Origin of the sequence: Microbacterium sp. STF-2, assembly GCF_034650155.1 — a bacterium.
Classification (GTDB): Bacteria; Actinomycetota; Actinomycetes; order Actinomycetales; family Microbacteriaceae; genus Microbacterium; species Microbacterium maritypicum_A.
In genome coordinates this window covers 1,019,847-1,077,517 of record NZ_JARKMW010000001.1, presented here as the reverse complement: position 1 = coordinate 1,077,517, position 57,671 = coordinate 1,019,847, and the positions used below count along the sequence as shown (strand labels likewise).

50 protein-coding genes (2 of these 50 cut by a window edge) are annotated in these 57,671 nt (G+C 67.1%); 33 read left to right on the top strand and 17 right to left on the bottom strand.

Features of this window, described 5'->3' with window-relative positions; genetic code table 11:
- On the bottom strand, window positions 1–1,423 hold the 5' portion of the coding sequence (locus tag MicroSTF_RS05145; protein WP_322954052.1) for a DUF4012 domain-containing protein. It extends 341 nt beyond the left edge of the window; the window shows 1,423 of its 1,764 coding nt (coding positions 1–1,423); it begins with the start codon at window positions 1,421–1,423; its stop codon lies off the left edge, out of view.
- Window positions 1,424–1,545: 122 nt separating this feature from the next.
- Between MicroSTF_RS05145 and MicroSTF_RS05140 the strand changes: the two genes are divergently transcribed.
- From MicroSTF_RS05140 to MicroSTF_RS05130, 3 genes are all read left to right on the top strand, one after another.
- A complete protein-coding gene (locus MicroSTF_RS05140; protein WP_315069197.1) occupies window positions 1,546–2,619 on the top strand; it encodes a glycosyltransferase in 1,074 nt (357 codons plus the stop codon).
- Between the two features lie 134 nt (window positions 2,620–2,753).
- Entirely contained in the window at window positions 2,754–5,549 is a 2,796-nt protein-coding gene (locus MicroSTF_RS05135; RefSeq protein WP_029266781.1) for a hypothetical protein, read from the top strand.
- Between the two features lie 132 nt (window positions 5,550–5,681).
- Complete coding sequence (locus MicroSTF_RS05130; RefSeq protein ID WP_322954049.1) at window positions 5,682–6,818, top strand: acyltransferase; 1,137 nt, start codon at window positions 5,682–5,684, stop codon at window positions 6,816–6,818.
- 70 nt (window positions 6,819–6,888) lie between these two features.
- On the opposite strand, the gene MicroSTF_RS05125 is transcribed toward MicroSTF_RS05130, so the two are convergent.
- The 3 genes from MicroSTF_RS05125 to rfbB form a co-directional block, all read right to left on the bottom strand.
- The gene (locus tag MicroSTF_RS05125) at window positions 6,889–8,022 is read right to left on the bottom strand and encodes an acyltransferase family protein (RefSeq protein ID WP_081860066.1); all 1,134 of its coding nucleotides are present in this window, start codon (window positions 8,020–8,022) and stop codon (window positions 6,889–6,891) included.
- Between the two features lie 90 nt (window positions 8,023–8,112).
- Entirely contained in the window at window positions 8,113–9,519 is a 1,407-nt protein-coding gene (locus tag MicroSTF_RS05120; RefSeq protein WP_029258290.1) for a sugar nucleotide-binding protein, read from the bottom strand.
- Window positions 9,519–10,517: a dTDP-glucose 4,6-dehydratase gene (gene rfbB / locus MicroSTF_RS05115; protein ID WP_029258289.1), complete on the bottom strand. Its 999-nt coding sequence runs from the start codon at window positions 10,515–10,517 to the stop codon at window positions 9,519–9,521. Before rfbB ends, MicroSTF_RS05120 begins: the two co-directional genes overlap by 1 nt.
- A gap of 79 nt (window positions 10,518–10,596) precedes the next feature.
- Between rfbB and rfbA the strand changes: the two genes are divergently transcribed.
- From rfbA to MicroSTF_RS05075, 8 genes are read left to right on the top strand one after another with little or no spacing between them, the layout of a single operon-like run.
- Window positions 10,597–11,469 (top strand): glucose-1-phosphate thymidylyltransferase RfbA, encoded by an 873-nt coding sequence (gene rfbA, locus MicroSTF_RS05110; RefSeq protein WP_029258288.1) that lies wholly within the window; start codon window positions 10,597–10,599, stop codon window positions 11,467–11,469.
- A 3-nt stretch (window positions 11,470–11,472) separates the two neighbouring features.
- Window positions 11,473–13,389 carry a rhamnan synthesis F family protein gene (locus MicroSTF_RS05105; RefSeq protein WP_136023855.1) on the top strand — a complete coding sequence of 639 codons (1,917 nt, stop codon included), beginning with the start codon at window positions 11,473–11,475 and terminating at the stop codon, window positions 13,387–13,389.
- Window positions 13,389–15,350, top strand: a complete 1,962-nt coding sequence (locus MicroSTF_RS05100; RefSeq protein ID WP_029266791.1) for a rhamnan synthesis F family protein — start codon at window positions 13,389–13,391, stop codon at window positions 15,348–15,350. Before MicroSTF_RS05105 ends, MicroSTF_RS05100 begins: the two co-directional genes overlap by 1 nt.
- A gap of 4 nt (window positions 15,351–15,354) precedes the next feature.
- Entirely contained in the window at window positions 15,355–16,275 is a 921-nt protein-coding gene (locus tag MicroSTF_RS05095) for an ABC transporter permease (protein WP_029258285.1), read from the top strand.
- Between the two features lie 2 nt (window positions 16,276–16,277).
- Window positions 16,278–17,483 (top strand): ABC transporter ATP-binding protein, encoded by a 1,206-nt coding sequence (locus MicroSTF_RS05090; RefSeq protein ID WP_029258284.1) that lies wholly within the window; start codon window positions 16,278–16,280, stop codon window positions 17,481–17,483.
- Window positions 17,480–18,493, top strand: a complete 1,014-nt coding sequence (locus tag MicroSTF_RS05085; RefSeq protein ID WP_029258283.1) for a glycosyltransferase family 2 protein — start codon at window positions 17,480–17,482, stop codon at window positions 18,491–18,493. Before MicroSTF_RS05090 ends, MicroSTF_RS05085 begins: the two co-directional genes overlap by 4 nt.
- 32 nt (window positions 18,494–18,525) lie before the next feature.
- Window positions 18,526–19,248 carry a glycosyltransferase family 2 protein gene (locus MicroSTF_RS05080; protein WP_231479881.1) on the top strand — a complete coding sequence of 241 codons (723 nt, stop codon included), beginning with the start codon at window positions 18,526–18,528 and terminating at the stop codon, window positions 19,246–19,248.
- Window positions 19,245–19,616, top strand: a complete 372-nt coding sequence (locus MicroSTF_RS05075) for a DUF2304 domain-containing protein (protein WP_029258281.1) — start codon at window positions 19,245–19,247, stop codon at window positions 19,614–19,616. Before MicroSTF_RS05080 ends, MicroSTF_RS05075 begins: the two co-directional genes overlap by 4 nt.
- Window positions 19,617–19,741: 125 nt before the next feature.
- Here the strand turns inward: MicroSTF_RS05075 and MicroSTF_RS05070 are convergent, their stop codons facing one another.
- A complete protein-coding gene (locus tag MicroSTF_RS05070) occupies window positions 19,742–21,226 on the bottom strand; it encodes a DUF2142 domain-containing protein (RefSeq protein WP_029258280.1) in 1,485 nt (494 codons plus the stop codon).
- 181 nt (window positions 21,227–21,407) lie between these two features.
- Here MicroSTF_RS05070 and MicroSTF_RS05065 point away from each other — a divergent pair, with 181 nt between their 5' ends.
- Together MicroSTF_RS05065 and MicroSTF_RS05060 are read left to right on the top strand one after the other, a co-directional pair.
- Window positions 21,408–22,487: a glycosyltransferase gene (locus MicroSTF_RS05065; RefSeq protein ID WP_051670920.1), complete on the top strand. Its 1,080-nt coding sequence runs from the start codon at window positions 21,408–21,410 to the stop codon at window positions 22,485–22,487.
- Window positions 22,484–23,563 (top strand): UDP-N-acetylglucosamine 2-epimerase, encoded by a 1,080-nt coding sequence (locus MicroSTF_RS05060; RefSeq protein ID WP_029258278.1) that lies wholly within the window; start codon window positions 22,484–22,486, stop codon window positions 23,561–23,563. The genes MicroSTF_RS05065 and MicroSTF_RS05060 overlap by 4 nt, the downstream gene beginning before the upstream one ends.
- Before the next feature lie 3 nt (window positions 23,564–23,566).
- On the opposite strand, the gene MicroSTF_RS05055 is transcribed toward MicroSTF_RS05060, so the two are convergent.
- Window positions 23,567–24,844 (bottom strand): lipopolysaccharide biosynthesis protein, encoded by a 1,278-nt coding sequence (locus MicroSTF_RS05055; RefSeq protein ID WP_051668007.1) that lies wholly within the window; start codon window positions 24,842–24,844, stop codon window positions 23,567–23,569.
- 160 nt (window positions 24,845–25,004) lie between these two features.
- Between MicroSTF_RS05055 and MicroSTF_RS05050 the strand changes: the two genes are divergently transcribed.
- Genes MicroSTF_RS05050 through MicroSTF_RS05025 form a run of 6 tightly spaced genes read left to right on the top strand, consistent with a single transcriptional unit; the run spans window position 25,005 to window position 30,436 of the window.
- A complete protein-coding gene (locus tag MicroSTF_RS05050) occupies window positions 25,005–25,643 on the top strand; it encodes an acyltransferase (RefSeq protein ID WP_231479882.1) in 639 nt (212 codons plus the stop codon).
- Window positions 25,640–26,737, top strand: coding sequence for a DegT/DnrJ/EryC1/StrS family aminotransferase (locus MicroSTF_RS05045; protein ID WP_322954036.1), 1,098 nt, complete (start codon window positions 25,640–25,642; stop codon window positions 26,735–26,737). Before MicroSTF_RS05050 ends, MicroSTF_RS05045 begins: the two co-directional genes overlap by 4 nt.
- The gene (locus MicroSTF_RS05040) at window positions 26,737–27,741 is read left to right on the top strand and encodes a Gfo/Idh/MocA family protein (RefSeq protein WP_029258274.1); all 1,005 of its coding nucleotides are present in this window, start codon (window positions 26,737–26,739) and stop codon (window positions 27,739–27,741) included. The genes MicroSTF_RS05045 and MicroSTF_RS05040 overlap by 1 nt, the downstream gene beginning before the upstream one ends.
- Window positions 27,722–28,873 (top strand): UDP-galactopyranose mutase, encoded by a 1,152-nt coding sequence (glf, locus tag MicroSTF_RS05035; protein WP_029258273.1) that lies wholly within the window; start codon window positions 27,722–27,724, stop codon window positions 28,871–28,873. Before MicroSTF_RS05040 ends, glf begins: the two co-directional genes overlap by 20 nt.
- Window positions 28,874–28,883: 10 nt before the next feature.
- Complete coding sequence (locus MicroSTF_RS05030) at window positions 28,884–29,702, top strand: ABC transporter permease (protein WP_029258272.1); 819 nt, start codon at window positions 28,884–28,886, stop codon at window positions 29,700–29,702.
- Window positions 29,702–30,436 (top strand): ABC transporter ATP-binding protein, encoded by a 735-nt coding sequence (locus MicroSTF_RS05025; protein WP_029258271.1) that lies wholly within the window; start codon window positions 29,702–29,704, stop codon window positions 30,434–30,436. Before MicroSTF_RS05030 ends, MicroSTF_RS05025 begins: the two co-directional genes overlap by 1 nt.
- A gap of 22 nt (window positions 30,437–30,458) precedes the next feature.
- On the opposite strand, the gene MicroSTF_RS05020 is transcribed toward MicroSTF_RS05025, so the two are convergent.
- Both MicroSTF_RS05020 and MicroSTF_RS05015 read right to left on the bottom strand, forming a co-directional pair.
- Complete coding sequence (locus MicroSTF_RS05020) at window positions 30,459–31,025, bottom strand: hypothetical protein (protein WP_096359578.1); 567 nt, start codon at window positions 31,023–31,025, stop codon at window positions 30,459–30,461.
- A complete protein-coding gene (locus MicroSTF_RS05015) occupies window positions 31,022–31,990 on the bottom strand; it encodes a glycosyltransferase family 2 protein (RefSeq protein ID WP_029258269.1) in 969 nt (322 codons plus the stop codon). Before MicroSTF_RS05015 ends, MicroSTF_RS05020 begins: the two co-directional genes overlap by 4 nt.
- 174 nt (window positions 31,991–32,164) lie before the next feature.
- Between MicroSTF_RS05015 and galE the strand changes: the two genes are divergently transcribed.
- On the top strand, window positions 32,165–33,154 hold the full coding sequence (gene galE, locus MicroSTF_RS05010; protein WP_036271433.1) for a UDP-glucose 4-epimerase GalE: 990 nt from the start codon (window positions 32,165–32,167) through the stop codon (window positions 33,152–33,154).
- Window positions 33,155–33,167: 13 nt separating this feature from the next.
- Here galE and MicroSTF_RS05005 read toward each other — a convergent pair whose 3' ends face one another.
- Both MicroSTF_RS05005 and MicroSTF_RS05000 read right to left on the bottom strand, forming a co-directional pair.
- The gene (locus MicroSTF_RS05005; protein ID WP_021199826.1) at window positions 33,168–34,466 is read right to left on the bottom strand and encodes an O-antigen ligase family protein; all 1,299 of its coding nucleotides are present in this window, start codon (window positions 34,464–34,466) and stop codon (window positions 33,168–33,170) included.
- Window positions 34,463–35,878 carry an O-antigen ligase family protein gene (locus MicroSTF_RS05000; protein ID WP_029258266.1) on the bottom strand — a complete coding sequence of 472 codons (1,416 nt, stop codon included), beginning with the start codon at window positions 35,876–35,878 and terminating at the stop codon, window positions 34,463–34,465. Before MicroSTF_RS05000 ends, MicroSTF_RS05005 begins: the two co-directional genes overlap by 4 nt.
- A 68-nt stretch (window positions 35,879–35,946) precedes the next feature.
- Between MicroSTF_RS05000 and manA the strand changes: the two genes are divergently transcribed.
- The 4 genes from manA to MicroSTF_RS04980 all read left to right on the top strand — a co-directional run bounded on the left by manA (window position 35,947) and on the right by MicroSTF_RS04980 (window position 42,106).
- Window positions 35,947–37,077 carry a mannose-6-phosphate isomerase, class I gene (manA, locus tag MicroSTF_RS04995; protein ID WP_029258265.1) on the top strand — a complete coding sequence of 377 codons (1,131 nt, stop codon included), beginning with the start codon at window positions 35,947–35,949 and terminating at the stop codon, window positions 37,075–37,077.
- A 164-nt stretch (window positions 37,078–37,241) separates the two neighbouring features.
- The gene (locus MicroSTF_RS04990; RefSeq protein WP_081859749.1) at window positions 37,242–37,562 is read left to right on the top strand and encodes a WhiB family transcriptional regulator; all 321 of its coding nucleotides are present in this window, start codon (window positions 37,242–37,244) and stop codon (window positions 37,560–37,562) included.
- 102 nt (window positions 37,563–37,664) lie between these two features.
- Entirely contained in the window at window positions 37,665–40,724 is a 3,060-nt protein-coding gene (locus MicroSTF_RS04985) for a glycosyltransferase (RefSeq protein ID WP_231479884.1), read from the top strand.
- Complete coding sequence (locus MicroSTF_RS04980) at window positions 40,721–42,106, top strand: DUF5719 family protein (RefSeq protein WP_029258262.1); 1,386 nt, start codon at window positions 40,721–40,723, stop codon at window positions 42,104–42,106. The genes MicroSTF_RS04985 and MicroSTF_RS04980 overlap by 4 nt, the downstream gene beginning before the upstream one ends.
- Before the next feature lie 30 nt (window positions 42,107–42,136).
- Here the strand turns inward: MicroSTF_RS04980 and MicroSTF_RS04975 are convergent, their stop codons facing one another.
- The gene (locus MicroSTF_RS04975; RefSeq protein WP_231479885.1) at window positions 42,137–42,565 is read right to left on the bottom strand and encodes a hypothetical protein; all 429 of its coding nucleotides are present in this window, start codon (window positions 42,563–42,565) and stop codon (window positions 42,137–42,139) included.
- A gap of 78 nt (window positions 42,566–42,643) precedes the next feature.
- On the opposite strand from MicroSTF_RS04975, the gene MicroSTF_RS04970 reads away from it, so the two are divergent.
- The 4 genes from MicroSTF_RS04970 to MicroSTF_RS04955 all read left to right on the top strand — a co-directional run bounded on the left by MicroSTF_RS04970 (window position 42,644) and on the right by MicroSTF_RS04955 (window position 45,837).
- Complete coding sequence (locus MicroSTF_RS04970; protein WP_021199833.1) at window positions 42,644–42,850, top strand: DUF3499 family protein; 207 nt, start codon at window positions 42,644–42,646, stop codon at window positions 42,848–42,850.
- A gap of 100 nt (window positions 42,851–42,950) precedes the next feature.
- Window positions 42,951–43,877, top strand: a complete 927-nt coding sequence (locus tag MicroSTF_RS04965; RefSeq protein ID WP_021199834.1) for a hypothetical protein — start codon at window positions 42,951–42,953, stop codon at window positions 43,875–43,877.
- On the top strand, window positions 43,874–44,626 hold the full coding sequence (locus MicroSTF_RS04960) for an ABC transporter ATP-binding protein (RefSeq protein WP_081859744.1): 753 nt from the start codon (window positions 43,874–43,876) through the stop codon (window positions 44,624–44,626). The genes MicroSTF_RS04965 and MicroSTF_RS04960 overlap by 4 nt, the downstream gene beginning before the upstream one ends.
- Window positions 44,623–45,837: an ABC transporter permease gene (locus tag MicroSTF_RS04955; protein ID WP_029258259.1), complete on the top strand. Its 1,215-nt coding sequence runs from the start codon at window positions 44,623–44,625 to the stop codon at window positions 45,835–45,837. The genes MicroSTF_RS04960 and MicroSTF_RS04955 overlap by 4 nt, the downstream gene beginning before the upstream one ends.
- Window positions 45,838–45,897: 60 nt before the next feature.
- On the opposite strand, the gene MicroSTF_RS04950 is transcribed toward MicroSTF_RS04955, so the two are convergent.
- Entirely contained in the window at window positions 45,898–46,707 is an 810-nt protein-coding gene (locus MicroSTF_RS04950; RefSeq protein ID WP_297554664.1) for an RDD family protein, read from the bottom strand.
- A gap of 16 nt (window positions 46,708–46,723) precedes the next feature.
- Between MicroSTF_RS04950 and MicroSTF_RS04945 the strand changes: the two genes are divergently transcribed.
- A complete protein-coding gene (locus MicroSTF_RS04945; protein ID WP_021199838.1) occupies window positions 46,724–47,716 on the top strand; it encodes a stage II sporulation protein M in 993 nt (330 codons plus the stop codon).
- Between the two features lie 16 nt (window positions 47,717–47,732).
- Here MicroSTF_RS04945 and MicroSTF_RS04940 read toward each other — a convergent pair whose 3' ends face one another.
- Genes MicroSTF_RS04940 through MicroSTF_RS04920 form a run of 5 tightly spaced genes read right to left on the bottom strand, consistent with a single transcriptional unit; the run spans window position 47,733 to window position 53,294 of the window.
- Window positions 47,733–49,040, bottom strand: coding sequence for a DUF58 domain-containing protein (locus MicroSTF_RS04940; RefSeq protein ID WP_029258256.1), 1,308 nt, complete (start codon window positions 49,038–49,040; stop codon window positions 47,733–47,735).
- Window positions 49,041–49,964, bottom strand: a complete 924-nt coding sequence (locus MicroSTF_RS04935) for an AAA family ATPase (protein ID WP_208323723.1) — start codon at window positions 49,962–49,964, stop codon at window positions 49,041–49,043.
- A gap of 44 nt (window positions 49,965–50,008) precedes the next feature.
- Window positions 50,009–51,244 (bottom strand): DUF4350 domain-containing protein, encoded by a 1,236-nt coding sequence (locus tag MicroSTF_RS04930; RefSeq protein ID WP_021199841.1) that lies wholly within the window; start codon window positions 51,242–51,244, stop codon window positions 50,009–50,011.
- On the bottom strand, window positions 51,241–51,882 hold the full coding sequence (locus MicroSTF_RS04925) for a DUF4129 domain-containing protein (protein WP_029258253.1): 642 nt from the start codon (window positions 51,880–51,882) through the stop codon (window positions 51,241–51,243). Before MicroSTF_RS04925 ends, MicroSTF_RS04930 begins: the two co-directional genes overlap by 4 nt.
- Window positions 51,879–53,294 (bottom strand): hypothetical protein, encoded by a 1,416-nt coding sequence (locus MicroSTF_RS04920; RefSeq protein WP_322954013.1) that lies wholly within the window; start codon window positions 53,292–53,294, stop codon window positions 51,879–51,881. The genes MicroSTF_RS04925 and MicroSTF_RS04920 overlap by 4 nt, the downstream gene beginning before the upstream one ends.
- Before the next feature lie 119 nt (window positions 53,295–53,413).
- On the opposite strand from MicroSTF_RS04920, the gene mtrA reads away from it, so the two are divergent.
- The 4 genes from mtrA to MicroSTF_RS04900 all read left to right on the top strand — a co-directional run.
- Window positions 53,414–54,094, top strand: coding sequence for an MtrAB system response regulator MtrA (gene mtrA / locus MicroSTF_RS04915; RefSeq protein WP_021199844.1), 681 nt, complete (start codon window positions 53,414–53,416; stop codon window positions 54,092–54,094).
- 7 nt (window positions 54,095–54,101) lie between these two features.
- A complete protein-coding gene (gene mtrB, locus MicroSTF_RS04910; RefSeq protein WP_322954011.1) occupies window positions 54,102–55,781 on the top strand; it encodes an MtrAB system histidine kinase MtrB in 1,680 nt (559 codons plus the stop codon).
- Window positions 55,778–57,496 carry an LpqB family beta-propeller domain-containing protein gene (locus MicroSTF_RS04905; protein WP_322954009.1) on the top strand — a complete coding sequence of 573 codons (1,719 nt, stop codon included), beginning with the start codon at window positions 55,778–55,780 and terminating at the stop codon, window positions 57,494–57,496. Before mtrB ends, MicroSTF_RS04905 begins: the two co-directional genes overlap by 4 nt.
- A 93-nt stretch (window positions 57,497–57,589) precedes the next feature.
- Window positions 57,590–57,671 carry the start of a ComF family protein gene (locus tag MicroSTF_RS04900; RefSeq protein ID WP_322954006.1) on the top strand. 563 nt of this gene lie beyond the right edge of the window, so 82 of the gene's 645 nt are visible here — the first part of the coding sequence; its start codon is at window positions 57,590–57,592; its stop codon lies beyond the right edge, outside the window.

Sequence of the window (57,671 nt, the reverse complement as noted above, 5' to 3'; positions counted from 1 at the left end):
CTGTGTTCGTCCACGTCACCCGCACCTGCGTGGTCGGTGTTCCCTGGCAGGTGCCGACCGATGTCGAGATGGCGGCGCGGGTGTAGTAGTCCATCTTGCCGCCGGTGGTGTCGTTCATCAGCACCCCGACGGAGGTCGTATCGGAGGTGTCGTCGGGGATCGTCCCGCCCAGGGCGGAGGCCGCGAGCACGGTCTCCTCGGGCTCGTGGGCGCTCCAGATGCGAATGCGCCCCTCGGCCGCCGAGTCAGAGAGAGCTCCGAGCAGTGCGCGCGGTTCCGCGCGGGACAGGGCGGCACCGAACAGGGCTCCAGCGGCCTGAGCGAAGATCTCGTCCTGTACCGCGGGATCGGGGACGGCCGCGTAGATCTCCGACAGGAGGATGTCGGTGATGTTCTCGGACGTGGCCGTGAAGGGGCCGAAGGTGAGATCTCCGGTCGCGGCGATCAGATGCTTCGCGACGACGGCGTCCACGGCGATGACGCCGTCCACGGTCCCGCCGAACCGTCCCTGCCACCGTGCGGCGATGGCGGCGCCGGCCTCACGGAAATCAGGGATGCTGGTGAGATTCTGCAGATATCGGCCCGGGCGATCCTCGAACAGGGCGATCGTGGAGTCGCTGAGGGGCAGGGCGGTCTCCAGCGGAGGGAAGTCCCGAGTCGATGCCTGGGTCTGAAGCGTGATCTTGCCGCCCTCGGCATGCAGCAGGGCGATCGATCCGATGATCCCGCCCGAGGATCGCAGCTCCGCGTTGTTCTGCATCGCGAGCACATAGTTGCGCGGGCCTTCGCCGCCGAGCATCGTCGGCAGCAGCACGGCGGCGCCGTGGAGCGAGCCGACGACGGTCGCCGCCTCGTGGACCGATGAACGCATGGTGCGGATGGCATCGGCGAGGGGCGGGAGCGTGGCGTCCGCGTCGATGCGTCTGCCCTTCGACTCCGCGGTGCCGAGCGCCGTGTCCGCGGCGCCGAGCGGGCCGGCGATCTCGGCGAACGGTGCGAGGTCGATGGTTCCGCCGGCGAAGCCGAGGCTCGCCAGGTCGAAGTCCGCGGCAACATCCAGGAGCGGCGTGAGGGCGTCGTTCGACACTTCGTCGGCGATCTCGGCGATGTCGCTCACAGCGCTGAAGTTCGGTCCGATCCAGGGGAGGGCGCCGAAAGCGTGCCACACCGGGTCGGAGGTCAGGGCGTGCGCGGATTCCGCATTGTGAGCGATGCTCCGCGCGATCGGCCTCGCGCCGTCGAGATCACCGGTAGCGATCGAGGCCTTCAGCTGCGAGGCACCCTTCGCGACCTGCTGAAGGTCGTTCACGGCGCCGATCCCGCGGACGGTGACCCAGCCGACGGCGATGAGGAGAAGGGTCAGCAGAATGCCGACGGTCCACCCGATCCATCGGCGCCGGACGGGAAGTCGACCATCGCTCACCCGAGCATTCAAGCATGAACCGCTGCGGCCGTGGTGGGCGAAAACTGTGCGAACGCTGACACTACGGCGGCGCGGGCGCTGACCTCACGGGGGGAGCGGCACAGCGGGGATAGCCTGTGTGCATGGGTGCTCGACTGCGTGTTGTTCTGGATCAGCTCGTGGATGTCGTCGAGGCCGATCACGCGGACGCCGCGGTGGGAATCACCGCCGGCCTGGTCGCGACCGCCCCCTCCGGTTGCGCCGTGGACGCCATCGTTCCGGCCGGCGCGTCCGTGCCTGTGGCGGGAATAGGGGACATCCGCACGCTCGGGATGGGGCGTCGTGAACTCGCCGCAGCCTGGCAGCTCGGGATCGCTCCGGGTGTCGGCGGCGGACTCATCCATTCGCCGACGCTGATGGCGCCCCTTGTGCGCCATGATCGGGTGCACGACAACCACCAGACCACGGTCACGGTGTGGGATCTGCGAGCCTGGGATGCGCCGGAGCTGCTGTCCAAGGGGAATGCGGCCTGGCAGCGAGGCATGCTCCGTCGAGCTGTGAGACATGCCGACGCGGTGGTGGTGCCGTCTCACGCCGTTGCCGAGCGTCTTTCGGAGCTGGCGAAGATCGGCGACCGCGTGCGGGTGATCGCGGGCGCACCGCCGCAGGGATTCGACGTTCCCCGTGATGCCGCCGCACGTCGCCATGCTCTCTCGCTACCGGATGAGTACGTGGTCCTGAGCGGATCTCCCGCGAACCTGTCCGACGGGTTCCGAGGCGCGGCGGCCGCTGGTCTGGACGCTGTCATCGTCGATGCTCCCGACGGTGCGGAACCTCGCTACGCCGACGCGGCGTCGGCTGCAGGTCTTCCCGAGCGGCGTGCGCACGTGAGAGGAAGGCTGAGCGTCGAGGACCGCGCGGCGGTTCTGGACAGGGCCGCTGTTTTCGTGGCGACCGAGGCCGTGGCGGGGTGGCCGTGGCGTGCAGTCGAGGCCATGGTGCTGGGTATCCCGGTGGTGGCTGTCTCCAGCGGCTCGCACCACGACGTCATCGCCGACGGAGGGATTCTCGTCCCGTCCAGGGAGATCTCCGACGCCGTGGTGGAGGCGGCTGGGGGAGCGGCGGAGAGACTCCGAGTGCTTGCCGCCGATCGGTCCCGCGCGTTCTCCTGGGCGAGCTCGGCGGAACGCCTCTGGGGCCTGCACGCCGACTTGTGATTCGCTGAGAGCAACCTGCGCATACGGGCGACACGCCGAAAAGTTGTGGCGCAAAGTGTGTAACAGTGGCATCATCCCGCAACTTCCGTCACACTGGTCACATGTCTCGACGTGCCCCACGCTCGCGAAACACCATGAGGTTCCCCCGACTCCTCACCTGTTTCCTCGCTGCCTTCGCCCTTGTCATCGGCACTGTGGTCCCCGCCACCGCCGCAACCGCATCCGTCTTGGCGAGCGGCACGAGCGTCACGCGAGCAGCCGCCGATCCTGTCTCCGCCGGGATGGTGAAGACGACGCTGGCCGGATTCGATGCGGGAAACATCATCAGCGATGCGGTCTTCACGAACGCGGGAACGATGACGGAGGCGCAGATCCAGGCGTTCTTCAACAGCAAGGTTTCGAGCTGTCAGAGTGGCTACGTCTGCATCAAGGACTTCTCGATCACCTCCGTCACCCGCCCGGCCGACGCCTATTGCAAGGGCTATACCGGCGCGGCCAATGAGTCGGCCGCGAGGATCATCTACCGCGTCGCCCAGTCGTGCAACATCAACCCGCAGGTGCTGATCGTCATGCTCCAGAAGGAGCAGGGCCTCATCACCCACACCTGGCCGAGCGCGTGGCGCTACAACATCGCGTTGGGACAGGGCTGCCCTGACACGGCGCCCTGCGATCCGAATTACATCGGCTTCTTCCACCAGATCTACGGTGCCGCGCGTCAGATGCAGATCTACATGGAGGGCAAGTGGTTCCAGTGGTACGCGCCCGGCAAGACCTGGAACATCCTCTACAACCCCAACGCGAACTGCGGCAGCTCGCCGGTGTACATCGCGAACAAGGCGACGTCGGCGCTCTATTACTACACCCCCTATCAGCCCAATGCCGCGGCGCTGCGCGCCGGGTACGGAGAGGGGGACGGCTGTTCGGCATACGGCAACCGCAACTTCTACAACTACTTCACCGACTGGTTCGGCCCGACCCAGGGGCCGAGGGATGATCCGATCGGGGTCGTGGAGTCGATCGAGGCACTCCCCGGTGAGTATCGGGTGCGCGGTTGGGCGTTGGACCCCAACTCTGCGGAGAGCATCGGCGTGCACGTGTACGTGGGGTCGGCCGGCTACGCCTACACGGCGGACGGAGACCGCCCCGATGTCGGAGCGTCGTACCCCGGCAAGGGGAGCAAGCACGGGTTCGACGTCAGGATTCCCACTTCCGCGTCGGGCGGTATCCGGATCTGCGTCTACGGGATCAATGTCGGGGCGGGCGGAAACTCTACTCTCCGCTGTGAGGAAGTCATCGGCAAGACCGGTCCGCCCGTGGGGGCGCTGGAGGCCGTGGCCGGCGTCGCCGGCGGGGTAGAGGTGTCTGGCTGGGCTCTCGACCCCGATACCGCGGGCTCGATCGGAGTCCATGTCTACGTGGGGTCCTCGGCGACCGCGCTGGTCGCGAGCCGGCCGCGGAACGATGTGCGCGATCAGTACCCGCTCTACGGCAATGCTCACGGGTTCGGCGCGACCATCACCGCGCCCGCAGGGCAACAGTCCGTGTGCGCATACGGCATCAACGTCGGTAACGGTGGAAACGTGCTGCTCGGGTGCGCCACTGTGACGGTGCCCCCGGCGAAGGACCCGGGGCGTGCTCCGATCGGACACGTCGAGAGCATGGCCGCGGGTCCCGGAGGCGCCACGATCTCGGGGTGGGCGTACGACCCGGACACGACAGCATCGATCGATATCCGCATAGAGGTGGACGGCGTCGCCAAGAACTACCGTGCGGACAAGGATCGACCCGATTTCGGGGCGGCATATCCCGCGATGGGCTCACGCCACGGATTCAACGAGTTCGTGTCGATGTCCGTGGGATCGCACCAGGTCTGCGTGTACGCGATCAATGACGGTGCGGGCGGCAATCCGCTGATCGTGTGCTCGACCGTGAAGGTGACGTCGCCTGTCGATCAGGGGCGAGTGCCGAAGGGGTTCGTTGAGGGCATCGTGCCGGGGGCCGGCGGCGCGACGGTCACGGGATGGGCTTTCGATCCGGACACGACTGATCCCATCCAGGTGCACGTGTACGTCGATGGCGTGGGCAAGGCCTACCTCGCAGACAAGGCCCGCGCAGATGTCGCTGCTTCCTACCCGGGAGCAGGGCCACGTACCGGATTCAGCGAGTTCGTTCCGATGTCGATGGGAACCCACCAGGTCTGCGTGTACGCGATCAACAACGGCGCCGGTGGCAATCCGCTGGTCTCCTGCACCAGCGTGAGGGTCACCGCGTCCGTGGACATGGGGCGTGTACCCCTCGGTTTCGTCGAGAGTATCGCCCCGGTGAACGGCGGCGCGACCGTCAGCGGTTGGGCGTTTGATCCCGACACGATCGATCCGATCCAGGTGCACGTCTACGTGGACGGTGTGGGCAAGGCCCTTCTTGCGGACAAGCCCAGACCAGATGTCGCGAAGTCGTATCCCGGCGCGGGGCCGAATACCGGCTTCACCGAGTTCTTCCCGATGTCGGAGGGGAGTCATCAGGTGTGCGTCTATGCGATCAACACGGGGAGCGGTGGCAACCCGTTGGTCGTCTGTTCCACCGTGAAGGTGAGCGCCCCCGTGATCGTCGACAAGGGCCGCGCGCCCGTCGGTTTCGTCGAGAGCATTGTGCCGGGTGCCGGAGGCGCGACCCTCACCGGCTGGGCGTTCGATCCCGATACGACGGACCCTATCCAGGTGCACGTCTACGTCAACGGGGTCGGCACGAGTTTCCTGGCCGATGGCGAACGCCCCGATGTCGGGGCTGCCTACCCGGGCGCCGGCTCGCGCCACGGTTTCAGCAAGTCGGTCGCGATGCCGTCCGGATCGAACCAGGTTTGCGTCTATGCGATCAACAACGGAGCAGGCGGCAATCCTCTGATCGTGTGCTCCACGGTGAGAGTGCCGTGACCTGCCGCTGATCCGCCGCGACAGCAACGTGCCGACGCTGAGGAGGCCGCTCCCGAACCTTTCGGGGGCGGCCTCCTCGCCGCCCCGCTGTGGTTAGACTCCATCGGGCATCCACCATCCAGAAAGACGGACGTGCGTAAGACCGAACTCGACTCCCTCCGTGGGCTGGCCGCACTTGCGGTCCTCCTCTATCACGCCACCGCTGCGTCGATCCCGGCGTTCTTCGACGGCGCGGAGCTTCTCCCGGTCGAGGGCTTCTGGAACAATGCTCTGATCTACTCGCCGTTGCGGATCATCACCGCGGGGCCGGAAGCGGTGTGGTTGTTCTTCGCGCTGTCGGGATTCGTGCTGGTTCGTTCAGCGGCGCGACCCGGATACCGTTGGGACGCCTACTATCCCAGCCGTATCATCCGCCTCTACCTCCCCGTCATCGGTTCGGTGCTGGTGACGGCGATGGTCTTCTGGCTCATTCCGCATGTCTCCAGCCCTGAGTTCCATCGGATGGTCATCGGACTGCCCACGACGTACACCGTCGAGAGTGCGCTCGAAGACGCGACGCTGCTGACGGGTACGAGCATCGCCAACGTCCCTCTCTGGTCCCTGCAGTGGGAGGTGTTGTTCTCCCTTCTGCTGCCCGTGGCCGTGCTGCTCGCGCGCCGGTTCCCCTGGATCTGCGCGTCACTCGGTCTCATCGCATCGATCGCCAGTGTGTGGACCGGCTCGATGTTCCTCCTCTACATGCCCATGTTCCTGATCGGAGCGGTACTGGGCTACCACTGGGAGAGGATCGCCGAGCGATTCACGGGGCTGCGTTCCACGACATTCGGCGGGAACGTCGCGTGGGCGTCCCTCTTCGTCCTGGCCGTCTGCCTCATCACGGCTTCTTACACGTTCGACTTCGTCATCGACCGTGAATCCTATTGGAGCACGAACCTCTTCGCGAGCCTGTTCACTGTTTCCAAACTTACGGGGATCGTGTTGCTGCTCGTCGTTGTCATGCTCTGGACCCCGCTGCGGTCACTACTCCAGCTGAAGCCCTTCGTTGCGCTCGGGAAGATCTCCTTCAGCCTGTATCTCACCCATGGACCGATCGTGATCGGGATGCTCTTCCTGTTGGGGCCGGGCCAGCGCACCACGATCGTCCAGATCGTCCTGAGCCTCGCTGTCGCCGTCGCGTTCTATTACCTGGTGGAGAAGGGCGCGCACAGACTGTCCCGCCACGTCGCGCAGCGTATCCGCGCTGAGGATCGGTCCGTTCTCGCAGCATGATCGACGTGGTAGTCGACGCTGAGAAGATCGCCGGCCCACCACCGGGGAGCGCCATGACGACTAGGGGGTGTCAGATGCTCACGGCCGATGCTCCGGCCGATTCCCTGCGCTGAATCGACCGGTTCAGGCGGCGCGCGAGCCGGTGGATCGGCCGTTCGAAGGCGTAGTAGAAGCCGATGGCGATGGCGAAGCTGGCGACCACCGTGAGGATCGCGGGCACGGCACCCACGCCGATGGCGAAGCCCATGGCGATCATGATCGGCCGATGTACGAGATAGAGACTGAACGAGATCGTTCCGAGGAAGACCATCACGCGAAGCGAGAGCAGCCGGCTCAGAGGGCTCCATTGCACGCTGAGGATGGTGAGGAGCACGATGCCGGCCAGAGCGAACGGCATCGTGGCCAGGCGTGGATCGATGCCTATGGACTGCAGAGGGCGACCGACCAGGAAGAACGATGTCATGCCGCAGATCGCCACGACCACGAGGACGAGTCCGCTCGAATGCGCGATCCATCCACCGCCTCGGAGGAATGCGAATGCCCGACTGATCTGGTCCCAGTACTGCGCCAAAAGGGCTCCGAAGAAGAACATCGGCATGTACGAGAGGAGCTGGTTGCTGACGCTCCAACCGATCCCGCAGCCCACGATCGCGACGAGCGTCGCCCAACCGGGAAACCTGCGCACCAGGTAGAGATAGACCGGTAGGAGAAGCGAGAAGACGACCTCCCACTGCAAGGACCAGAGGACGCCGATACCGTTGCTCGTCCCTCCGAGCAGCGTGGCGTCGTAGACGATCTCCGACCACTCGTAGTTCTTCGGGAGGGAACTGATCACGATGTTGTCGCCTGGTTCGACGACGTGCGGAATCAGGACGTAGGTGAGCCACGCGAAGAGGATGGCGAAGAGTACGGGCCCGTACAAGCGAAGCATGCGACTGGGAAAGTACGCCGACCACGTGAAACCTGGACGCGTCGCCGCCTTTGTCAGCGCGAATCCCGAGAGGACGAAGAAGAACCACACAGCCTCGGCTCCCAGCCAGATGATGTGCAGAGGAGAGAAGATGAGGATGTTGAAGATCGTGCGGTCTGCCGGCAGAAGATCGATGCCGGCCTGCAACGTCGCCCAGTTCAGCGCGAGGACATGGTACAACAGCACCGAGATGGCGGCCAGACCGCGCAACGAGTCGAGTTCAGGATTTCTGATGGGTCAACCTCGGGGAGAGACGAACGCGACGGCGCGGAGAGCCACTTCTATGCGAGTGCGACCGTCGACAAGATGGGTGCCCGAGTGCGGTCAATCGAGATACGCGGCGAGCGAGTCCAGCATAGGGGAGGGGGAGAAGCCCGTCGCGCTGATCCGGTCGAGGTTCAGCACGCTGTTGCTCGGACGGGGAGCGATCGGACCGGAGGCCGAGGAGAAGTACTCCTCGGTGCTGACTCCTGTCACGCGGGCGGCATCGTGTCCGGTGGACGTGAAGACGGTCTTGGCCAGCTCGGCCCAGGTCATCGGCGAGCCGGTTCCGGTGAGGTTGTAGACGCCGTACTCCGGACGAACGGACAGAAGGTGCTGCACCCCTGCCGCGATGTCCGCGGTGAAGGTGAGGCGTCCGGTCTGGTCGTCGACGACCTTCGGGTCGATGCCGCGCTCGGCGAGCGAAGCCATCGTCCGGACGAAGTTCTTCCCCTCGCCGATCACCCACGACGTGCGGATGATGTAGTGCTGCGGAACGGTGGAGACCAGAGCATCGCCGGCGGCCTTCGTCTGCCCGTACACGCCGAGCGGGCGCACGGCGTCGGTTTCGGCGTACTCGCCGGCCTTGGTGCCGTCGAAGACATAGTCGCTCGACACGTGCACGAGAGTGATGGCGTTCTCCGCAGCGATCTTCGCCAATGTTGCGACTCCGGTGACATTGGCAGCCCACGCATCTGCGCGTCCCTCGGGCGTCTCGGCCGTGTCGACCGCGGTATACGCCGCAGCATTGACGATCGTCGCGTAGTCACGCCAATGGCGAGCAGAAGAGAAGGAGGGGTCTGCGAGATCGAGCTCATCGCGCCCTGCGTACTCGTATTCCGGGGCATCGCCGAAGAGTTCTCGCAAGGCGCGTCCCAGCTGACCGTTGGCGCCGATCACGAGCGTCTTCTTCGGCGGAATCGGAGTGACGTCGGCAAGTCGCGGGTGGGCGAGGTCCTTCGCGGAGATCTCGACCTCGGACAACGGGATCGGCCATTCGATCGACGCGGTGTCATCGGCGAGGTTCAGGAATGAGTACTCCGCATCAGCGGACCAGTGGTCGTTCACCAGGTACACGTACGCGGTGTCTGCCTCGAGCGTCTGATATGCGTTGCCGACGCCGCGGGGCACGAAGATCGCCCGAGACGGGTCGATCTCCGCGGTGAAGACGCGACCGAACGTCGGGCCCTCTCGCAGGTCGACCCAGGCGCCGAAGATGCGTCCCGTCGCCACCGACACCCATTTGTCCCACGGCTCTGCGTGGATGCCGCGCGTCGTTCCGATCGCGTCGTTGAAGGAGATGTTGTTCTGCACCGGCCCGAAGTCCGGCAGCCCGGCCGCGATCATCTTCTCGCGTTGCCAGTTCTCCTTGAACCAGCCGCGGGAGTCCCCGTGAACAGGGAGGTCGGCGAGGAGCAGCCCGGGGATGTTGGTCTCTGTGACCGTGAGTGCCTTGCCGAACTCCGTCATCACTGCCCCTTCGACGCGTAGAACGACTCTGTGGCGTCCTTGGAAGGCGCCCACCAGGCCTCGTTGTCGCGGTACCACGCGATAGTCGATGCGAGCCCGGACTCGAAGTCGCCGAAGGTCGGCGTCCAGCCCAGCTCGGTGCGGAGCTTGGTCGAATCGATCGCATATCGCAGGTCGTGGCCCGCTCGATCTGTCACGTGGTCGTAGGCGTCCGCCGGCTGACCCATCTCGGTGAGGATCAGCTCGACGACGGACTTGTTGTCCTTCTCGCCGTCAGCGCCGATCAGATAGGTTTCACCGATTTCGCCCTTGCCGAGGATGGTGAGCACGGCGGAGGAGTGATCGTCTGCGTGGATCCAGTCTCGGACGTTAAGGCCAGCGCCGTACAACTTGGGCCGGATGCCGCGGATCACGTTCGTGATCTGACGCGGGATGAACTTCTCGACGTGCTGGTACGGACCGTAGTTGTTCGAGCAGTTCGAGATGGTCGCCCGCACCCCGAACGAGCGCACCCAGGCGCGGACGAGAAGATCGCTACCGGCTTTGGTGGAGGAGTACGGGGACGACGGGTTGTACGGCGTCTGCTCGGTGAAGCGCTCGGGATCGTCGAGCTCGAGATCTCCGTACACCTCGTCGGTCGAGATGTGGTGGAACCGGCGGTCATGGCGTCGCGCGGCCTCGAGCAGCGTATAGGTGCCAATGATGTTCGTGTCGAGGAAAGGGCGCGGATCGTGCAGGGAGTTGTCGTTGTGGGACTCGGCCGCATAGTGCACGACTGAATCGACATCGGCGAAAAGGCTGTCGACCAGCTTCGCGTCGGCGATGTCCCCCTCCACGAAGCGCACGCGGTCGCCGGGGAGTCCGTCGAGCGACGCTCGGTTTCCCGCATACGTGAGCTTGTCGAGCACGGTGACGTGGGCATCGGTGTTCTCGATGACGTGGTGCACGAAGTTGGAACCGATGAAGCCGGCGCCGCCGGTGACGAGCAGTTTCTGCATGACCATCAGCGTACCGGGTGGGGGTGCGGAGGATTCGGGGCGTTTGTTCAGGTGACCGCGATCAGGGAGACTGGTGTTCATGCGTGGCATCATTCTCGCCGGCGGCACAGGCTCCCGGCTCCACCCGATCACCCTCGGCGTCTCGAAGCAGTTGGTTCCGGTGTACGACAAGCCGATGATCTACTACCCGCTGTCGACCCTGATCCTCGCGGGCATCCGCGACATTCTGATGATCACGACGCCACATGATGCGGAGTCGTTCCAGCGGCTGCTCGGCGACGGCTCGAAGTTCGGGGTCTCGATCACGTACAAGACGCAGCCGTCTCCGGACGGCCTCGCTCAGGCCTTCATCCTCGGCGAGGAGCACATCGGAGACGAACCGGTGGCGCTCGTCCTGGGGGACAACATCTTCTACGGCCAGGGCATGGGCACACAGCTGCGCCAGTACACCGAGCTCGAGGGTGGCGTGGTCTTCGGCTACTGGGTCAACGATGCCACCGCGTACGGAGTCGTCGAGTTCGACCGCGAAGGCAAAGTGGTGTCACTCGAAGAGAAGCCTGCGCAGCCCAAGAGCAACTACGCGGTACCTGGCCTCTACTTCTACGACAACGAGGTCATCGAGATCGCCAAGGCGCTCAAGCCCTCGCCCCGCGGTGAACTCGAGATCACCGACATCAACCGCGAGTACCTCGACCGCGGCAAGCTCAAAGTGCAGGTTCTCACCCGCGGAACAGCGTGGCTCGACACCGGAACTTTCGACTCGTTGGCGGAGGCTACCGACTTCATCCGCACCGTGGAGAAGCGGCAGGGCCTCTCGATCGGCTGCCCGGAGGAGGTCGCCTGGCGCATGGGCTTCCTCACCGACGACGAGCTGCGAGAGCGTGCCGAGCCGCTTCGCAAGAGCGGCTACGGAGAGTACCTTCTCAAAGCACTGCAGCAGGGAGGCCGCTGAGTGATGCCGAACGGCGCCCTCCCGGCCCCGCGGAGAGCCGTCGTCTACGCTCTCGCCGGTGATTCGCGAAGCCTGGAACCGACGGCGTCCACAGCCCTCGCCACGCTTTCGGCGCACGCGACCAGGGTGGTCGTGACGGTGCCGGCCTCGGTCAGCGATGCGGAGTCGCGTCTCGCCCACCTCGATGTGCAGCTCGTCCCCGTCGACACCGAGCGCTTCACCCCGACGAACTACCGGGATGCGCTTGATGTTCTCAAGCCGCTGCACGGGGAGATCGATGAGATCGTGCTCACCGGCGACGGTTGGTTCGGCCCTCTCGATTCCTTCGATGCGATGCTCGAGCGCATGGATGCGATTCCTGGTGACGGATGGCAGGCCTCCGAGATCATGGGAGACCTCGACGCTTCGTTCCCAGAACAGGGGCATCCGCTCGTGGCCATGCCGTGGGCCTGGTTCGTCGCACGTCGCTCTCTTTTCGAGAGTGCGGCGTGGTCGGCATTCTGGGACGAGGCGCATCGTATCCCGAATCCCGTCGAGTCGGAGCGGGTCATCGCTCCCAGGCTTGCTGCCGCGGGCCACCGCATCGAGTTCGCCTTCCCCGGGGATGCCTATCCGACGGGAAATGCACCCGCGCACGTCGCCGATCTCCTGATCGAAGACGGGTATCCCTTCCTCGACCGCGGCGTGTTCGCGTGGTATCCGTCTTATCTCGATCGGCACGGCATCATCGGCAGCGACATCCTCGATGTCGCGGAGACGCGTGGGTTGGACCGCGACGCGACGCTGAGCGCGCTCGCCCGCTCGGTCGCTCCGCGCACCCTGAATGCGAATGCGGGGCTCCTCGAGATCGCGTCGCAGAAGAGCGCCACGCCCCGCGCGGATACGAGCGGCCTCCGCGTCGCAGCCGTCGTCTATGCCCGTGACCTCCCGGCCTTCGAACAGCTCTGCGGGAAACTGGGTAACCTTCCCGCCGGGTTCGACCTGATCGTCACGACGACCGACGGGCGTAAGGCCGCGCGTATCGAGCGCTTCGTCGAGTCTCGGGACCTGGGCAATGCCGGACTCGACGTCCGCGTGACTCCCTCGCGCAAGGGGCGCGACATGGCCGACTTCTTCGTGGGATGCCACGACCTGCTCCTCGAACGCGAATACGACGTGCTCGTCAAGGTGCATGCCCGCAAACACGTCAAGAAGACGCTGAACATCGTGCGGTACTTCACTCGGTACCAGACCGAGAACCTCCTCGCATCGCCGGAGTACGTGCAGAATCTGCTCGGTGAGTTCGCTGCGAAGCCTCACCTCGGTGTCCTCTTCCCGCCGACGATGCACATCGGGTACTCCATCCTCGGTTCCGGCTGGGGGGGTGGGCGCTATCGCATCACCGCCGCGCGACTGGCCCGCAGACTCGGAGTGCATGTGCCTCTCGAGACGATCTCTCCCCTCGCTCCTTATGGGGGGATGTGGATGTGTCGGCCCGAGGCTCTCGCGTCTCTCGCCGAGCTGCGTCTCAGCTACCGTGACTACACGTCGAGCGGCCCGGTCAAGGATCTCGCCCGCGTCCAGGAACGCCTGATCGCGCACGTCGCCGGTGCGGAGGGCTACTACGCCGAAACCGTGCTCACTCCCGAGCATGCGGCGATCAGTCACACCGCGATCGACTACAAGGTGGATCAGCTCTTCTCGACGACACGCGGCTACCCCGTCGATGCGATCACGTTGATCCAGCGCGCGGGGAGGATGAGCGGGAGTGGCGCCTTCGGGCTCTCGCGCATGTATCTCAACATGAACCACCCCGTGCTCGCGGCGATCGCCAGCCCGGCATACAAGGCCGCCTACACCGCGATCTTCGTGGCCAAGTTCGGCCGTCGCGTGCTCCGATACGCGAAACGCCGCATCGACAACTACCGGGGAGGATTCTGATGAGAACCGCCGAACTCACCACCTTCCCGACGCGGGACGCCGCGCGCTTCCCCGATGGTGGGCGGCGCCTGCTCATCTATGTGGTCTATGACCGGCGCGGCGAAGTCGAAGACTACGTGCCGTACGCGTTGAAGGATCTTCGACGCTTCTGCGACACGATCCTCGTCATCTCCAACGGCGCCCTCGCGCCGGCAGGACGCGCGACGCTCGAGACCGTCGCAGACGAGGTGATCGAGCGTGACAATTCTGGGTTCGACATCTGGGGCTACAAGCACGGTCTCGACCACGTCGGCGAGGCGATCAGCGATTTCGACGAGGTCATCCTCGCCAACGACACCTGGTTCGGCCCTGTCCGGCCCTTCGACCCGGTGTTCGAACGCATGGATCGTCAGGAGCTCCATTTCTGGGGGATGACGGACCACGTCCGCGTCGAGCCGAACCCTTTCACGCACCGCGATTACCTCGCCTACCATCTCCAGTCGTATTGGCTGGTGGCTCGCAAAGAACTCGTCGCCAGCGTGGAATGGATCGACTACTGGGCCAACCTCCCGGCCATGAACGCCTACGAAGACGCGGTCGTCAAGCACGAGGCGATCTTCACCGAGCGCTTCACGTCGTACGGCTTCATCGGTGAGGTGGCGTTCCCCAGCATCACCGACAAGGTCGAGAACCACGCCGTGCTCTATGCCGAGCAGCTGCTCGACGCGGGGTGCCCGACGCTGAAGCGGCGTCCGTTCTTTCAGTGGCCGCCCTACCTGGACCGCCTCGCGGTGATCGGCAAATGGACTCTGGACGCCGCAGCGCGCTACGGGTACCCGATGGAGATCCTCATGCAGGATCTGGCGAGGAACGTCGAGCCGAGAACGCTGAACGCGGACGCCGCGCTGCTCGACGTGATCCCCGAACACGACACGAACTACGACAAGAATTCGCCGTTGCGCACATTGGCGATCGCCCACATCTACTACCCGGAGCTCGCACCGACGATGCTCGACGGGCTCGACCGGCTCCCTGGGGACTACGACCTGATCGTGACGACCGCGGACGAGGGGCGAGCGGAACAGATCCGCGCCACTCTCGCGACCCGCACTCCTCGCGGCGCAGTGGATGTACGAGTGGTCGAATCGAACGACGGACGAGACCAGAGCGCGTTCCTCATCACCTGCCGGGAGGAGCTGCTCAACGGCGGCTACGAGCTGGTCGTGAAGATCCACTCCAAGAAGACACCACAGGACGCGTTCAACCCCGGCCGGCTCTTCGCCCGGCAGCAGTTCGGAAACCTGTTGCCCAGCTCCGGCTATGTCGCCAACGTGGTCGCATTGTTCCAGCGCGAGCCGGGTCTGGGCCTCGCCTACCCGCCGATGGTGCACATCGGCTATGGGACCATGGGGCACGCGTGGTGGGATAACCGCGCGCGATTCGTCGAAGTCGCTTCCGACCTCGGCATCCGCGTTCCAACCGACCAGCTTTCGCCTCTCGCTCCGTTCGGGTCGATGTACTTCGCGCGCCCGCAGGCTCTCCGTCTCCTGCTCGAGCCGGAATGGAGTTTCGAGGACTTCGGAGGCACCGAGGAGTACAAGGACGGTGGTCACGCACACGTGCTCGAGCGGATGCCTTCGTATGCGGCGGGTGAGCTCGGATATCACACCAGGACGATCGCCACTCCGACGTACCTCGCGAGAAGCTATACGGCACTCGAGTACAATCTCGATCAGATGTCCAGCACCCTGATGGACACGACGATGCAGCAGATCGAGCGCATGCGCGCGGCCGGCGACTTCGGCGATGGGCGTCTGGAAGATTTCGCGTACATGTACGCGCGCATGAACAAACCCGAGCTCGAGCCGCGATTCCGCGCTGCCTTTGCGAGAGTCGCACCGTGGCGACGTCGTCTCGGCAGGCTGCGCCCCTCGCGAATCGTGCGCAGACTCTTGCCGAAGCCCGGCAGCAAGGGAGCATGAACGCATGACAGAGGCAACGCCGTCGGCGGCGAGCGCGAGGTTCGCGCGCATCGCCGAGATGCCCATGAGGAGCATCGGGGCAGTAGGTAAGGGGGCCTCGGGAGGTTTCCTCGGACCCTTCCGCGAACTCGTCGATCACCGAGAGATGCTCTCGCTTCTGGTCAAGCGCGACCTCAAGGCCCGATACAAGGACTCGGCTCTCGGGTTCCTGTGGGTGCTCGCACGGCCGCTCATGCAGCTCGCGATCTACTTCGTGGTGCTCGGCCACTTCCTGGGCGCTGCTCGCGGCATCCCCGATTTCGCCATCTACGTCTTCGCAGGTCTGACCGCGATGGGTCTCTTCCAGGAGATCCTCGTCGGCGGAACGGGATCGATCCTGGCCAACGCGGGACTCGTCAAGAAGGTCTACGTCCCGCGCGAGGTCTTCCCGCTCGCGAGCACGGGTGCCGCCTTGTTCAATTTCGGCGTTCAGCTGGTCGTGCTCGTGATCGCGACATTCGCCATCGGCAAGCCGCCTCTGCACGCAGGTCTCATCTATTTCCTTCCCGCGCTCGCCCTCATCGTCGTCTTCGGGCTCGCGCTGGCATTGTTCTGCGGCGCAGTCAACGTCTACCTCCGGGACACCCAGTACCTCGTCGACGTGATCACGATGCTGCTGTTCTGGGCCTCCCCGGTCGTGTATTCCTGGCAGATGGTGTCACAGCTCGTCACCGTCCCTTGGGTGATCGAGCTGTACACGGACAACCCCCTGACCCTTGCGGTACTCGGGTTCCAACGGGCGTTCTGGGTCTCCGGCGACGCCGTCGAATGGCCGGACAACCTCATGATCCGCATGCTCATCGCGTTGATCGTCGGCGTCGTGCTGCTCTTCGTCAGCCATCGTGTCTTCCTGCGCCTGCAGGGCAACTTCGCGCAGGAGCTTTGAAAATGACAGAAAGCACGACACACGTCTTCGATGTGCCCGCACCCGAGGTGATCCGGGTCGCCAACGTGTCCAAGCGCTTCACGGTGCGAAAGGACTCCTCGCTCAAAGAGCGAGTCGTCACCCTCGGTCGCGCCGGGAGACAGCATCGTCAGGATTTCTGGGGCTTGAGTGACGTCAGCCTCGGTATCAGCGCCGGCACGACGATCGGCCTGATCGGCCACAACGGTTCGGGCAAGAGCACACTGCTCAAGGTGCTGGGTGGCATCATCCAGCCGACAGAGGGAACCGTCGAGCAGCGCGGGCGCGTGGCCGCTCTTCTCGAGCTCGGCGCTGGCTTCCATCCCGACCTGACGGGCCGGGAGAACGTCTTCCTGAACGGTTCGGTTCTTGGCCTCAGCAGAGAAGAGGTGGAGGAGCAGTTCGCCGCGATCCTCGAGTTCTCCGGCGTCGGCGATTTCATCGACACACAGGTGAAGTTCTACTCCTCCGGCATGTATGTCCGGCTGGCGTTCGCGATCGCCGTGCACACGGACCCGGACATCCTGCTCGTCGATGAGGTGCTCGCCGTCGGCGATGAGCAGTTCCAGGAGAAGTGTCTCGCGAAGATCCGCGAGTTCCAGACCGAGGGCCGCACGATCATCATCGTGAGCCATGCCTTGGACCAGATCTCCTCGCTCTGCGACCGTGTCGTCGTCATGGACAAGGGCAAGCTCGTCTACGACGGGATCCCGGTGACGGCGATCGAGCGGTTCCGCGAACTTCTCGCGGAGAACGCCGTCGGACAGGCGCGACCGGATCAGATCTCCCGCGCACTCGAGATCCGCTCCATCGAGATCCTCGGGAAGAGCGGCACGGACATCGCCCAGCTCCGGGCGGGTGACGACGTCAACCTGCGCGTCGACGTCGAGATGCTTCGACCGATCGAGCGCTGGGCGATCGGGTTCAGCGTCGATTCGTCGCTGGGGCAGATCGCACTCGCATCGAACACCGACATGCTCGACATCGAGCTCGCGCCGCTCACGGCATCTCGCGACGTGTCGATCACCTTCACGACGGACGGGCTCAGCCCGGGGCATTACTCGATCAACGTGAACGCGTCGGGAATCAGCGAACCGACCTCGCACGGCCTGATGAACGGCGCGGAGTTCGAGATCCTGGGCGATGTTCTCTCCGTCGGTCCTGTGGCGACATCCGTGCGCATCACATGAATGCGGAGAAGACCCCGCGAGGCCCGCTGGTCTCGATCGTCGTGCCGGTCTACAACTCGGGCGTGCATCTGCTTCCGTGCGTCCGCTCTATCCTCGCGCAGACTCACGAGAACATCGAGGTCATCCTCATCGATGATGGGTCGACGGACGAATCCGGAGCACTCTGCGACGCATTGGCTCTGGAAGACCGCCGTGTCGTCGTGCGCCATCAGGCGAACGGCGGCATCGCCTCCGCGCAGAACGCGGGTGTCGATCTGGCGACGGGAGAATTCATCACCTTCTGCGACAACGATGACCTCATGGCGCCGCGCATGCTGGAGCGCCTCGTGGGCCTGATCGAGTCGACAGGCGCCGACATGAGTTGCTGTCGGTGGCGGAACATCGGGGCGAGCCAGGGAGAAGCCGAACTGGCCAAGCACAGCGATGACCCGTTCGGGACGTCGATCGTCTTCCACGACGCGGCCAGGGCCTACCAGACGGTGTTCTCCGTCGCCGTGCGTCGCCTCTTGCGAGTGGAGCTCAAGTACTTCAGCGAAGCGAACTGGGGGAAGCTCTACCGGTCGCACCTGTTCGAGGGGGTCCGGTTCCCTGATGGGCGCTACGCTCAGGATGTCGCCGTCGCGATGACGCTGTATGAACGTATGTCGAAGGTCGTGTCCTGCAGCGATGCGCTCTACTACTGGCTTCAGCGTGGAGACAGCGTGTCGCACGCGGTGAAGTCGACCCGCTACTACTCCGACATCGTCCATGCTCATCTGGCCTCTTTCGACACGGCGCTGCGCATGGGAATCACCCCGGCCCGGGCATATTCGGGTCTGAAGACCCTCCGCTTCGAACGCCGCAGCGCGACGACAGCGCGGGATCGCGCGATCTACTCCGAAGATGTCGCGGCGGTACGCGCGCGGCTGAAGCGGTTGAGCCTCGGGCAGCGGCTGCTGTGCGCGGTGCTGTATCTTCAGCGCGCGATCGAGGTGCAGATCTACAACAGGACAGTCCATCGGCGTCGCTGACGTCGACGGCATCGCTATTAGGATGGCTAACCGTGGCGAAAGTGAATGAACGAGTGTTGGTGATCGTTCCCGCGTGGAACGAGGAGAAGAACGTCGGCCACACTGTTGCGGAGATCCTCGATGCCGACGACCGATATGACGTGATCGTGGTGGATGACGGATCGACCGATGCCACGGTGGCGGTCGCCAAGGCCGCCGGAGCCACGGTGCTCCCGCTGCCGTTCAACCTCGGCGTCGGTGGAGCGATGAAGACGGGGTACACCTACGCCCAGCGGCACGGATATGAGCGCGCGATTCAGGTCGACGCGGACGGCCAGCACAATCCCGCGAACATCGCCGAGGTTCTCGGAGGCCTTGAGAAGGCAGACATCTCGATCGGCGCGCGGTTCGCAGAGGTCGGTGACTATGCGGTCCGCGGGCCTCGCAAGTGGGCGATGCTCTTCCTCGCCTCCGTGGTCTCACGAGTGGCAGGTACCAAGCTCACCGACGTCACCAGCGGTTTCCGCGCGGCCAACTCCCGTGCGATCGCGCAATACGTCCGCTACTACCCGGCAGAGTACTTGGGTGACACCATCGATTCGCTCGTCGCCGGCGCTCATGCCGGTCTCACGGTGACGCAGGTCCCCGTCGCCATGCGCCCGCGTGTGCACGGGCGTCCTTCGCAGGGTGCGATCGGTTCCACCATCTATCTGTTCCGTTCCGTGTTCGCACTCGGGCTCGCGCTGATGCGCGGACGTCGAAAGGCCACCGCATGATCGTCTACGTCGGTATCGCGTCGGCCCTGTTCATCCTGGCCATCATCGTCTGGATGCTCCTGAGCAAGCGCCTCCGCGAAAAGTACGCGGTGCTCTGGCTCATCATCGGCGTCGCGATGCTCATCCTCACGGTGTTCCCGGACCTGCTCTTCTGGCTGTCGAACGTCCTCGGAGTCCAGGTGCCGTCGAACCTGCTCTTCGTCGGTGCGATCGCCCTCCTCGTCGGTGTCACCCTTCACCAGTCATGGGAGCTCTCCACCGCAGAGGACGAAACGCGACGAGTGGCCGAAGAAGTCGCGATCCTGCGTGCGGAAGTCGACGCGCTCAGGGCCGAGGGCGCGACTGGCGGGAATCAGATCCGCGACTGACGCGGAACGTCGCGTCAGTCGGCCCCGTGATGATCGCCGGCTCCACCGTCTCTCCGCAGTGCCGCGTCATCACGGTGTGTCGACTCCGTGGCCTCGGCCGAAAGCCGCTCGCACCGGGTTCGCCTTCACGCGCGGGCGAGCTCCGGTTCTTCCATGACGCGCAGGACGGCGCGGTTTCGACTGCTCCAGGCGACCCACGCAAAGGTCGTCAGCGCGATGGCGAAGGCGAGAGAGCCGACGACCCAGACCGTCATGGGTGAGATCGGCGTATTCCACCACCATTCGGCATCGCGGTCGAGGTTCAAACCGGGGTTGTCGAGCCCAGTGATGTAGCGGCGCATATTGATGTTGAGCGCCAGGCTGTTGGCCACCGACAGACCGGCGACGACGATCATCAGCTGCACTCGGCTCATCGAGACGTTCGCTCGACGCAGGCCCACAAGGGCGATTCCGACGAACATGATCATCATCGGGTACACGTAGCGCGGCTGCACGCCGGTTCCGACCATTACCCCCTCCCGAACGAGGATGTACATCGGGACCACGATGAGACCAGCTGCCACTCCGGCCAGCGCGAGCCATTTGCGCGGAGTGCCTTTCTTGAAGCCCCAGAAGACCACTCCGGCCACCATCGACACCGACGTCACCCAGACAAGAGGCGGCATCGGCGTGTCGAACCAGCCGAGGCCCCAGGAGCCGAGGGCGCCGGCCCAGAGGAGGGGGAGCAGCTGCAGGTTACCGACGATCAGCTGGTAGAGGCTCTGCGCTCCGCGCTCCGTCTCGGCCGTGAGGACCCCGGACTGCCCACTGGTCAGGAACAGCGATGCCGCGATGATAACGAGGGCGACAGGCAGGAGGAGCTCGAGCAGGAACCGCTTGTCACGACGCCAGCCGAGCACGATGGCGACGGCAACGGCGAGGACACCGTACGCGGCCGAGTCGCTTCGCGCGCCAGCGCCGATGACCATCAACAGGACGGCCAATGCCGCGAGACCGATCTTCTTGCGCCCGGTCTGCACAAAGAAACCCCACGTTGCCAGCCACAACCCGCAGGCCTGGATGATCGACCAGGAACTCGGATTCACGCTGGGGATCAGGAAGACGCCGAGCGGCACCAGGGCGACCAGTGAGCCCCACACCACGAGGTGCCTCATTCGCCACGGCAAGAGGAAGAAGAGGGCCGTCAGGACGCCGACGAAGAGCAGAGCGTTGATGGAACGCATGAGGATGATGGACACCGAGAGGTCCGGTCCGACGAAGGTGGTCATGACCGCGTAGAAGACAGGCGGGTAGCCGTTGTCCAGCCAGTTACCGCGGGTGGTCGGCTCCATGTTCGTCTCGTCGAGCGGGCAAGTCGCCGCCTGGCCGGAGTGGAAGGCGAAGCAGGCAGCGGCTTTGACGACATCGCCAGGGAGCTCACGGGTCGTCGCATCCTCGGTCAGCTCGCACTGTCCATCGACGGGACCGGACGCGCACCAGATGCTGCCCATATGGTAGTCCTCGTCCGGGCTCGAACCCGGAGGGGAGGAGACTCCCCAGGCGAGCAACGCGACAAGCAGCGCGAGGGGGGCGAGAACTGCTGCAACGATCTGTCGAGTCCGGCGGGTCATCGCGGAGGGGCTCCTCGTTCAGGGAAGCGACGCTGCCGACGAGTTGTTTCGGTGGCACAGAAAGTCGCGGGTATTGTTGGGTGGTGCGTGTTTACCGTGTCCCATCATATCTGCGTGCCCGGCCGCCACTTGGATGCACCGCCGACGTTGCACGGGCGCCATCACCGGCAGGGTCTGTGCGATGACGCTCGCTGGTGACACGAGCGTGAGCGTTGTCATCCCGTCGTACAATTCGGCGCGATGGCTCCCGTCGACTCTCGACGCTCTGGCCGTCGCGGTACGCCAGGCCGATGCGGGCGTCGAGGTGATCGTCGTCGACGACGGCAGCGATGACGGGTCTGGCGGTGTCGTCGAGCGGCTGGCCGCCGATTTCCCCGGGGACCTCGTGGTGGTGCGCCAAGAGAACAGTGGACGCTTTCTCGCACGCTGGGCCGGGATCGAGCGGGCACGAGGGGAGCACATCCTCCTCCTGGATTCGCGCGTCATCATCGCACCGGGCGCACTCTCGTACCTTCTCTCCGCGGTCGCCGCCGATCCGAAGCCGGCCGGGTGGAACGCTCACGTCCACACCGACCCTGCCTCGCCTCTCGTCGGCCGATTCTGGGAGGTCCCGACATTCGTGTTCTGGGGTCGGTATCTGCGCGATCCTCGCCCGTATGACCTCACGCCCGCCACTTTCGACTCTGCGCCGAAGGGGACGGGCGCCTTCCTCGCCCGGAAGGAAGTCCTCGTCGCGGCGTTCACGCAGGCTTGGCCCGAGGGCGATGCCAAACTCATCTCCGATGACACCAAGATCCTGCGGTGGATAGCCCAAAACGGTGGAATCCGCCTCGATCCCGGCTTCTCTGCGACGTACCGTCCTCGGACCACAGTCGGCGGCTTCGTGCGGCATTCATTCGACCGGGGGACGCTGTTCGTCGACAGCTATGCGGGCACCTCGGCGGTCCGCTCGATCGTGCTGCTGCTCGCAGCGATCGGCCCGATCCTCGCGATCGCCGCGATCGTGTGGCTGGCCGTCGCCGGGAGCGGAGTCGTGGCTCTCGCCCTCGTCGCGGTCCTGGTGCTCCTCTTGCTCGCCCCACTCATCCCCGCGGCGATCAATCGATGCCCGCCGCAGGCCCTGCTGTCATACGTCACCTACATCCTGGTCTTCCTCGTCCCGTTCTGGAGCGGCCTCCTCCGAGGTATCGTCGTCCATCGTGGCGCCTTCCTCGATCGATCGAGATCCCAGGGACCCGTTGCCGGAAAGGCGCATCAATGATCATCTTCATCTACGGAACGACCGCCGAAGCGATCAAGATCGCCCCGGTCGTCCGCCGCTTGACCGACAAGGGGATCCCGGTGCAGCACTGGGTGACCCAGCAGCACACCGAGTCGCTGCGAAAGGCGATGCCCGAGCTGGGCTTCCCCGCGCCGACCGAAGTGATCGCCAACGGCTTCCGCGGCAAGCCCCTCAAGTCTCCGGTGCAGATGCTCGGGTGGATGTTCGACGTGGCCCGCTGGTCGGTCGGTAACATCCGCCGCATCCGCAAGACACTCCCTGCGGACTCGGTCGTCATCGTCCACGGTGACACCATGACGACGGTGCTCGGAACGTTCATCGGACGTCGACTCAAAGTGCCGGTCGCGCATGTCGAGGCCGGTCTGCGCTCCGGCAACTGGCGACACCCGTTCCCCGAGGAGCTCGACCGACGCATCGTCGGGCGCTTCGCCGATATCCACTACGTGCCCACTGAAGAGGCAGCGGAAAACCTCGCGAAGCAGCGCAATGTCGTGCTGACGCACGGGAACACGGCGAAGGATGCCGTGCGGGATGCGGCGGGGGACGCCGCCGCCGAGACGGAACCCTACGGCCTGGTCCTGCTGCACCGTTTCGAGTTCATCTCCAACGCGGCACTGGTGACCGAAACGCTGCAGACGTTGGATGCGAACACACCTTTGCCCTTGCGTCTCATCGTCGATGCATACTCGCGAGACGCGATCGAGCAGACGATCCGTGACCTCGGTCTGACGAAGTTCACGGTGATGCCCAAACTCGAGCACAGCCAGTTCGTCGCCGCACTGCGCTCGGCCAGCTTCGTCGTGACCGACTCCGGGGGAATCCAGCAGGAGGCCGCCGTGTTCGGCATTCCGACCCTCGTTCACCGTAAGGTGTCCGAGAGCCGTGAGGGTATCGGCACCAGCGCGGTCCTGTCGGGCTGGGAGCAGAAGGCCGTCGCCGATTTCCTGGCGAACGCAGACGACTATCGGGTCATCGACGTCGACCCGGGGGCATCGCCATCCGACATCATCGTGGCAGATCTCATCTCTCGCGGCCTCGCGAAGCCCGCGGTCTGAGCCCTAGGCGACGAGCGTGCGCCGGAGGCGCCGTGCGTTGCGCATGTCGATCGCGAAGAAGGCGACCAGCACGACCGTGCCGATCGCCGCGTAGGAGATCAGCATCGCGGTCAGGTTCGGGATCGTGAGAGTGAAGGCGATCCACTGTGCCACGGCGGCGGCGACGAGAAGGGCTGCTGCGCCTCGCGATGCCGAGCTGGTCATCTTGATCATCATTCCTTGAGCGGCGATCCAGGGGAGATACGCGAGCGCGGTCGGTACGAGCAGGTCCGCCGCCGGCGCGTAGTCGGGCTTGTAGATGAGGCCGATGATCCAGTCGCCGAGCACGAGGAACACCAGGATCATCACGATGCTCGTCGCAAGGGAGAGCCCGAGTGTGGCGAGCACTCCGATGCGGGAGAGCGCCGGGTTGTCGCGGTGCTTGACGAAGCGCGGGAGCAGATAGAGGGAGAGGGTCGAGGGCAGCAGGAACCCTGTCTTCACGAGCACGATGGCCGAGGCGTAGAAACCTGCCAGATCTTCGGGGGCACCGGCCCGGAGGAAGATCACATCGGAGCTCGTCAACCAGGCGAAGGCGACGCTGAGCACCACGATCGCGATCCCGGACGAGGTGAAGACGCCGTTCCGGGGCCGCGGCACTTTTCTCGCTGTCCAGACGCCGCCGACGACAGCGACGACGAGTGCCGCGAGAACCGCCCCCATGATCCCGCCGAGACCGGTACCGACGGAGATCGCCAGAACGGCGAAGAGCACGCGGGCCACCTGCGAGAAGGTGGACCACCAGACGGCCTGAGCGACCTTGCCCGATCCTTGCAGCAGTCCCATCGCGTCGGCGAAGACGAAGCTCAGTGGAATCGTCGCTGCGGCGGCCAGGATGACGAGGGGCGTGGTGTTGAGCGTCGATGCGAGCCACGGCGACAGGACCGCGACGACGGCGCCGCCTCCGAGTCCGAGGAAGATCGCATCGAGCGGCCAGTGCTGTTCTCGTCTGGGCGTGTCTTCCGACGCGGAGAGAGCATGAGCCGTCTGGACGGTGATGGTGCTCTGAAGGGATGCGCTGCCGATCGCCGCGACGTTCACGATCACGAGGAAGGCCGCGAGGAGGCCGAGATCTGCGGGGGAGATGAATCGAGCGCTGACGAGCTGGAACGCGAACGAGGCCACGATGCCGAGCACGCTGGCGACGCCCACAGCCATCAGGGCCTTCGCGTGAGTGCGAACGTGAGAGCGCATCCCCGGTGCCTCTGGACGCGGTTCGATCGCCGATTCGTTCTCAGCCATCTGCCGATACTCCTGACCTTGTTCGCGCGCTCATGCGGGCGCGACGCGTGGGCGCACCGGTATCTGCGCCGCCGCAATGATACTCGGCGGGTCTGGGCGCCGGCTGTCGGGCAGCGCGCTCACACAGGTTCCCGGGCGGGGGAGGGTAAGGTTCTTCTTTGTGACACCCTCTCCACACGTTGACCCTGCGGTGCCTGTCGCCGGCGGAACTCGGATAGCCGACAGTGCTGATGTCTCGCCGGATGCGGTCATCGGAATCGGAAGCTCGATCTGGCATCTGGCGCAGGTCCGAGAGAACGCGATCCTTGGAGAGAACTGCATCGTCGGACGCGGTGCGTACATCGGTACGGGCGTGCGCATGGGCGACAACTGCAAGGTCCAGAACTACGCGCTCGTCTACGAGCCGGCCGTGCTCGGTCACGGCGTGTTCATCGGACCTGCGGTGGTTCTCACGAACGACACGTATCCTCGCGCCGTCACCCCCGACGGCCAGCTGAAGTCCGCACACGACTGGGAACCCGTCGGCGTCGTCATCGGAGACGGCGCGTCCATCGGTGCGCGTGCGACCTGTGTGGCCCCGGTCACGATCGGCGCGTGGGCAACGGTCGCGGCCGGCGCTGTCGTCGTGAAAGACGTCCCCGATTTCGCGCTGGTCGTCGGAGTGCCGGCGCGTCGGGTCGGATGGGTCGGCAAGGCCGGCGTGCCCCTCACGGAAACCGAACCCGGCGTCTGGGTGTGCCCGACGACCGGCTCCCGCTATCTCGAGACGGATGGCGTTCTCGCATTGGAGGAACGATGACGGAATTCATCCCCGCGGCGAAGCCGCTGATCGGCGACGAGGAACGAGCGGCCGTCGACCGCGTGCTGCTGAGCGGCATGGTGGCTCAGGGGCCCGAAGTCGCGGCATTCGAAAGCGAGTTCTCCGACCACTTCGTGGAAGGGCTTCCCGTCATCGCGGTCAACTCTGGCACCTCGGGTCTGCACCTCGGCCTGCTCGCCGCCGGCGTCGGCCCGGGCGACGAGGTCATCGTCCCGTCCTTCACCTTTGCGGCCACCGCCAACGCGGTGGCGCTCACTGGGGCGACGCCCGTCTTCGCGGACATCGAGCCCGAGACGTTCACGCTGGACCCCGCCGCCGTCGACGCGGCGGTCACCGATCGCACCCGCGGCATCCTTCCCGTGCACCTCTACGGTCACCCCGCTCGTATGAATGAACTCGTCGAGATCGCCCAGAGACGCGGACTCGCGCTCTACGAAGATGCGGCACAGGCGCACGGCGCCGCGCTGAACGGTCGCCCAGTGGGCACGTTCGGCACGATGACGATGTTCTCGCTCTACCCGACGAAGAACATGACCAGCGGCGAGGGCGGCATGGTCGTGACCGCCGATGAGGAGACCGCGCGCCGTGTGCGGCTGCTGCGGAACCAGGGCATGGAACGTCAGTACGAGAACGAGCTGATCGGCTTCAATGCACGAATGACCGACATCCACGCCGCGATCGGGCGCGTGCAGTTGACGAAGGTCGATGCCTGGACCGAGACGCGTCGATCGAACGCCGCGTTCCTGGATGCCAACCTCGAGGGCGTCACCGTCCCCCCGATCGCCGAGGGCGCGAGGCACGTGTACCACCAGTACACGATCCGTGTCGAGGACGACCGGGACGGATTCGTGAAGGCGCTCAGGGAGGAGCACTCGATCGGCAGTGGGGTCTACTATCCGATTCCCAACCACCGGCTTCCCTCTCTCCAGCAGTACGCGCCCGGCCTCGACCTCCCGCAGACCGAGCGGGCGGCCCGCGAGGCGGTCTCGCTTCCGGTGCACCCCTCACTCTCGGCAGTCGACCTCGAACGGATCATCGCTGCGGTGAACGCTCTCGCCGGAGCCGGCAGCTGATGGCCGCGCTGAAGGCCGGTCTCCTCGGCGTGGGGTCCATGGGGCGCCATCACGCGCGCATCCTCCGCGACATCGAGGGCGTCGAACTCGTCGCGGTCGCAGATCCCGGTGGCGATCCGTATCGTGTCGCTGGCGGAATCCCGCTCCTCGCGAACGTCCAGGAGCTGATCGCCGCCGGTATCGACATCGCCGTCGTCGCCATCCCGACCAGGTTCCATGCTGAAGCCGCTCTCGCTCTCGCGGATGCGGGCGTGCACACGCTGGTAGAGAAGCCGATCGCGGACGACAGCGTCTCGGGGCACCGCGTGAGCGAGGAGTTCGAAGCACGCGGACTCGTCGGTGCCGTCGGCCACGTCGAACGCTTCAACCCTGCGCTCCAGCAGCTTCGTCGTCGACTCTCCGAGGGGGATGCAGGAGCGGTCTATCAGATCGCCACCCGGCGCCAGAGCACGTTCCCAGCCCGTATCGGCGATGTGGGTGTGGCCAAGGACCTGGGCACCCATGACATCGACCTCACGGCATGGGTCGCTCAGTCGGTGTACTCCTCGATCAGCGCACAGACCGCGTTCAAGAGCGGTCGGGAGTTCGAGGACATGATCGCGATGACGGGACGTCTCGAGAGCGGCATCATCACCAACCACCTCATCAACTGGCTCAGCCCCATGAAGGAGCGAGTCACTCTCGTGACGGGCGAGCGCGGCACCTTCGTCGCAGACACCGCCACCGGGGACCTCACGTTCCACGCGAATGGGACCGAGTTGTTCGAATGGGATTCGGTCTCCACGTTCCGCGGTGTGTCCGAAGGTGATGTGACGCGCTTCGCCTTCGCGAGGCGTGAACCGCTCCGCGCGGAGCTCGAGGCCTTCCGTGATGCTGTCCTCGGCCAGCCCAGCGAACTGTCGACGATGAGCGAGGCGGTCCACACCCTCGAGGTCGTCGAGTCCGCCCTCGAATCCGCGCGCGACGGCGGAAGGCTGGTGCGCATTGGGCGCGAGAAGCACTGATCTCCTCATCGTCGGCTCCGGCTTCTTCGGCCTGACGATCGCCGAGCGCGCCGCGAACGCCGGCCGCAAGGTCACGGTCATCGACCGTCGCTCTCACATCGGTGGCAACGCCTACAGCGAGGCCGAGCCGGAGACGGGCATCGAGGTGCATCGCTATGGAGCGCACCTCTTCCACACGTCGAACCCGACGGTGTGGGAGTACGCCAACCGCTTCACGTCGTTCACCAACTACGTGCACCGCGTCTACACGACCCACAAGGGCACTGTGTTTCCGATGCCGGTGAATCTCGGCACGATCAATCAATTCTTCCAGTCCGCATACACGCCCGACGAAGCGCGTGCGCTGATCAGGGAGCAGGCGGGGGAGTTCGATGCGAAGACCGCCGCCAACTTCGAGGAGAAGGGCATCGCTCTCGTGGGGCGCCCGTTGTTCGAGGCCTTCTTCCGCGACTACACGGCGAAGCAGTGGCAGACCGACCCGCAGAAGCTGTCCGGTGATATCGTCAGCCGCCTTCCCGTGCGCTACACCTACGACAACCGCTACTTCAATGACACGTGGGAGGGCCTCCCGACCGACGGCTACACCGCGTGGCTCGAGCGGATGGCAGATCATCCGAACATCGACGTGCAGCTGGATGTGGACTACTTCGACGAGTCCCAGCCGTTCAACAAGAAGGACACGGTCGGACAGGTTCCCATCGTGTACACCGGTCCCGTCGATCGCTATTTCGACTATACGGAAGGCGCGCTGAGCTGGCGGACCTTGGACTTCGAACAGGAGGTCCTCGACGTCGGGGACTTCCAGGGCACGAGCGTCATGAACTATCCCGACATGGATGTGCCCTACACCCGCATCCACGAGTTCAAGCACTTCCACCCGGAGCGCAGGGACGTCTACGACTCGGACCGCACGGTGATCATGCGGGAGTTCTCTCGGTTCGCTGAACGCGGGGATGAGCCCTACTACCCCGTGAACACCGCCGCGGACCGTGGCGGTCTCCTGGCCTACCGAGAGCTCGCTCGGGGCGAGACAGATGTCCACTTCGGCGGGCGTCTGGGGACCTACCAGTACCTCGACATGCACATGGCCATCGGCTCGGCGCTGTCGATGTGGAACAACAGTCTCTCGTAGACTCGACATCGTGAGTCACGCTGCTGTCGGGGCGCCCGGGACGCCCCGGCGATATCTGCATTCGTTGTGGCTGTTGTCGTCCCGCGACCTGAAGGTCCGCTATTCGACCAGCCTCCTCGGCTATCTCTGGTCGGTGCTCGATCCCCTCGTCATGAGCGCGATCTACTGGTTCGTGTTCACCCAGGTCTTCAAGCGCGACGTCGGTGAAGAGCCCTACATCATCTTCCTGATCAGCGCATTGCTGCCCTGGGTGTGGTTCAACGCCTCGGTCTCGGACTTCACCCGTGCATTCAAGAAAGACGCGCGGCTGGTGCGATCGACCGCCATCCCGCGCTCCATCTGGGTGAATCGCATTGTGCTCAGCAAGGGCATCGAGTACCTGTTCTCGCTGCCGGTGCTCGTGCTGTTCATCGTCGTCAACCTGTTCGTCGAGCTCGACCCGGGACGAACCGTGCATGTCGGCTGGGGCATCCTGTGGATGCCCGTGGCGATGATTCTGCAGACCATCCTCCTGGTCGGCCTGGGCCTGCTCGTCGCCCCGCTCTGCGTGCTCTTCGTCGACCTCGAACGCACGACGGCGCTGATCTTGCGGGCGATGTTCTACGCCACGCCGATCATCTACAACGTCACCGATCTTCCCGGCATCTTCCAGACCCTCGGAGCTTTCAACCCCCTCGCGGGCATCATGATGCTCTATCGCATGCCGTTCTTCCCTGATCAGTGGAATCCGTTCACTCTGACGATCAGCGTCGTCATGAGTCTGTTGGTCCTCGGACTGGGCATCTGGACATTCCGGAGCCTGGAACGACCCGTCCTGAAGGAGCTGTGATGGGCGCGGCCATCGAAGTGCGGGGGCTCGGCGTCCACTTCCGTCGTAACAGACGCGGAAACCGCAGTTTCAAGGATCTCTTCGCCGGGGCATCGCGTCGCTCCCGTCCGGGTGAGTTCTGGGCGCTGCGCGATGTCTCCTTCTCGGTGCAACCCGGGGAGTCCATCGGCGTCGTCGGGCGCAACGGTCAGGGCAAGTCGACCCTTCTCCGCCTGGTCGCGAAGGTGCTGCTGCCCGACGAGGGGACGGTTGCCGTCAACGGCGGCGTGGCTCCCCTCATCGAGATCACCGGAGGATTCGTCGGGGATCTCACGGTGCGAGAGAACGTCCGTCTCACCTCCGGCCTCCACGGCATGTCACGCGACGAGGTCACCCGCCGCTACGACGGCATCATCGAGTTCGCCGAGCTCGCCGGATTCGAGGACACCCCGTACAAGCACCTGTCGAACGGGATGAAGGTGCGGCTCGCGTTCGCCGTCGTGTCGCAGCTCGACGAACCCATCCTGCTCGTCGATGAGGTGCTGGCGGTCGGGGACAAGGCCTTCCGTGAGAAGTGCTACACCCGGATCGACGAGCTGCTGGCCGAGGGGCGCACGCTCTTCTTCGTGAGTCACAACGAGCGCGACCTCCGGCGTTTCTGCACTCGAGGGCTGTACCTCGACAAGGGTGCGCTGGTCCTGGACGCACCGATCACCGAGGTGCTCGACAGGTACAACGCCGACTACAACTCCTAGTCGTGGCTCGGGGCGCGTGTGGTCAGAGCCCCACGAGGCTCTGAAGATCCTGAACGGCCGCGCGAGCGGCATCCACGGAATCGGCCGTGTCGGACTCCGAGAGGATGGCAGCTCGAAGCTCCGTGAGGCGCTGCGAATAAGCCATGACGCCATCACGCCACTTCTGGTCGATCGACGAGGGCGGCGGCGCGTCGGATAGGCGACGTGCGTCCTGCTGCAGGGAGTCCACGACGGCAAGGGCGTCGTCAGGGTTCGACTCGGAGACGATGTCGAGGCCCTGCGGTGCATCCGACAGCCAGCCCCCGACCTGCTCGCGGAAGGTGTCGACGGTCGGATCGGCCGGAGATGGAGGTGTGGTCTGCGGTGTCGGCTCCTCTGCGGGCGACGACGGTGACGCGGTCGCTGTCGGGCGGGGAGAATCACTCGCCCTCGGTTCCAGAGACCCGCCGTGGGGGAGGAGGAAGAACACCAGCGCGCCGAGGATAGCGAGCCCGGCGATCGCGAGGCCGACGATCAGCCAGATTCGGCCCCTGTTCCTCGGCTTCGGTTCGATCGGTGCCCACCGGAGCTCGGGGGACGGCTCACTCATGAGGCGTCTTCCAGCGCGGGCATGGGCTTCCAGGAGCGGTCGCGGCTGATCTTGCGGCCTTCCTTGAGCCCGCGGAACAGGTTGCTCGTGCCGCGAACGGTGCGCTCGACGAAGAAGAGGCGGATGAGTTCCTTCGCGAAGGTCATCCCGGTGCCGAGTCCGAACAGCACGGGGTTGTAGTTGTCGTGCACACGGTAGTAGTGCTTGATGTAGGCGCGATTGCGCATGATGTAGAAGCGGTAGGCGTTGCTCGAGGCGTTCATGTGGCGGATGCCCATGTCCCACTGCTTGATCTCGCGTGTGCGGCGCAGCACGAACTCGTCGACGATGACGGCCGTGGTCTTTCGCGAGGCCAGCCACCCGTACATCTGGTCATCCCAGTAGATGAAGAAGCGGTGGTCGGGCAGGCCGATCTGCTTCACGACCGATCGGTGGATGAACATGCCTTCGAAGCAACCGCTGTTCATCTCCTTGAAGCCGGAGTCGTCGAAGCCCGAGGGAGCGAAAGGGATCGGGATGCCCATGCGCTCCGCGATGCGGTACTGCCAGTAGAACTCGCTGCCGTCGTAGTCGTAGCGGCGACCCTGGATGCTCTTGAAACGAGGGGCCCACTTGCCCATCTTCGCGAGACCGTCAGGAACGACCTCGACATCGTCGTCCATCATCCAGATCCACTCGGATCCGAGCTCATACGCGGTGCGCATGCCCTCGCTGAACCCGCCGGAGCCTCCCGTGTTCGTCTCCAAGCGGCGATACACCACCTCGGTGCCGATGGTGTCGCGGAAGGATTCGACCACGTCGGTCGTGTCGTCGGAGGAGGCATTGTCGATGATCACGACGCGCCCGGGTTTCGGGTCCATCGCCGTGATGCTGGTGAGAAGTCCGGTGAGCAGATGCGATCTGTTGAAGGTGACGACGACGATCGTCGCCGCTTTCGGATCGAATGCAGCGGGCGCCGCGGTCATACCTTCTCCTCGAAGATCGATGGCAGTTCAGGGGGCTGAGGGCTCCGTCACCACGTGTCACCGTCGGGGACGATGCGGGACATGACGAGCAGTGAGTAGCCTACCGTCCGCTCCCTCGGGATCAGCGGAGAGGCTCACCTCGGCCGCAGAGAGACGATGGCTAGACTGGCTGCGATGAAGGTATTGATCACCGGCGGCGCCGGATACATCGGATCCACTGTCGCCACCGCGTGCATCGAGGCGGGGATGCAAGTGGTCATCCTCGACGACCTGTCCACGGGCCTTCGAGCGTTCTGTGAGGGGCGCGATCTCTATGAGGGCGACATCGCCGACCCGGAGATCCTGACCCGTCTCCTTTCGGATCACCCCGACATCGATGCTGTCGTCCACTGCGCGGCCCGCATCGTGGTGGCCGAATCGGTAACCGACCCCCTCGGCTACTACGACACCAACGTGGGCAGGACCATCGTGCTGCTCCAGCGGCTTCGTGACGCGGGTGTCTCCCGCATCGTGTTCAGCTCCTCGGCGGCGGTGTACGCGGGGGAGAGCGGTCAGGGCGCCGACGAGAACAGCCCCCTCGCACCGTCCAGTCCCTACGCCACGACAAAGGCCATGGTCGAGCAGATCTTGAAGGACGCGGCGACGAACGACGACTTCCGCGCGATCGCTCTCCGCTACTTCAATCCGATCGGAGCCGATCCGCAGATGCGTACCGGCCTGCAGAACCCCCTGCCCTCGCACGCGCTGGGGAAGATCATGCGGGCCCGCGCGACCGGTGAGCCGTTCTCGATCACGGGCACCGACTGGCCCACCCGCGACGGCTCAGGGCTGCGCGACTACATCCATGTCTGGGACCTTGCGCTCGCGCACGTGGCCGCTGTCCAGAGGTTCGACGACGTCTCCACACCCGATGAGCCCTACCAGGTGATCAATATCGGTACAGGGGAGGGCGTGACCGTCCGCGAGCTCGTGGCGGCGTTCGAGCGCGTCACCGGTGAGCCCCTTCCCACGATCGACACCGATCGCCGCCCCGGAGACCAGGCGGGCGCCTTCGCGATCGTCGATCGCGCGGCGGATGTCCTGGACTGGCGTGCGGAGCGCTCTGTGGACGACGGCGTGCGCGACGCGATCACCTGGGCGGCGAAGCTTCCCTCGGTGCGCTGACGACGCTCTCCGGCTACTCCTGCGGACGCAGCGTCGGGATGGCGCCCGTATGCGCCGCATCGATGTTCTCGCGCCACGACCGCGATTGCCCGGCACGCAGGGCGCACAGCACGAGCATGAACCACCCGGCGCCGACGAGCGTGAAGCTCTCGAACATCGAGTCGACCGCCAGGGTCACGAGCATGATCGGGGTCCACGCGTAGACGACCGATCGTCGTGTGCTCGCCACGAGCCAGGAGCGGATCAGGGCGACACCGCCCAGGAGCAGGAACACCACCAGGCCCGCGGCGCCGAGTTGCAGGAGCACGTCGAAGAACGCGTTGAGCGCGCTCTGGTGGCGATCGTCGAGCTGGAAGTTGATGTAGGTGAACGGGTATTCGCCGCGAGCCCAGTCACCGAACCATCCCCAGCCCTGGATCGGCTTCACCGCGACGAAGTCCAGGATGGTGTTCCACAGCGAGGCGCGGAGCGAGAAGTCGGATCCGGCGTCGAGCAGGGCGATGATCTGGTGGCGCAGCGCGAAGCCGGCAGCGAGAGCGAGGGTGACCACGACCCCGAGCATCCATTGCACGATCGTCCGTCGTTCCGGAGGCGCATGCCGGACGATCGTGAGCGCCACCGTGACGACGCCCACGGCACCGGCGAGCACCAGGACGGTCGGAGAGGAGGAGAGCACCGCCAGGAACCCCGCGAGCCCTATCGAGATCACGGCGAGCGGTGCGTTCACCGATTGCGTCCGCCACTCGATCACGAACGTGATCAGTGCGATCACCGCGATGAACCCGAGCATGTTGCGACTGCCGAACAGCCCCTGGATCGGGCCGCCCGCCGCGAGGTCGCCCTGCACGCCGAGGAATGTGAACGGCAGGTCGAGAAGCACGCCCGACAGGATCTCCACGGCGAGCGAGGCGGCGAGGAGCACCCGCAGCGTGTCTCCGATCGCCCGCACGGTCTGGAGGGTGTCCCGGATGTGTCCGATCGTGATCGCCAGGAACGCATAGCCGAACAGGGACATCCAGCCGAAGATCGTGTCGGACTTGTCCGTGCTCCAGAAGACGCTCACGAGGGCCCACGCGAGGAATGCGAGCAGCGACGACGGCGCGATGCGCAGAAGGGAGAGCTCGTCCCTGCGCACCCACAGGATCGCCGCGCCGAGCAGGCACAGCGCTGCGATGATCGTCGCCAGCGTGACGGCTGACGTCATCTGCCGGATCGCGTACGATCCGAACACCGCGGTCAGGGCAGCGAGCGTGAACGCACGAGCCAGCTCCACCGATCCGAGCAGGCGGACCATCGGGCGCGCCGGCGTCACGGCACCCGCCGCTGCCGAGCGCCGCGTTCGAACAGGAGGTCGCGCTCGCCGACGCCGACCAGCGGCACCGACTTGAGCTTGAACGACAGGAGCACCAGGAGCATCCACCCCCACAGCATGATCGGCGTGGACTCGGAGAAGCCCTGCACCAGCAGCACCACCGTGAACAGGCTGGGAAGCAGGGTCAGCGGGGAGAACGGTCGTGCGCCGTCGAGATCCCAGCGGGGACGGTCGACGGCGAAGAACCAGGAGCGCCACAGCAGCGTGCCGTACGCGACCGCCATGAGCACAACGCCGACGACACCGAGCTGGAGCAGGACGTCCAACCACATGTTGTGCGCGTGGAACACGGTGATGCCGTGGTCGGTGATCCACTCGTCGAAAGCGGGGTCCGTCGGGATCCAGGGGCTCGAGAAGCCGTTGCCGAAGATCGGGTGCTCACCGGCGCGCTGCAGCACCTTGGTCCAGATCTTGTCCGAACGGCCGGTCAGATCGGCGCTGCGGCCGAGGAGACCGAGCAGCGGCTCGCGCAGCAGCCAGACGCCCAGGGCCGCGATCGCCGCGCCGCCGATGGCCACGATGTAGATGCGCGTGCGTGCGCCGGGGGTGCGGGCGCGGCGCATCAGGAGTGCGACGACGAGGACCACTGCGACGGCGGCTGCGCACACCATCGCAGTGGCCGATGCCGTACGGAACAGGAAGTACGCGGCGAGGAGCATCCACAGGGCGAGCGTCGTGCGCCACCGCGCTCTGGCGGCGAACAGCACTCCGAATGTGATGATCGCGAAGAGCGAGATGATCGCCAGGAGATTCGCGTTTCCGACGATGCCCTGGATCCTGCCCCCGTCGAACAGGTTGTCGCGCACCCAGTACCACTGCGGATCGATCTTTCCGTCCGGGAGTTCGAGGAAGTTCGGCAGCAGCGGTCCATGAAGCACCAGAGAGACCCAGAGCTCGATCGCCAGGGAGAGGCCGAGGATCCATTTGAACGCGGAGGAGAGAGCGCGGACGATCTCATGCCAGGTCAGCACGTGGGCGATGAAGAGAGCGTTGACCGTGACCGACGCGAGCAGGACCCAGGTGATGAGCGTCGGCCCGCGCCACTGCGACCAGGCCACGGATACGAGCGCGAGGGTCGTGTAGCCGAGCGCGGTCCATGGCAGGCGACGCCAGCGGAAAGGCTGCGGCCGATTGCGGGCGAGCATCGGGACGCCGATGCCGAGCGTCGCCAGCGTGAAGACGGCGAGCGTGATCGCGGCGCCCTCCGGCCCGAGCAGGTTGTAGACGGCCGAGTGGGCGAAGGTCACGAAGAGCACGACGATCGCATACCCGCGCAGCATGAGATGCCCCGTCGACTCGCGCTCCGGCGCGGTGGGCGGGGCAGACACCGGATGCTTCGTGTACTGGGCCATCGCGTTCAGGCTACCGTCCCGCGCTCCCGACGTCGCTGAACGCGGCGACGCGGCTCTACGCTGGTGGCATGCTGCTGAGCCTCACCAACACGCCCCGTGATTACGCCTGGGGATCGGACTCCCTCCTCGCCGGACTCGAGGGACGCACACCGACCGGCGCTCCGGAGGCGGAGGTCTGGTTCGGCGATCACCCCGGTGACCCGGCCGACGTCGCCGGCGGTGGCACACTCGATCAGGTCACGGGAGGCACACTTCCCTACCTCCTCAAGCTGCTCGCGGCGGGACGCCCGCTCTCGATCCAGGTGCATCCGACGATCGAGCAGGCGCGCGCGGGGTGGGCGCGGGAGAGCGGTCTCGACGCCGACGACCCGCAGCGCAACTATCGGGATGACAACCACAAACCCGAACTCCTGGTGGCGCTCAGCGATCGATTCGAGTCGCTGAGCGGACTGCGTCCCGTCCCTGACACGCTTTTCTTGCTCGATGCGCTCGATGACAGCGGTGGGGTCCGACAGCTGCGCACACGTCTGAGTGCCGAGGGCGACGCCCTGCGCGACGTGATCGCCTGGCTGCTCGGCGGGGAGGCGGACGACGAGGTCGACGAGATCATCGGCGCGATCGTCACCGCCGCGGCTCGGGGCGAGGCGGGGGAGTGGAGCACGACGCTCCGCGCCATCGCCGACGTCGCGGCGACGTACCCGGGGGACCCGGGAGTCGTCGTGGCGCTCCTCATGAACCATGTGGTGCTCGAGCGTGGAGAGGGCGTGTTCCTGCGCGCCGGTCTGCTGCACGCCTATCTCTCCGGGCTCGGCGTCGAGATCATGGCCGCGAGCGACAACGTGCTTCGCGGCGGCCTCACGCCCAAGCGCATCGATGTGCCCGAGCTCCTGACCATCCTCGACACCACTCCCGGGGAGGTGCCGGTGCTGCGGGCAGAGAGCGCGGGGCCGGTCACGCCGTATCCCGTTCCGGTATCCGACTTCGCCCTCGAGCGCGTCGTGGTCGACGGAGCCGTCCTCACCCTCGACGTCTCCGGGCCGACGATGGTGCTCGCCACCGCGGGAGACGTCACCGTCTCTTCGGCCTCCGGGGACGAACTCGTGCTCGCGGTCGGCACGGTCGCCTTCGCCGACACGGACGAGGCGACCGTCACGCTCTCGGGCGTGGGCGAGGTCTTCATCGCCGGTCCCGGGCGATGATCCCCGCGGCCGATCACCGCATCCCGACACGCCGGTGATGGTCCATGAACCTTCAATAGTCGCTTGAGGGTTTACGATCCGCGACTTGACCGGAGCGAATGACACGGGTGTAATTAGTCATGCGCACGGCCCGCCGGGGGGCGGAGACAGGGTTGGAGATCGAGATGACGGGTTACCGTTCAGACGTACCGGAGAACTGGTTCGTCGATCCGATCAACCTCGGTGTTCCCGGGGTTCGACGCACCGATGCCGGCGATGACGACAACGCTCTCGCCTGGCAGAGCGACGCTCTCTGCTCGCAGACCGACCCGGAGGCGTTCTTCCCCGAGAAGGGTGGATCGACGAGGGACGCCAAGCGGATCTGCACGTCGTGCGACGTCCGCGGGGAGTGCCTGGAATACGCTCTCAACAACGATGAGCGGTTCGGCATCTGGGGTGGCCTGTCCGAGCGCGAGCGCCGGAAGCTCAAGCGCCGCGCGAGCTGAACGGACCCGCATCGGCGCGAGAGCGACGATGCCACCGGCTTCGCGGGCGCGCCGTATCCGGTGCGTCGACGTCGCCCCTCGCGCGCATAGGCTGACGACGTCATGCCAGCCCGAGTTCACGCCATCATCGTCGCGCGCACTGGATCCTCTTCCCGAGCGCAACTCCTCCGCACTCTCGACGCCCTTCGCACGCAGACCACCCCCGCGGCGGCGGTGACCCTCGTCGTATGCGGCGATGCGTCGTCCGTGCGCGAGAGCGAGGTCGTGGCGGGCACCGTCGAAGGGATCATCGAGGCGCGTGCCTCGACGTCCTTCGCCGAGGCGGTGGAGCTCGCCCGACCTCGAGTGCCCGAGGGGTCTGCGGTCTGGCTGCTGGCACAGGACACGACGCCGCACCCTCGGGCGCTGGAGCGTCTGAGCGGCACGCTGGAGCGCTCGCCGTCCGCCGCCATCGTCGCCCCCAAGCTCGTCGCCACGGACAACGAGCGCGAGATCGTCTCGCTCGGCGTCAGCATGACCGCGTGGGGCCGCTCCGTCGAACTCGCGGCGGGAGAGCTCGATCAGGGTCAGCACGACCGTTCCGACGATGCTCTCGGCGCCGATGTGCGGGGGATGCTCATCCGTGGCGAGGTGCGCGATGCCCTGCGACCCGATCCGGCCCTCGCGGGGGCCGATGAGGGACTCGACCTCGGGGTCCGTGCACGCCTCGGGGGTGGCCGTGTCGTCCTCGCGCCGAGTGCGCGGGTCTCGGCATCGTCGGGTGGTCCTGCCGCGCTTCCGTCTGGTCGAACGCGCCGCGCTTACGTGACCCGCCTGGCCCAGCTGCACCGACGGCTGGCGTACGCGCCGGCCGCGGCCGTGCCGCTGCACTGGCTCAGCCTGCTTCCTCTCGCGCTGTGGCGCTCCATCACCGACCTCGTCGGCAAGCGGCCCGAGGCTGTTTTCCCCGAATGGGGGGCTGCCCTCACGGCCATGTTCCGATTCGGTGCGGTCGCACGTTCCCGCGCCGGCATCCGCGCCTTCCGCACTTCCGCCTGGGCCAGCATCGCTCCGTTGCGCGTGACGTCCTCCGAGCTGCGACGGCGTCTGGATGACGGGCACGGAAGCGAGGGAGGTGCGGTCAGCGAACTGCGTTTCTTCTCCGGTGGTGGGGCCTGGGCCGTACTCGCGGCCCTGGTCGTCAGCATCGCGTCCTTCACGAGCCTGCTCGCCTGGCCGACGCTGGGGGGCGGGGGACTGCTGCCGCTCCGTCAGACCATCGCTGCGCTCTGGAGCGATGCGGCGTGGGGAACCCGCGACGTCGCCCTCGGCCTCGTCGGCCCTGCCGACCCCTTCGCCTCCGTGGTCGCGGTACTCGGGACGCTCTGGCCTGCCGGCCCTTCCTTCGCCATGGTGCTGTTGTGGATCCTCGCCCTCCCGCTCGCAGTTCTGGGAGGGTGGTTCGCCGCCACGCGAGTGACCGATCGCGGAGGGCTCCGGATCTTCGCCGGCATCGCGTGGGCGCTCGCGCCCACGTTCCTCACCGCCCTGGTCGACGGACGTCCGGCCGCGGTGCTCGTCCATCTCCTGCTTCCTTGGCTCTTCCACAGCGCTGTGGTCGCCCATCGGTCATGGGGCGCCGCCGGGAGCGCGTCGCTGCTCCTCGCCGCCGTGCTCGCCTGCGCACCGTCGCTGGCACCCGCCCTTGCGCTGCTCTGGATCGTCGCCCTGGGCATCGTGCTGGGAACGGCGCAGTTCCGTGGCGCGGGGCGACTGCTCTGGCTGCCGGTGCCGACGATCGCCCTGTTCTCACCACTGGTGATCTGGCAGCTCGCTCACGGCACGCCTCTGGGGATCCTCGGCGACCCCGGACTCATCTGGGCGGGCCCCCAGGCCGCCGCTGACGCCGCCGGACGCCTCGCGATCGCCGGCGGCTTCCCGACATCGGAGCTGGGCGGCTGGATGGCGCTTCTGCCCGCACCCATCGCCGTGTGGGCACCACTCCTGTGCGCACCTCTCGCCGTGCTGGCGCTCGGTGCGGCGGTCGCTCCACGCTGGCGCGCGGGGATCACCCTGCTCGTGGTCGCCCTGTCCGGGCTCGCCACGGCGTTCCTCGCGGTCGGGGTCACGGTGAGCTTCGCGCAGGGGACGCCGGTGGCGATCTGGCCGGGTACCGGACTCAGCCTGGCGTGGATCGGTGTCGTAGGGGCTGCCCTCGTGACGCTCGACACCGCGCTCACGCTTCCGCGTCTGCGGATCTTCGCGGCCGTCGCCGCGGCCGTGACACTGGCGGTCTGCGCGATCCCGGCGCTCAGCGCGCTGCACATGGGGCGCTCGGTGCTCACGAACGGTCCTGAGTCGACGCTGCCCTCGTATGTGGCCGCACAGGCCGCAGGGGATCGGCCGATCGCGACCCTCGTGCTCACCCCGCAGAACGACGGAGGACTGGCCGCAGAAGTGGCCTGGGGAGCCAGCGAGACGCTGGGGTCGCAGTCGACGATGATCTCCACCGCGGTCGAGCCGCAGGGAGCCGACATCTCCGCCCTGGCCGTGGATCTCCTCTCGGCCCGCGACTTCGATGCGCCCGGAGCATTGGCCGCCGAAGGGATCAGCTACGTCCTGGTCGCTGAGGTTCCTGGTGAAGGGGACAAGGCGCGGGCGCTTCGTACCGCGGCGGTCGCCTCGATCGATCAGCGTGCCGGCCTCGTGCACGCGGGCACCACCGATCGCGGCGTGCTCTGGCGTCTCGATGCCGACGCCGCCGAACAGCCACCGCTGACATCCGCCCAGCAGGGCACTGCTCGCCTCGTGATCACCGTGCAGCTGCTCGCAGTCTTCGCGGCCCTCCTGCTGTCCATCCCGACCCGCGCGTCGCGTCGTGCGGCTCGCGCCCAGTCGCGCATCGTCGGTCGCGTGCCTGAGGAGCCGATCGTGCTGCCTCGGCACGCGGAGGACAGGGATTCCCTTGATGAAGCGCCCGTCGGGGTGATCGAGGACCCCCAGGACGCGCCCGCCCTGAACGACGAGGCACTGGCGCCAATCGCTGATCCGGTGATCGATGACGCCGCTGGCCCGGTGGACGAGGTGACAGTGAGCGAGGCGACAGCGGACGGTGGGTCGGCGGACGGCGCTTCGGCGAGCCCCCACGACGAACACGCGAAGCCGATGGAGGAGGACCGATGAGCAACGGGAACCGCGCCTTCCGGGTCGCCGCGACCAGCGCCCGTGTCATCACGGGCGTGGCCGTGATCGCCGCCTGCGTCGTCGGTGTCGCCACGGCGATCCATGCGCCGTGGCCGATCGTCGCGCACGACCCCGCGCAGGTCGAGGTCACACCCGTGCCTGGCGACAGCGTGCTGGTCTGCAACGGCGATCTCCGTGCTCTCGGTCGTGACGCGTCGGCCCCCCTGGACATGCTCTCCGCGGCACCGACGAGCCTCACGTCCGGAGGCACGGCCGGAAGACCGTCGTCCGAGACGCTTGAGGTACCCGATCTGCCCGATGCGGGTGGACCGCAGGTGCTCACCGGCCCGGTCGATGGGCGTTCGGCACCGCTGATCGCCGGTGCCGAGTCCGTCACGATCGCCGCGGACGACCTCGCGGGGTACGCCGCCCTGCCCTGCGGCGTGCCGAGGCTGGAGTCGTGGCTCGTGGGCGGGAGCATCGACACCGGCACCGAAGACATCATCACCCTCACCAACGCGACCGAGGTCCCGTCGACGGTGACCCTCGCCGTGTACGGAGCCGCCCGCAGCACCCGGACGGTCATCGTCCCTCCGCGCTCGCAGACGGCGCTCCCTCTGACCTCGTTCGCCACCGGCAACGATCTGCCGGTGGTCAAGGTGAGCGCGGTGGGAGCCCCGGTGAGAGCGGCCCTCCAGTCCTCGCTCGTGCGCGTCCTCGATCCTGCCGGCATCGATCTCCAGGACTCGGTCGCGGGACCCCAGCAGAGACTCGTCTTCACCGGAGTGCAGGCGTTCCCGGCCAACGGCGATGACGCGGAGATGGCCGTTCTCCGGGTGCTGGCCCCCGGCGTCGACGCTCGGGTCCAGGTGAAGGTGCAGGCCGAGGGCGCCACGGTGCCTGTAGACGAGTTCACCGTGCCCGTCGAGGCGGATCTTCCCGCTCAGGTCTCGCTCTCCGGCCTCGAGCCCGGTCGGTACACCGTCGAGGTCGAATCCGACGTGCCGCTCCTCGCCGGGGTCAGGCAGCAGGACGGCTTCGGTCTCGATTCGGACTTCGCGTGGGTCACCCCCGCGCCGGAGATCGACGCCGAGGTGGTCTTCGCCGTGCCCTCCGGTCCCGATGCACGACTGCAGGTGTCGAACACCTCGGACCGGGACGCAACCGTCACACTCGAGCCGGTCGACGGCGGTCAGGCCCAGGAGGTCGTCATCCCCGCGGGGGAGACCGGCGGGATCGCGGTGGAGGGGCGGACGACGTACCGGATGCGGACGACGGCGCCCGTGCACGCGGCCGTGACCCTCACGGCACCCGGGGCGCTCGCAGTGCTCCCGGTGCAGGCGAGCAGCGGCGGAGAGAAGCCGATCACGGTCTATCCCTGACGGAATGCGGGTGCCCCGGCCGCCGGAGTGTCAGTGCTCGTGACCGAGATCCCACGGTTCACGGCCGACGTACTCCGCGGCGGCCCGGAACACCGCGCTCTCGATGGCCATGCGTCTGTGGGCGGCATCGTCGTGCCCCGGAGGCAGGAGCCGCTCGATGGGAAGTCGGAACAGGACGATACGTCGATTGTCGCGATCGAGGTACCAGCGCGGCACCTCTTCGCCGGCGTCGAAACCCGGGATCGCGCCGATCTCGAACCGGACGTCCTGCAACTCTGGCCACGTCCCGCGGAGGAACTCCACGGCCGTTCCGACGGTGAGGTCGAATCTGTCGAGGCGGCCGTCGAGTGGAGCCAGCGGCGGTCGCACGACCTCGCTGCGGCCGAGACGCCCGTGTCGTCCGTGGCGTGCACCGCGCCGCGGGGCAGCGGAGGCATGAGCGGTGCGGCGGCGGGGCATGACGAAAGTCTAGGCGGTGCCAGGATCACTCGGCGCGGCATCCGGCGCTCACCCGGGGCGCGCCGTACGCTGGCGGAGATGGACGGACGACTGTGCTCGAAGGTCGGCTGCGCGCGCGAAGCCGTAGCCACCCTCACCTACGACTACGGCGATCAGATGGCGGCGCTCGGCCCGCTCGGCGCCGCGAACGACCCGCAGGCACATGATCTGTGCTCACCGCATGCGGACCGGCTCTCGGTTCCCGCGGGCTGGCTGGTGGTCCGTCACGAGGCCCTCCGCGCCTGACGGCGTTGCGTCGACACGCGGACGCAGCCGTCGGCGAGGATCCGAAGTCTGGATACGCTGACCGCAGGCGTGCCAGGGCGGCACGGCTGGAAAGGCACTCGTGATCGTCTGGCGCCGCTGGATCTTCCCCCTGCTTCTCGTGGTGGTCTTCGGAGCGTGTGCCGCGGCACTCGTCAAGATCGCGTTCTTCCCCGACCGCGCGGAGAGCGTCGTCAGCCCTGAGGCGGGGATCACGGATCCGGTGGTGGTGGTGGAACGCGGTTCGGTGGTCAACGCGCTGAGCCTGAGTGGGAACGTGGCCCGCGACGACGCCTACGTCGTCCGCGGCGAGCTCAACGGCACCGTCCTCGCCGTGCACGTGGGTGAAGGAGCAGCGGTGGCCGCCGGCCAGAAGCTCTACACCGTGCGCCAGGAAGAGCCGCGCAAGGACATCGACGTCGTCGCGCCGGAAGCGGGCGACGTGTCGGAGTTCGCCATGGTCAAAGGCCAGGCCACCACGGTCGGGACAGAGGCGTACAAGCTCACCCCGGCCAAGTACCACCTGCTCGCGACGGTCGACCCTGTGCAGCTGTACCGCCTCGTCAACGCGCCCACGGAGGCGACGGTCACCATCACCGGCGGTCCCGCGCCGTTCGCGTGCACCGGAGTCGGGGTGCAGGTCACCGCGGAGGGCACGGCGAGTGTGCGCTGCGCCATCCCCGTCGATCAGACCGTCTTCGCCGGACTCCCCGCGAAGATGGACCTCGCCCTCGGCCAGGTCGACGATGCTCTGGTGATCCCGGTCACCGCCGTCCAGGGCGGCGCGGGATCCGGCAAGGTCTGGGTGGACGCGGGCGACGGATCCGACCCCGAGGAGCGCGCCGTGACGCTCGGCGTCAACGACGGCGTCACGGTCGAGGTGACGGAGGGGCTGGCCGAGGGGGACAGCATCCGTCAGTTCGTCCCCGGCTTCGTGGCTCCCGTCGAGGAGTTCTGCTACGAGGTCTCCCCGGGAGTGGAGCAGTGCGACAGCGGGATGAACTGGTGAGTCTCGTCGCGCTCGACGACGTCTCCAAGAGCGTGCTCCTGGCGGATGACTCCCGGCTGGAGATCCTCCGCGGGATCACCCTCGAGGTGGGAGCCGGTGACCACGTCTCGATCGTGGGTCGGTCGGGATCCGGGAAATCCACCCTGCTCAACATCCTGGGCATGCTGGACGCACCGACATCGGGCTCCGTCGCATTCGAAGGACGCGAGGTGCGCAGGATGCGCTCCGGTCGGCTCGACCGCCTGCGCGGGGACAACGTCGGCTTCGTCTTCCAGCAGTTCAATCTTCTTCCCGGGCGCACGGCGATCGACAACGTGATGATGCCGCTGGGCCACGCCAAGGGGAAGATGTTCTGGAACCGTCGTCAGATCGCCGCCGACATGCTGGAGCGGGTCGGCCTCGGGCATCGTGTCGAGCAGATCGCGGACAAGCTCTCCGGCGGCGAACAGCAGCGCGTCGCGATCGCCAGGGCGCTGGTCCGCCGACCCGTCCTGATCCTCGCCGACGAGCCGACGGGCGCGCTCGACATCGACACCGGCGCATCCGTGATGTCGCTCCTCGACGAGGTGGCCACCGAGACGGACGCTGCACTGGTCACGATCACCCATGACCTCCATGTCGCGGCACGGGCACGTCGGCACTACCGCCTCGATGCGGGCCGCCTGGAAGCCGCCGACCTCAGCCGCGCCTTCGAAGCGTCGACCCTCGCGGCGTCGGTGCCTTCGGCGCCGCCGGAGGTGATCGCATGACCGGCTTCCTCGGTGCTCTCTCCGACGCCTGGGCCGAGATCCGGGTGCACAAGCTGCGTGTGCTGCTCAGCCTGATCGGCATCGCGGTGTCGGTGGGCGCTCTGACCGCGGTCGTCGCGTTCTCCGAGTACCAGCGCCAGTTCCAGGCCGAGCAGTCCGACCGGTGGGGCGGGCGCGCCGCGACCGTCGTCGTCTCCGTCAACAGCGATGACGGCTCTCCCGTCGACGCCGACGGCTTCGATGCCCGCTTCAGTCGTGTGTCCGAGCGGTTCGGCTTCAGCCACACCGCGCGCATCTCCCAGGGGCTGACGGTCGACCTGCAGCTTCCCGACGGCATAGCGCCGGTTCCGGCGCGCATCATGGATCCTGCGTTCTCGCAGATCCATCGCGAGCGGCTTCTGGACGGGCGCTGGTTCATCGACTCGGACACCGAGGCGATGGCACCCCCCGTCGTGATCACCGAGCCCCTCTGGGACCGTCTGGGGCGTGTGCCGCTGTCGCAGCACCCGACGGTGGCCCTGAGCGGTCCGGCCGGTGGCACGTACCAGGTGATCGGAGTCACACCTCGCCAGGGCTTCGGCGACGAAGAGCTTCGCGTCGATCTGCTCTACGACGCGTACCGGGCTCGCGTGGACGCGTTGCCCACGGAGGCGTGGACCCAGTACGAGATCTGGATGGGCACGGGGCAGGTCGACCAGATCGCCCCGGTGCTCGCGATGGACCTCCGGGCGGGCCTGCCTGCGGGACAGACGGTCACGGTGAACAGATCGGACTGGGCGGCGCAGCCCGGCGCGATGGACGCCCAGGCGACCTTCGAGATGATCACCGGAGGAATCGCCGCGCTGATCCTCGCCCTCGGAGCGCTGAGCCTCATCAACATCCAGCTCGTGGCGATGCGCCAGCGCGTGCGCGAGATCGGTGTGCGACGCGCGTTCGGGGCGAGCTCGGGGCGGGTCTTCTTCGCGGTGTTCCTGGAGAGTCTGGTGGCGACGACGGTGGCCGGCGTGATCGGGATCGCGATCGTCGTCGCGGTGCTGCGGTCGGAATGGGTCATCACGTCGCTGTTCTACGGCATCCAGGACATCCCGCCGTTCCCGATGCGGGCGGCGCTCATCGGGCTTCTCGCCTCCGTCATCGTCGGCGCGGTGTCGGGCTTCATCCCCGCCCTCGTCGCCCTGCGGGTGAAGGTGATCGACGCGATCCGTTTCTGACACACCGGCGGGCTCGACCGGGTCGCCCGGTGGTGGTGGGAGGGTTCCTGCGGACGTCCGCTAGACGCCGACCCGACGGCCGGTGAGCCGTTCGGCACGACGATCGGAGTTCTCCAGCGCGCGCCGCTCGCGCTCGCGACGCAGAACGGTGATGCCGATCAGAACCTGCTCGGGCGGCGCCGAGGGCAGCGGTGAGACGAACGGGCTCGCCTCGGTGAGCAGATCCTGGGCGACGCGTGCCCGCGCCGCCGGGATCATGCGCGGGGCACTCTGCAGGAACTGGGAGATCCGGCGTGCGAGACGGTCGGGCAACCGGGCGACGTCGGCGATCTGCGCCCAGCCGGCCAGCGGTGAGGGAAGGACGGGGACGTGCGAGCTCAGAGCGGGTGTGCGCACGCGCTGGCTGTAGGTCCCGGCGACGAGGTCGCCCAGACGCTGCGATCGCGCGGTGAACGCGCCCGTGAGCACGGCGATCCCGCCGAAGGTCATGTAGATCTCGAGGACGCCGAGCAGCCCGCGGATGAACGCGTGACGGAAACCCGCGGCGCCGCCGTCCATGCGCACGATCCGTCCACCGACCGCGAGCTTGCCGAGGCTGCGTCCCTTCAACGCGACCTCCATCGTGATCGGGAGCACGACGAAGCTCACCACGAACGCCGAGACCACGGCGATGCGATCCGTCGTCTCATCGAGCACGCCCGCGTCCAGCAGCCAGATGCGCAGGAAGATCCACAGGGTGAAGACGGCGTAGCCGAGGAGCATGTCGATCGCGGCGCCGAGCGCTCGCAGCAGGAACCCGACGGGCTGCACGTCGAGCGCGACGGCCTCGCCGGACAGGACCTCGTCGGAGACGTCGATCGGGACGGACATGAGTACAGTAAATCAGGTGGATGCCGATGCGCTGACAGATGCACGCCGCGCCGAATGGGAGCGGCTCGACCAGCTCAGTCGCGCCCGTCTCGACGGCGACGGGGTCGATGAGCTCATCGTCCGGTATCGGGCGGCCTCCGCCGATCTCGCCGAACTGAAGACGTCCGTCGGCGACTCGCCGCAGGGCGCGTACCTGTCGACGATCCTGGTCCGCGCCCGGCTGCGGCTCACCGGCGCATCCGACAGCATCCTCACCCAGACGAGCCGCTTCTTCCGGTGGCAGCTGCCCGCGGCCCTGTACCGCTTGCGTTGGACGACGCTGGTCATCGCGATCTCGTTCATCGCGGTCGCCGTCGGCACCGCCGCATGGATCGCGAGCGACCCGGCGATCGTGGCCACCCTGGGGCCGCCTGCGGCCCTCGCGCAGTATGCGGAGGAGAGTTTCACGGGCTACTACACGGAGAACCCGGCAGCGGCGTTCATGGGCATGGTCTGGACGAACAACGCCTGGATCGCCATGCAGTGCGTGCTCTTCGGCGTCACGGGGATCTGGCCGGTGTACGTGCTGGTGCAGAACGCGATGGGTCTCGGCACGACCGGGGCGATCATGGCCGTCCACGACAAAGCCGACCTGATGGTGCTGTACATCCTTCCGCACGGGATGCTCGAGATGACCTGCATCTTCGTCGCGGCCGCCGCCGGGCTGCACGTCTTCTGGGCCTGGGTCGCCCCGGGGCACCGTACGCGTGGGCAGGCGCTCGCCGAGCAGGGAAGGGCGCTGGCGACCGTCGCGATGGGTCTGGTCTTCGCGCTGTTCCTCGCCGGGCTCGTCGAGGGATTCGTGACGGGCTGGGCACTGCCCTGGCCGGTGAAGATCGGGATCGGTGCGGCCGCGCTCGCCGTGTTCCTCATCTACATGCTGGTGATCGGCGGGAGGGCGCATCGCGCGGGTGAGACCGGCGACCTCGTCGAATACGAAGCGGGCACCCCGCGCCTGGTCGTCGGCTGACGCGATCGGTTCGGCGTCAGAGTCGACCGGCGGCCTTCAGCTCGAGGTAGCGGTCGGCGATCCGCGGTGGGAGGTCTTCCGGATCGGCAGCGATCGCTTCGCCCCCGGCCCTGCGGATCGCGTCGGCGACGTTCTCGGCGTCGCGGAGAGTCCGCTCGGCGGCCGCGGCGAGATACACGTCCTCGCGGGAATCACGACGGCGCGCGAGAGCGGAGATGCCGTCGTCGGTCACGGATCCGACGAGGACCGTGGTCGCACGTGAGGCGTTCGGGAAGGCGCCGAGGAAGCCACGGGCCGACTCGGCCGCGTCCTGCGCCGTCAGGGCCACGATCAGCGAGGGCCGCGTCGTGAGCGAGCGCACGGCGGCGAATGCGCCGTGCCAGTCCGTGTCGACGAGCCGCGCGTGCACGGGAGCCATGGCGTCGGTCAGAGCCGGAAGCAACGCGGCGCCGTCGACCCCGGTGACCCGACCGCGGACGACCCTGTCGTACATCAGCAGGTGCACGTGATCACCGGCACGCGAGGCGAGTGCCGCCAGCAGCAGTGCCGCCTCGAGCGCGGCATCAACGCGCGTACCGTCGCCGACACGAGCTGCCGCTGTACGTCCGGTGTCGATGATGATCACCACATGACGGTCCCGTTCCGGTCGCCAGGTGCGCAGCATCGTCGTTCCTGCGCGGGCGGTCGCCCGCCAGTCGATCGAGCGCACGTCGTCACCGCGCACGTACTCACGCAATGAATCGAACTCGGTACCCTGACCGCGCACCTGGATGCTCGTGTTGCCATCCAGCTCGCGCAGCCGAGCGAGGCGGGACGGAAGGTGCTTGCGCGAGGAGAAGGCAGGGAGCACGCGGATCGCTCCGCGGACGGAATGCCGTGCCTGCCGGCCCGCGATGCCGAGTGGTCCGCGGGAGCGGATCATCACGAACTCGCTGGCCAGTTCCCCGCGACGGCGGGGGAGGAGCGGAATGGCGACACGGCCGCGCTCATCCGGCGGGACGACCAGGTGGTGCCGGTCCGACGGCGCCCCCGCCGTCGGCTGCCATGCGTCGCGAAGCAGGGCGTGCAGTGGCTTGGTGCCGTGGTTGTGCACGGCCACGCTCACCGGGACCGGCTCCCCGATGCGCACACGCGCGGGCACTCTGCGACTCACCGTCACCGATCGGGGGCTCGCCGCGAGCGCGACGTCGACGGCGACGAGCAGCGCGCACAGGCCGATCCAGGCGCCGAGGACCGCGTACGCCGGATAGCCCGCGAGTCCGGCGATGACGAGCGGGATGACGCCCACGGCGAGGGCGACGGCGAGGCGGCCGGTGACGAACACCTAGATCGGCACCCGGGTCTGCTGCACCACGGAGGTGAGCACCGCGTCGGCGGACACGCCTTCCATCTGCGCGTCGGGTCGCAACTGGAGGCGGTGGCGCCATACGGGCACCAGCATCGTCTGCACGTGGTCGGGGGTCACCGCGGAGGAGGCGTTGAGCCACGCCCACGCCTTCGCGGCCGCAAGCAGACCGGTCGATGCGCGCGGGCTGGCACCGAGTTCGACCGACGGAGACTGGCGGGTCGCCCGAGCGAGGTCGACGACGTAGCCGAGCACGTCGTCCGTGACCTCGACGGCGGCGGCCGCCTGCTGGGCTGCGCGGATCTCGTCGGCGGTGACCACCGCCTCCACACCGGTCAGCTCGCGCGGCGAGAAGCCCTCCGCGTGTCGACGCAGCACCGAGACCTCCGCGTCGCGTTCGGGCATGCCGACGACGAGCTTCATCAGGAAGCGGTCCAGCTGCGCCTCGGGCAGTGAGTAGGTGCCCTCGTGTTCGATCGGGTTCTGCGTCGCTGCGACGAGGAACGGGTCGGGCAGGGGGCGACTGACGCCGTCAGCCGACACCTGGCGCTCCTCCATGGCTTCCAGGAGCGCGGCCTGGGTCTTCGGCGGCGTGCGGTTGATCTCGTCCGCGAGCAGGATGTTCGTGAACACCGGGCCGGCGCGGAAGTCGAACTCGCCGGTGCGCGCGTCGTACACGAGCGAGCCGGTGACATCGCCCGGCATCAGGTCGGGAGTGAACTGGACGCGTTTGGTGTCGAGGCCGAGCGCTCGTGCGAAGGAGCGGACGACCAGCGTCTTCGCGACGCCCGGCACACCCTCGAGGAGCACATGGCCTCGGGCGAGCAGCGACACGAGCAGCCCGGTGACGGTGCCGGCCTGGCCGACCACCGCCTTGTCGACCTCGGTGCGCACCCGGTGCATGGCCTGGCGCAGTGCGGCGTCGTCGGTGGGAAGGTTCTCAACGGTCACGTGTTTCCCTCTGCTTCTCGGGGATGGGTGGTCGGTTCTGATCGGTCGACGTGCGTGCTGTCGTCCACAGCGGTCTCGAGCTCGTCCAGGCGTCTGGCGAGGTCGACCAGAGCGGCGTCGTTCTCGGGGAGCGGCCCGGCGAGCAGCGCCTGGAGCGTGCCCCGGGGAATCCGCAGACGATCAGAGGCTGCATCCGCGACCTCGTCTGCGCCCGCGTGGACGGCGAGTCCGAGCCGTCGAGCCAGTCGTCGCTGGGTTCCGTCGCGGAGCGCCTGCCCGGCGTGCGGTGCATCTGCGGCTCTGGCCGTGAGACGCGCACGTCCGTGCATCGTCTCCGACGCCCGCACGGTGACCGGCAGCGTCTCGGCGACCAGGGGACCGAACCGCTGACCACGCCAGATCGCCGTGGCGATCCCCGCGATGATCAGCAGCAGGATCGCAGGTGTGACCCAGGGAGGCGTGAGACTGCCGAGGGTGTCGACCGGCTCGGCCTCGATGTCGGAGTCCGCGAAGCTGGGGACGTACCAGACGACGCGATCGGTCTGACCCAGCAGCGCCAACCCGAGGGCGGCGTTGCCGTTCTCGGCGAGATAGGCGTTGCCGAAGAGCCTGGTGCCCTCCACCACCACTCGTTCGGGCGTGGAACGGCGGTCCACGAGGACGGCGGCGCCCTCGGCATCGCCGAAGCAGGCCTGCACGCCGTCCGCCGGGGTGAACAGGCGGTCGGCACGGATGGTCCCGACCCTCGCGAACTCGGCGACGTCGCAGTCGGGGGCCGCCGCCGGCAGTGTTCCCGTGGCGTTCTCTCCGATGCCGAGCTCGTTCAGCAGGTGCGTGCCGGTCGAGAGGAACACGACGCGCCCCGCCGGAGCGGTGAGCGTCTCCAGGGCTTCGTCGGTCAGGGTGTACGGGTTGGCCATCACGAGTGTCGTGTCTTCGTCGATCGCTGTGAGCGCCTCGGCCCGCGAGCGGCGGACGTCGACCTCGACGCCCTGATCGCGCAGGATGTCCGCGAGCGCGAGGGCGCCGCCGTCGTCTCGGGCTTCGGGGTCGAGGGCACCGCGCGCGCCGGGGGCGGTCACGGCGACACGCAGTCCGACCGCAGCGACGATCAGGACCAGGGCGGCGACGATCGTCCATCCGATGATCGTCTTGGCCCGGCTCGGGCGGTGTTCCGCCGTGGAAGGGGCAGCCGGGGAGGAGGCGGCGTGGTCAGGCTCGATCACGGTCATGCCGGCACCGCCTCGGGGCGGCGTGCGCGGATCCGATCATCGATGTCGACGAGATCCCGATAGGTCTCGGCGCTCGCGGTGTGCCCCAGGTAGCGGACGTCGTCGAAGGAGGAGGCTGCTCGACGCATGGCGGCTGCCTCGTCGACGAACACCGTGCTCGCCTCGCGGGCGATCGACTGCGCCGTCGCGCCCGGCGCCGGATCGATCAGATCGCGCTCCCGCAGGCTGCGCGCGATCGCCCGGTACCGGAGGATCGTCGCGGCGTCCCAGTCTCGTTCGCGGGCGGCCCGCTCGGCGTCCGATCTCAACTGCGCCGCACTGCGGTCGTCGGCCGCTCCGAGGAGGTCTCCCTGTGCCCGCCTGACGGCGCGGGAGCTGCGCGGTCTGCCCCAGATGATGAGCGCGGCGACCAGCGCGGCCGCGATGATGACGATGACGATGATGAGGGCGGACGGCCCGATGCCCGCCCCGTTGCCGGAGCTGAACAGGTCGGCGAGGAAACGGCCGATGTCACGCGCCAGGAGATCGAACCACGTGGGCTTCGCGTCGGCGTAGCGAGGGTTGGAGAGCTCTTCCTCCGCCCAGCGTCGGGCTTCGTCCCCGTCGGGGACGAACAGGTCGTCGAACGGTCGGATCATGCGGTGCCGTCTGCGCCGGGCGCGGCCCACCCGCCGTCATCGGGTGCTGCTTCCGCTGAGGGGACGCTCGGCATGGTGGATGTTCCCGATGCGGCGGTCGGCGCGGGAGGCGGCGGTGGCGGGAACGCGACGGCAGGCGGTGTCACGGGCGCCGCCGCCGGATACGGCATCGAAGGCTGTGCGGGGTGCGGCTGTGCGGGGTACGGCTGTGCGGGGTACGGCTGTGCGGGATATGCCTGAGGCGCTCCCGGCTCTCCGAACGTCGGCTGTGCGCCGTAGGGCGGATACCCGTAGCCCTGCGACATCATGACGTGCTCCGGCACCTGGCGGGGCGGCGGTGCAGAGGTGACGGCCCGTGACGGATCGACGCGGAACGGATCGTCCTGCTGCTCGTCGGTCCAGCCGAGGTCACGGCGCTCCACGTATGCGATCAAGGTCTGGTCCAGACCCTCGTAGCGCATCCGGCAGTCGAGGTAGACGAGCGCCGATCCGGTGCTCTGGACCACGAGGGTGATCGCCTGGATGACGAGGAGCAGGATCTGCGGGGCGATCAAGGTCACGACGAAGGCGACCACCGCACTCGGGTCCTCTGCTCCTGTGGGCGCGACGACCGAGCCGAGGAGAGAGCCGAGCAGCGTGGCGGGGACGCTGACGACCTGGGCCGCGATGCCCATGATCGCGCTGATGAGTAAGGTCACACCGAACGCGACCCAGAAGCGCCCGCGGGTGAGCCTCCAGGAGCGGACGAAAGCGTCTCGGAAACGTGCACGCTCGAGGACTAGAATCGACGGTACGAGCAGCAGCTTCGTGGTGAGCCACACCGCCAGCGGGATGCAGGCGAGGACGATGACGATCACCACGAGCACGACGACGCCGACCATCTCGGCGCTCCCGCCCATGCCGCCGGCGATGAAGGCCGCGATGATGACGGCAGCGATGATGAAGATGCCGAACACGGCCGCGACGGAGAGGGAGGCGAAGCCGGCGAGTCGCCAGAACGCCGGGGCCATCCGGCGCCACAGCATCCGCAGCGTCGCCTTCACTCCGATCGCGGCATAGCCGATCTCCGCGGCGACGACGCCTTGCATCATCGCCGTGAAGGCGATCGAGGCGACACCCACGGCGAGCCCGGCGATCAGGTTCACCGCGATGGTCCCCGCCATCACCGCTTCGAAGTCCGGAGAAGAGGGAGAGACGGTCTCCAGGCGGCTGAACGTCGTGAAGAAGACGACGCCCATGACCACGGCCGTGACGACCACCACGACGAGCTGGATGACCACGGCGAAGCCGAAGAGCACCTTCGGGTTGTGCCGAAGCGCGGCGAAGGCCTTTCCCAGCAGCATTCCGAACGAGAGCGGATGAAGGGGGATGATGCCCTTCTTCGGGGCAGGCGTCCACGTCTGTCCGGTCACAGGCACTCCCTCTCCATCGTGCGCTCCCATCGTGTCATATCCCTCGCGCGGCGCGTCATATCCCGCACACGGTGCGCAGACCTGGGATCGCTGGGACTCGGTGCCATAAGGTAACTCTTATGACCTCACGTATTCTCGTGGTCGACGACGACACCGCGCTCGCCGAGATGATCGGGATCGTGCTGCGGACCGAAGGCTTCGAGCCGGTCTTCTGCGCGGACGGTGCGCGCGCCGTCGACGAGTGGCGAGCGCAGCGACCCGACCTCGTGCTGCTCGACCTCATGCTCCCCGGCATGGACGGGATCGAGATCTGCACCCGCATCCGTGCCGAGTCCGGCGTGCCGATCATCATGCTCACCGCGCGCAGCGACACCGCCGACGTCGTCCGCGGGCTCGAGGTGGGCGCCGACGACTACATGGTCAAGCCTTTCAACCCGAAGGAACTGGTCGCCCGCATCCGCACCCGGCTTCGTCCCACGCCGCAGGCCACGAGCGAGCAGCTCCGCGTCGGCGACCTCACCGTCGACGTCGATGCGCACGAGGTCCGCCGGGGCACGGCTCCGATCGCGCTCACGCCGTTGGAGTTCCAGCTTCTCGTCGCACTCGCGTCGAAGCCCCAGCAGGTGTTCTCCCGGGAGATGCTCCTGGAGCAGGTGTGGGGCTACCACTACAAGGCCGACACCCGACTGGTGAACGTGCATGTGCAGCGCCTGCGCGCGAAGGTGGAGCTCGACCCCGACAACCCGAAGATCGTCATGACGGTGCGCGGCGTGGGCTACCGCGCCGGGAGCGTCGGCTAGGAGCACGATGGCCGCGACGACAGCGACCACCGCGACGGTCGCTGTCCTGCGCGACTGGCGAGGTTGGCCGACGATGCTCGGCATCCTGTGGCGCCGCTCCTTGCGGTTCCGCACGCTCTCGATCACCCTGCTCGCGACCTCCCTGGCGATCTTCATCACGTGCGTGACGATGGCTCTCGTCATCCAGAACGATCTCTTCATCTCCCGCAAGGACGTCGCCCTCGAAGACTCCCGCCGCGCGGTCGATCAGGCGCAGGGGATCCTGGACGTGGCCGAGGTGGGGGATGACTCCGCGGCCCTCACCGAACTGTGGAACAGCGTCCAGTCGAATCTCACCCGCACGTCGAGCACCGATCAGCTCGCCGGCTTCAAGATCGACAATGCGAACGGTGTCCGACTTAACGGCTTCGAGGCCGGGCTGAGCAGGAGCCTGCTGAGCCCGGAACTCCAGGCGCGCGTCGTGGAGTTCGACGACCGCCAGGCCTGGCAGTCGGTGGCTCTGCCCTCCCCGGACGGGGGAGAGGTTCCCGGAATCATCGTCGGGCAGCAGCTCCAGGTGCCGGAAGCCGGGGCGTTCGCGATCTACTTCGCCTACGACCTCGGCGACGCGGACCAGACCCTGGTGTTCGTGCAGCGAACGCTGTGGATCGCGGGGATCGGTCTCGTGGCGATCGTCGCCGCGATCTCCTGGATCGTCCTCCGCGCCGTCTCGACCCCGATCGTGCAGGCTGCGGAGACCAGCGCGCGGCTGGCGGCGGGGGATCTCGGCGTGCGCCTCGAAGTACACGGAGAAGATGAACTCGCCACTCTCGGACGGTCGTTCAACGCGATGGCCGACAGCATCGAGTCGCAGATCAAGGAACTCGGCGAACTGTCGATGGTGCAGCAGCGGTTCGTGTCGGACGTGTCGCACGAGCTGCGGACTCCGCTGACCACCATCCGCCTCGCCGCGGACATGCTCAACGACCAGCGTGAGGAGTTCGAACCCACCACCGCCCGCACGGCCGAGTTGCTGCACGCCCAGGTGCAGCGCTTCGAGACCTTGCTGTCGGATCTGCTCGAGATCAGCCGTTATGACGCGGGATCGGTGCAGCTCGAGTTGGAGGCGACGAGCCTCACCCACCTGGCCGAGGACATCATCGAGCAGATGCGTCCGTTGGCCGAGGGGCACGGCACCGAGCTGCGGCTGGTGGCACCGGGTGGCTACTCGCCCGTCGACATGGATCCGCGTCGGGTGCGCCGGGTGCTGCGCAACCTGATCGGCAACGCGATCGAGCACGGCGAGGGACGCCCGGTGGTCGTCACCGTCGACAGCAACCAGCACGCGGTCGCCGCCGGGGTGCGGGATTTCGGCCTGGGCATGGAGCCGGCCGATGCGGAGCGTGTCTTCGATCGCTTCTGGCGCGCCGACCCTTCGCGTCAGCGCACGATCGGGGGGACGGGACTCGGGCTGTCGATCGCCCTGGGAGATGCGACCCTGCACGGCGGTACCCTCGACGTCTGGTCCGAACTCGGCGTCGGGACGAACTTCGTGCTCACGATTCCCCGACACGGTGGAGTCCTGGACGGTCCGAGCCCGATCCCGATCGAACCCCAGGAGCCCTTCGCGGAGCTCGGCGACGCGACCCAGCCGATCTCGCTGACGGACGCGCCCGCCGGCATGTTCGATGAGGAGGACTGGTCGTGACCGAGCGGAGACCGAATCGGCGGCTGCGAGGCCTCGCGCTGATACTCGTCGCAGCGCTGCTTCCCGCATGCGCGGGGTTGCCGACGAGTGGTGACGTCGCGGTCGGCCTCAAGCTGGGGGAGTCACCGCAGGACGTCGACATCCTCCCCGTGGCCTCCGGCCCGATCACCGGTGCGGGACCCGAGGAGATCGTCGAGGGCTTTCTCGAGGCCGGTATCACGACGACCGACAACTGGGACACCGCACGCGACTTCCTCGCGCCTTCGTTGCAGCGCAGCTGGAGCCCGTCGGCAGGGGTGTCGATCGACATCGGCACGGACACCAGGACCGTCGCCTCTTCGGTCCCCGACGATGAGGTGGAGAGTGCGGACACCGCAGAGGTCCAGGTCACGCTCGACCTGGTCGCGAGTGTCGATGACGCCGGAGAGTACTCCGAGGCCCTCGGATCGTCCAACGTGGCATTCACGCTGCAGCGGATGGAGAACGGCGAATGGCGCATCACGCAGGCGCCGGACGGCGTGGTGATCGATGAGACGCGATTTACCAAGGTGTTCGAAGGGTATCCGTTGCAGTACTTCGACCTCGGCTGGTCGAGGCTGGTGCCCGACATGCGCTGGTTCCCGCGGCGCCAGAGCCCCGCGACGACGGTGACACGGGCGCTCATCGGCGGCGAGCCCAGCGAGTGGTTGGACCCCGCAGTGCAGAACGCTTTCCCCGCCGACGTGCAGTTGGCGCAGGACGCGGTTCCCATCGTCGGCCAGGTGGCGGATGTCGCGCTCACCCGGCCCGCCTCGGGCCTCGACGCCGCCACGCTCTCCCGGATGCGCACCCAGCTCCAGGCGACCCTCCGCGCTGCCGGCGTCGCGGTGACCGAGGTCCGGTTCACGGTGGACGGCCGCAACCTCGAGGCCGGGGTGGCGGATGTCGTCCCCCCGTCGGCCACGACGGGCACTCTCGTGCTGCAGAACGGCGCGTTCGGGCGGATCGTCGGCGATGAGATCTCGCCCATCCCCGGTATCAGCTCGGAGATCAGCGCCGTCACGCAGCCGATCGTCTCCATAGACGTCGCCGCCGATGACTCCCGCGCCGCCGTGCAGCTCGCCGATCAGCACGTCTATCTGATCGGCGAAGGCAGCCTCGACGAGCTGGACGCCCGTCCTGGTCTCATCAAGCCCTCACTCGATCCGTACGGCTACACCTGGTCGGTCCCCGCGGGAGCACCGGCGGCGGTGCAGGCGGCGGGAAGCGATGCCGTCGGGCATCAGATCGCGAAGGCATGGCCGAGCGCATCGACGATCTCTCATCTGCGGGTATCGGCAGACGGCGCCAGGGTGGCGGCCGTGGTGACCGTCGGCAAGCAGATGTGGGTGGTCGTCGCGGCGGTCGTCCGTGACGCCGCCGGCATCCCGATCGAGCTCGGCGAGTTCACGCAGCTGACCCAGCTCTCCGAGCCGGCGATGGGTTTGGTGTGGCTGGGGGCCGATCGTGTGGGTGTGCTCGCCGACCAGAGCAGCCCGCGTCTCCTCACCCAGGTGGTCGGCGGTCCGGGGTCGGCGGAGGCCGCACCGAGCAACGCCCTCTCGATCGCCGGCGCACGCACCGCATCCGGGGTGAGGATCCTCGGCTCCAACGGCGAGCTGTTCGCGCACGCGGGGTCGGCCTGGCGCGAGGTCGCCTCCGACGTCTCCGTGCTCGCGACACGCGTGGGTGAATGACCTTCCCTGCACGGAGGGGACCTGCCTTCAGCTCATTCGCGCAACGGGGATGATCGGCAACTCCGGCGGAGGTCGAGGGCGCAGAATCTTCGGATGTGGAAGACAAGGGGTCCCCGCGGCGTCGGTGCCGAGATCGCCGCATTCCTCCTCGCTGCCACGTGTGCCGGATGCGATG

Coding starts and splice junctions, on each gene's coding strand:
- MicroSTF_RS05140 (WP_315069197.1), top strand. CDS start 1,546: ATGGGTGCTCGACTGCGTGTTGTTCTGGATCAGCTCGTGGATGTCGTC.
- MicroSTF_RS05135 (WP_029266781.1), top strand. CDS start 2,754: ATGAGGTTCCCCCGACTCCTCACCTGTTTCCTCGCTGCCTTCGCCCTT.
- MicroSTF_RS05120 (WP_029258290.1), bottom strand. CDS start 9,519: ATGACGGAGTTCGGCAAGGCACTCACGGTCACAGAGACCAACATCCCC.
- rfbB (WP_029258289.1), bottom strand. CDS start 10,517: ATGCAGAAACTGCTCGTCACCGGCGGCGCCGGCTTCATCGGTTCCAAC.
- rfbA (WP_029258288.1), top strand. CDS start 10,597: ATGCGTGGCATCATTCTCGCCGGCGGCACAGGCTCCCGGCTCCACCCG.
- MicroSTF_RS05105 (WP_136023855.1), top strand. CDS start 11,473: ATGCCGAACGGCGCCCTCCCGGCCCCGCGGAGAGCCGTCGTCTACGCT.
- MicroSTF_RS05100 (WP_029266791.1), top strand. CDS start 13,389: ATGAGAACCGCCGAACTCACCACCTTCCCGACGCGGGACGCCGCGCGC.
- MicroSTF_RS05095 (WP_029258285.1), top strand. CDS start 15,355: ATGACAGAGGCAACGCCGTCGGCGGCGAGCGCGAGGTTCGCGCGCATC.
- MicroSTF_RS05090 (WP_029258284.1), top strand. CDS start 16,278: ATGACAGAAAGCACGACACACGTCTTCGATGTGCCCGCACCCGAGGTG.
- MicroSTF_RS05085 (WP_029258283.1), top strand. CDS start 17,480: ATGAATGCGGAGAAGACCCCGCGAGGCCCGCTGGTCTCGATCGTCGTG.
- MicroSTF_RS05075 (WP_029258281.1), top strand. CDS start 19,245: ATGATCGTCTACGTCGGTATCGCGTCGGCCCTGTTCATCCTGGCCATC.
- MicroSTF_RS05070 (WP_029258280.1), bottom strand. CDS start 21,226: ATGACCCGCCGGACTCGACAGATCGTTGCAGCAGTTCTCGCCCCCCTC.
- MicroSTF_RS05065 (WP_051670920.1), top strand. CDS start 21,408: ATGACGCTCGCTGGTGACACGAGCGTGAGCGTTGTCATCCCGTCGTAC.
- MicroSTF_RS05060 (WP_029258278.1), top strand. CDS start 22,484: ATGATCATCTTCATCTACGGAACGACCGCCGAAGCGATCAAGATCGCC.
- MicroSTF_RS05055 (WP_051668007.1), bottom strand. CDS start 24,844: ATGGCTGAGAACGAATCGGCGATCGAACCGCGTCCAGAGGCACCGGGG.
- MicroSTF_RS05045 (WP_322954036.1), top strand. CDS start 25,640: ATGACGGAATTCATCCCCGCGGCGAAGCCGCTGATCGGCGACGAGGAA.
- MicroSTF_RS05040 (WP_029258274.1), top strand. CDS start 26,737: ATGGCCGCGCTGAAGGCCGGTCTCCTCGGCGTGGGGTCCATGGGGCGC.
- MicroSTF_RS05025 (WP_029258271.1), top strand. CDS start 29,702: ATGGGCGCGGCCATCGAAGTGCGGGGGCTCGGCGTCCACTTCCGTCGT.
- MicroSTF_RS05020 (WP_096359578.1), bottom strand. CDS start 31,025: ATGAGTGAGCCGTCCCCCGAGCTCCGGTGGGCACCGATCGAACCGAAG.
- MicroSTF_RS05015 (WP_029258269.1), bottom strand. CDS start 31,990: ATGACCGCGGCGCCCGCTGCATTCGATCCGAAAGCGGCGACGATCGTC.
- galE (WP_036271433.1), top strand. CDS start 32,165: ATGAAGGTATTGATCACCGGCGGCGCCGGATACATCGGATCCACTGTC.
- MicroSTF_RS05000 (WP_029258266.1), bottom strand. CDS start 35,878: ATGGCCCAGTACACGAAGCATCCGGTGTCTGCCCCGCCCACCGCGCCG.
- manA (WP_029258265.1), top strand. CDS start 35,947: ATGCTGCTGAGCCTCACCAACACGCCCCGTGATTACGCCTGGGGATCG.
- MicroSTF_RS04990 (WP_081859749.1), top strand. CDS start 37,242: ATGACGGGTTACCGTTCAGACGTACCGGAGAACTGGTTCGTCGATCCG.
- MicroSTF_RS04985 (WP_231479884.1), top strand. CDS start 37,665: ATGCCAGCCCGAGTTCACGCCATCATCGTCGCGCGCACTGGATCCTCT.
- MicroSTF_RS04980 (WP_029258262.1), top strand. CDS start 40,721: ATGAGCAACGGGAACCGCGCCTTCCGGGTCGCCGCGACCAGCGCCCGT.
- MicroSTF_RS04975 (WP_231479885.1), bottom strand. CDS start 42,565: ATGCCCCGCCGCCGCACCGCTCATGCCTCCGCTGCCCCGCGGCGCGGT.
- MicroSTF_RS04970 (WP_021199833.1), top strand. CDS start 42,644: ATGGACGGACGACTGTGCTCGAAGGTCGGCTGCGCGCGCGAAGCCGTA.
- MicroSTF_RS04955 (WP_029258259.1), top strand. CDS start 44,623: ATGACCGGCTTCCTCGGTGCTCTCTCCGACGCCTGGGCCGAGATCCGG.
- MicroSTF_RS04950 (WP_297554664.1), bottom strand. CDS start 46,707: ATGTCCGTCCCGATCGACGTCTCCGACGAGGTCCTGTCCGGCGAGGCC.
- MicroSTF_RS04935 (WP_208323723.1), bottom strand. CDS start 49,964: ATGCACCGGGTGCGCACCGAGGTCGACAAGGCGGTGGTCGGCCAGGCC.
- MicroSTF_RS04930 (WP_021199841.1), bottom strand. CDS start 51,244: ATGACCGTGATCGAGCCTGACCACGCCGCCTCCTCCCCGGCTGCCCCT.
- MicroSTF_RS04925 (WP_029258253.1), bottom strand. CDS start 51,882: ATGATCCGACCGTTCGACGACCTGTTCGTCCCCGACGGGGACGAAGCC.
- mtrA (WP_021199844.1), top strand. CDS start 53,414: ATGACCTCACGTATTCTCGTGGTCGACGACGACACCGCGCTCGCCGAG.
- mtrB (WP_322954011.1), top strand. CDS start 54,102: ATGGCCGCGACGACAGCGACCACCGCGACGGTCGCTGTCCTGCGCGAC.